At 30.1% G+C, this 57,671-nt stretch carries 57 protein-coding genes and 1 other annotated feature (2 of these 58 running past the window's edge); of the genes, 55 read left to right on the plus strand and 2 right to left on the minus strand.

Features of this window, described 5'->3' with window-relative positions; genetic code table 11:
- The 15 genes from JHL18_RS24395 to JHL18_RS24465 form a co-directional block, all read left to right on the plus strand.
- On the plus strand, positions 1–435 hold the end of the coding sequence (locus JHL18_RS24395) for a type 2 lanthipeptide synthetase LanM family protein (protein WP_200274165.1). Its footprint begins 2,655 nt before the window's first position; 435 of the gene's 3,090 nt are visible here — the last part of the coding sequence; the start codon falls outside the window, past its left edge; the stop codon is at positions 433–435.
- A gap of 126 nt (positions 436–561) precedes the next feature.
- Positions 562–738, plus strand: a complete 177-nt coding sequence (locus tag JHL18_RS24400) for a hypothetical protein (protein WP_200274167.1) — start codon at positions 562–564, stop codon at positions 736–738.
- 162 nt (positions 739–900) lie between these two features.
- Positions 901–1,086, plus strand: coding sequence for a hypothetical protein (locus JHL18_RS24405; protein ID WP_200274169.1), 186 nt, complete (start codon positions 901–903; stop codon positions 1,084–1,086).
- A 47-nt stretch (positions 1,087–1,133) separates the two neighbouring features.
- Positions 1,134–1,319, plus strand: coding sequence for a class II lanthipeptide, LchA2/BrtA2 family (locus tag JHL18_RS24410; protein WP_200274171.1), 186 nt, complete (start codon positions 1,134–1,136; stop codon positions 1,317–1,319).
- Positions 1,320–1,434: 115 nt separating this feature from the next.
- Positions 1,435–4,365 carry a type 2 lanthipeptide synthetase LanM family protein gene (locus tag JHL18_RS24415; RefSeq protein WP_200274173.1) on the plus strand — a complete coding sequence of 977 codons (2,931 nt, stop codon included), beginning with the start codon at positions 1,435–1,437 and terminating at the stop codon, positions 4,363–4,365.
- Between the two features lie 24 nt (positions 4,366–4,389).
- The gene (locus tag JHL18_RS24420) at positions 4,390–6,558 is read left to right on the plus strand and encodes a peptidase domain-containing ABC transporter (RefSeq protein ID WP_200274175.1); all 2,169 of its coding nucleotides are present in this window, start codon (positions 4,390–4,392) and stop codon (positions 6,556–6,558) included.
- 62 nt (positions 6,559–6,620) lie between these two features.
- A complete protein-coding gene (locus JHL18_RS24425; protein WP_200274177.1) occupies positions 6,621–6,860 on the plus strand; it encodes a plantaricin C family lantibiotic in 240 nt (79 codons plus the stop codon).
- A 177-nt stretch (positions 6,861–7,037) separates the two neighbouring features.
- Positions 7,038–7,976, plus strand: coding sequence for an ABC transporter ATP-binding protein (locus JHL18_RS24430; RefSeq protein WP_200274179.1), 939 nt, complete (start codon positions 7,038–7,040; stop codon positions 7,974–7,976).
- Entirely contained in the window at positions 7,942–8,688 is a 747-nt protein-coding gene (locus JHL18_RS24435) for an ABC transporter permease (protein ID WP_200274181.1), read from the plus strand. The genes JHL18_RS24430 and JHL18_RS24435 overlap by 35 nt, the downstream gene beginning before the upstream one ends.
- Positions 8,689–8,740: 52 nt before the next feature.
- Complete coding sequence (locus JHL18_RS24440; protein WP_200274183.1) at positions 8,741–9,463, plus strand: ABC transporter permease; 723 nt, start codon at positions 8,741–8,743, stop codon at positions 9,461–9,463.
- A 76-nt stretch (positions 9,464–9,539) separates the two neighbouring features.
- Positions 9,540–10,247, plus strand: a complete 708-nt coding sequence (locus JHL18_RS24445; RefSeq protein ID WP_200274185.1) for a flavodoxin family protein — start codon at positions 9,540–9,542, stop codon at positions 10,245–10,247.
- A gap of 175 nt (positions 10,248–10,422) precedes the next feature.
- Complete coding sequence (locus JHL18_RS24450) at positions 10,423–10,710, plus strand: putative quinol monooxygenase (RefSeq protein WP_200274187.1); 288 nt, start codon at positions 10,423–10,425, stop codon at positions 10,708–10,710.
- Positions 10,711–10,811: 101 nt separating this feature from the next.
- Positions 10,812–11,144 (plus strand): hypothetical protein, encoded by a 333-nt coding sequence (locus JHL18_RS24455; RefSeq protein WP_200274188.1) that lies wholly within the window; start codon positions 10,812–10,814, stop codon positions 11,142–11,144.
- A 28-nt stretch (positions 11,145–11,172) separates the two neighbouring features.
- The gene (locus JHL18_RS24460) at positions 11,173–11,601 is read left to right on the plus strand and encodes a hypothetical protein (protein ID WP_200274190.1); all 429 of its coding nucleotides are present in this window, start codon (positions 11,173–11,175) and stop codon (positions 11,599–11,601) included.
- Positions 11,602–11,624: 23 nt separating this feature from the next.
- On the plus strand, positions 11,625–12,311 hold the full coding sequence (locus JHL18_RS24465; protein WP_200274192.1) for a hypothetical protein: 687 nt from the start codon (positions 11,625–11,627) through the stop codon (positions 12,309–12,311).
- Between the two features lie 92 nt (positions 12,312–12,403).
- On the opposite strand, the gene JHL18_RS24470 is transcribed toward JHL18_RS24465, so the two are convergent.
- Together JHL18_RS24470 and JHL18_RS24475 are read right to left on the minus strand one after the other, a co-directional pair.
- The gene (locus tag JHL18_RS24470) at positions 12,404–12,583 is read right to left on the minus strand and encodes a hypothetical protein (RefSeq protein ID WP_200274194.1); all 180 of its coding nucleotides are present in this window, start codon (positions 12,581–12,583) and stop codon (positions 12,404–12,406) included.
- 52 nt (positions 12,584–12,635) lie between these two features.
- Entirely contained in the window at positions 12,636–12,821 is a 186-nt protein-coding gene (locus JHL18_RS24475; RefSeq protein ID WP_200274196.1) for a hypothetical protein, read from the minus strand.
- A gap of 391 nt (positions 12,822–13,212) precedes the next feature.
- Here JHL18_RS24475 and JHL18_RS24480 point away from each other — a divergent pair, with 391 nt between their 5' ends.
- From JHL18_RS24480 to JHL18_RS24675, 40 genes are all read left to right on the plus strand, one after another.
- Positions 13,213–14,121 (plus strand): AraC family transcriptional regulator, encoded by a 909-nt coding sequence (locus JHL18_RS24480; protein WP_200274198.1) that lies wholly within the window; start codon positions 13,213–13,215, stop codon positions 14,119–14,121.
- Between the two features lie 382 nt (positions 14,122–14,503).
- Entirely contained in the window at positions 14,504–15,022 is a 519-nt protein-coding gene (locus JHL18_RS24485; RefSeq protein ID WP_200274200.1) for a GNAT family N-acetyltransferase, read from the plus strand.
- 426 nt (positions 15,023–15,448) lie between these two features.
- Positions 15,449–15,961 carry an RNA polymerase sigma factor gene (locus tag JHL18_RS24490; RefSeq protein WP_200274203.1) on the plus strand — a complete coding sequence of 171 codons (513 nt, stop codon included), beginning with the start codon at positions 15,449–15,451 and terminating at the stop codon, positions 15,959–15,961.
- Complete coding sequence (locus JHL18_RS24495) at positions 15,951–17,117, plus strand: anti sigma factor C-terminal domain-containing protein (protein ID WP_200274205.1); 1,167 nt, start codon at positions 15,951–15,953, stop codon at positions 17,115–17,117. The genes JHL18_RS24490 and JHL18_RS24495 overlap by 11 nt, the downstream gene beginning before the upstream one ends.
- Before the next feature lie 198 nt (positions 17,118–17,315).
- Positions 17,316–18,275, plus strand: coding sequence for an acetylxylan esterase (locus tag JHL18_RS24500; RefSeq protein WP_200274207.1), 960 nt, complete (start codon positions 17,316–17,318; stop codon positions 18,273–18,275).
- A 207-nt stretch (positions 18,276–18,482) separates the two neighbouring features.
- A complete protein-coding gene (locus JHL18_RS24505; RefSeq protein WP_200274209.1) occupies positions 18,483–18,800 on the plus strand; it encodes an Imm53 family immunity protein in 318 nt (105 codons plus the stop codon).
- Positions 18,801–18,838: 38 nt separating this feature from the next.
- A complete protein-coding gene (locus JHL18_RS24510) occupies positions 18,839–19,558 on the plus strand; it encodes an SGNH/GDSL hydrolase family protein (protein ID WP_200274211.1) in 720 nt (239 codons plus the stop codon).
- A gap of 414 nt (positions 19,559–19,972) precedes the next feature.
- Entirely contained in the window at positions 19,973–20,257 is a 285-nt protein-coding gene (locus tag JHL18_RS24515) for a DUF3846 domain-containing protein (protein ID WP_200274213.1), read from the plus strand.
- A 409-nt stretch (positions 20,258–20,666) separates the two neighbouring features.
- Complete coding sequence (locus JHL18_RS24520) at positions 20,667–21,272, plus strand: GNAT family N-acetyltransferase (RefSeq protein ID WP_200274215.1); 606 nt, start codon at positions 20,667–20,669, stop codon at positions 21,270–21,272.
- A gap of 154 nt (positions 21,273–21,426) precedes the next feature.
- Positions 21,427–21,924 carry a PRC-barrel domain-containing protein gene (locus JHL18_RS24525; protein ID WP_200274217.1) on the plus strand — a complete coding sequence of 166 codons (498 nt, stop codon included), beginning with the start codon at positions 21,427–21,429 and terminating at the stop codon, positions 21,922–21,924.
- A complete protein-coding gene (locus JHL18_RS24530) occupies positions 21,911–22,936 on the plus strand; it encodes an AI-2E family transporter (protein WP_200274219.1) in 1,026 nt (341 codons plus the stop codon). The genes JHL18_RS24525 and JHL18_RS24530 overlap by 14 nt, the downstream gene beginning before the upstream one ends.
- A 134-nt stretch (positions 22,937–23,070) precedes the next feature.
- Positions 23,071–23,245: a binding site (T-box leader), on the plus strand.
- Between the two features lie 96 nt (positions 23,246–23,341).
- On the plus strand, positions 23,342–25,981 hold the full coding sequence (alaS, locus tag JHL18_RS24535) for an alanine--tRNA ligase (protein ID WP_200274221.1): 2,640 nt from the start codon (positions 23,342–23,344) through the stop codon (positions 25,979–25,981).
- Between the two features lie 152 nt (positions 25,982–26,133).
- On the plus strand, positions 26,134–26,391 hold the full coding sequence (locus JHL18_RS24540) for an IreB family regulatory phosphoprotein (RefSeq protein WP_183276796.1): 258 nt from the start codon (positions 26,134–26,136) through the stop codon (positions 26,389–26,391).
- 319 nt (positions 26,392–26,710) lie between these two features.
- The gene (gene ruvX, locus JHL18_RS24545) at positions 26,711–27,130 is read left to right on the plus strand and encodes a Holliday junction resolvase RuvX (RefSeq protein ID WP_200274223.1); all 420 of its coding nucleotides are present in this window, start codon (positions 26,711–26,713) and stop codon (positions 27,128–27,130) included.
- Between the two features lie 48 nt (positions 27,131–27,178).
- Positions 27,179–27,439, plus strand: a complete 261-nt coding sequence (locus JHL18_RS24550) for a DUF1292 domain-containing protein (RefSeq protein ID WP_200274225.1) — start codon at positions 27,179–27,181, stop codon at positions 27,437–27,439.
- 17 nt (positions 27,440–27,456) lie between these two features.
- Positions 27,457–27,915 (plus strand): Fur family transcriptional regulator, encoded by a 459-nt coding sequence (locus tag JHL18_RS24555; protein ID WP_200274227.1) that lies wholly within the window; start codon positions 27,457–27,459, stop codon positions 27,913–27,915.
- A 42-nt stretch (positions 27,916–27,957) separates the two neighbouring features.
- Positions 27,958–29,625 carry a ribonuclease J gene (locus JHL18_RS24560; RefSeq protein ID WP_200274229.1) on the plus strand — a complete coding sequence of 556 codons (1,668 nt, stop codon included), beginning with the start codon at positions 27,958–27,960 and terminating at the stop codon, positions 29,623–29,625.
- A gap of 16 nt (positions 29,626–29,641) precedes the next feature.
- On the plus strand, positions 29,642–29,992 hold the full coding sequence (locus JHL18_RS24565; RefSeq protein WP_200274231.1) for a YlbF family regulator: 351 nt from the start codon (positions 29,642–29,644) through the stop codon (positions 29,990–29,992).
- Between the two features lie 105 nt (positions 29,993–30,097).
- A complete protein-coding gene (gene typA / locus JHL18_RS24570; RefSeq protein ID WP_200274233.1) occupies positions 30,098–31,915 on the plus strand; it encodes a translational GTPase TypA in 1,818 nt (605 codons plus the stop codon).
- 169 nt (positions 31,916–32,084) lie between these two features.
- Positions 32,085–33,101, plus strand: a complete 1,017-nt coding sequence (mltG, locus tag JHL18_RS24575) for an endolytic transglycosylase MltG (protein ID WP_200274235.1) — start codon at positions 32,085–32,087, stop codon at positions 33,099–33,101.
- Between the two features lie 27 nt (positions 33,102–33,128).
- Complete coding sequence (locus tag JHL18_RS24580; RefSeq protein WP_200274237.1) at positions 33,129–33,773, plus strand: O-methyltransferase; 645 nt, start codon at positions 33,129–33,131, stop codon at positions 33,771–33,773.
- Positions 33,774–33,778: 5 nt separating this feature from the next.
- Complete coding sequence (locus JHL18_RS24585; protein WP_200274239.1) at positions 33,779–35,005, plus strand: peptidase U32 family protein; 1,227 nt, start codon at positions 33,779–33,781, stop codon at positions 35,003–35,005.
- Positions 35,005–35,625, plus strand: coding sequence for a uridine kinase (gene udk / locus JHL18_RS24590; RefSeq protein ID WP_200274241.1), 621 nt, complete (start codon positions 35,005–35,007; stop codon positions 35,623–35,625). Before JHL18_RS24585 ends, udk begins: the two co-directional genes overlap by 1 nt.
- Before the next feature lie 68 nt (positions 35,626–35,693).
- Positions 35,694–37,322 (plus strand): penicillin-binding transpeptidase domain-containing protein, encoded by a 1,629-nt coding sequence (locus tag JHL18_RS24595; protein ID WP_200274243.1) that lies wholly within the window; start codon positions 35,694–35,696, stop codon positions 37,320–37,322.
- A gap of 421 nt (positions 37,323–37,743) precedes the next feature.
- Entirely contained in the window at positions 37,744–39,822 is a 2,079-nt protein-coding gene (locus JHL18_RS24600) for a helix-turn-helix domain-containing protein (RefSeq protein WP_200274245.1), read from the plus strand.
- Positions 39,823–40,010: 188 nt separating this feature from the next.
- A complete protein-coding gene (locus tag JHL18_RS24605; RefSeq protein ID WP_207753108.1) occupies positions 40,011–41,351 on the plus strand; it encodes an MATE family efflux transporter in 1,341 nt (446 codons plus the stop codon).
- Positions 41,352–41,524: 173 nt separating this feature from the next.
- Positions 41,525–42,223 carry an RNA polymerase sporulation sigma factor SigK gene (sigK, locus tag JHL18_RS24610; protein ID WP_183276809.1) on the plus strand — a complete coding sequence of 233 codons (699 nt, stop codon included), beginning with the start codon at positions 41,525–41,527 and terminating at the stop codon, positions 42,221–42,223.
- 226 nt (positions 42,224–42,449) lie between these two features.
- Positions 42,450–43,502 carry a type IV pilus twitching motility protein PilT gene (locus JHL18_RS24615; protein WP_338025506.1) on the plus strand — a complete coding sequence of 351 codons (1,053 nt, stop codon included), beginning with the start codon at positions 42,450–42,452 and terminating at the stop codon, positions 43,500–43,502.
- A 792-nt stretch (positions 43,503–44,294) separates the two neighbouring features.
- Positions 44,295–45,581: a glycosyltransferase family 2 protein gene (locus JHL18_RS24620; protein ID WP_200274247.1), complete on the plus strand. Its 1,287-nt coding sequence runs from the start codon at positions 44,295–44,297 to the stop codon at positions 45,579–45,581.
- A gap of 153 nt (positions 45,582–45,734) precedes the next feature.
- Positions 45,735–46,967 carry a cell division protein FtsA gene (gene ftsA / locus JHL18_RS24625; RefSeq protein WP_200274249.1) on the plus strand — a complete coding sequence of 411 codons (1,233 nt, stop codon included), beginning with the start codon at positions 45,735–45,737 and terminating at the stop codon, positions 46,965–46,967.
- 13 nt (positions 46,968–46,980) lie between these two features.
- Entirely contained in the window at positions 46,981–48,078 is a 1,098-nt protein-coding gene (ftsZ, locus tag JHL18_RS24630) for a cell division protein FtsZ (RefSeq protein WP_200274251.1), read from the plus strand.
- Positions 48,079–48,355: 277 nt separating this feature from the next.
- Entirely contained in the window at positions 48,356–49,162 is an 807-nt protein-coding gene (locus JHL18_RS24635; protein WP_200274253.1) for a sigma-E processing peptidase SpoIIGA, read from the plus strand.
- 15 nt (positions 49,163–49,177) lie between these two features.
- The gene (gene sigE, locus JHL18_RS24640) at positions 49,178–49,885 is read left to right on the plus strand and encodes an RNA polymerase sporulation sigma factor SigE (protein WP_200274255.1); all 708 of its coding nucleotides are present in this window, start codon (positions 49,178–49,180) and stop codon (positions 49,883–49,885) included.
- Positions 49,886–50,059: 174 nt separating this feature from the next.
- The gene (sigG, locus tag JHL18_RS24645) at positions 50,060–50,833 is read left to right on the plus strand and encodes an RNA polymerase sporulation sigma factor SigG (protein ID WP_200274257.1); all 774 of its coding nucleotides are present in this window, start codon (positions 50,060–50,062) and stop codon (positions 50,831–50,833) included.
- A gap of 229 nt (positions 50,834–51,062) precedes the next feature.
- On the plus strand, positions 51,063–51,323 hold the full coding sequence (locus JHL18_RS24650; protein WP_200274259.1) for a YlmC/YmxH family sporulation protein: 261 nt from the start codon (positions 51,063–51,065) through the stop codon (positions 51,321–51,323).
- A gap of 143 nt (positions 51,324–51,466) precedes the next feature.
- Complete coding sequence (nrdR, locus tag JHL18_RS24655) at positions 51,467–51,940, plus strand: transcriptional regulator NrdR (RefSeq protein ID WP_128216053.1); 474 nt, start codon at positions 51,467–51,469, stop codon at positions 51,938–51,940.
- Between the two features lie 425 nt (positions 51,941–52,365).
- Entirely contained in the window at positions 52,366–53,091 is a 726-nt protein-coding gene (gene pgeF, locus JHL18_RS24660) for a peptidoglycan editing factor PgeF (RefSeq protein WP_200274261.1), read from the plus strand.
- Between the two features lie 12 nt (positions 53,092–53,103).
- Complete coding sequence (locus JHL18_RS24665; RefSeq protein WP_200274263.1) at positions 53,104–53,802, plus strand: response regulator transcription factor; 699 nt, start codon at positions 53,104–53,106, stop codon at positions 53,800–53,802.
- Positions 53,803–53,805: 3 nt separating this feature from the next.
- Positions 53,806–55,509 (plus strand): two-component system histidine kinase PnpS, encoded by a 1,704-nt coding sequence (pnpS, locus tag JHL18_RS24670; RefSeq protein ID WP_200274265.1) that lies wholly within the window; start codon positions 53,806–53,808, stop codon positions 55,507–55,509.
- Between the two features lie 436 nt (positions 55,510–55,945).
- Positions 55,946–57,671, plus strand: partial view of a methyl-accepting chemotaxis protein gene (locus JHL18_RS24675; protein ID WP_200274267.1) — the 5' portion only. The gene runs 275 nt beyond the window's last position; the window shows 1,726 of its 2,001 coding nt (coding positions 1–1,726); it begins with the start codon at positions 55,946–55,948; the stop codon falls past the right edge of the window.

Consider the following 57,671-nt stretch of genomic DNA (forward strand, 5'->3'; position numbering starts at 1 on the left):
AATTGGTTTAAGACTAATAAAAAAGAAGAGATTGCCTTCGGGTGGTGTCACGGGGCACCAGGAATACTGCTAAGCAAGTGCCTAACAAAGTTTTCTTCCTTTGACGATAATAATTTGGATCAGGAGATTAAGAGTGCTTTGGTTACAACAAGAAGAAAATCTTTCGGAAACAATCCATCTTTATGTCATGGAGATTTAGGTAACTTAGAAATATTATATATAGCTGCAGAGAAGCTAATGGATAATAAACTAAAGGATGAATGCAAAATGATATTTGATGATATTTACGAACAGGTAATCACTCAAAGATGGAAAGGAAAGTCCTTTAGAGGGGTTGAGTCCTATAGTTTAATGGTCGGTTTGGCTGGATTTGGGTATTCACTACTTAGGTTTTCTGCTCCTGATGCCATACCATCTGTACTATTTTTAGAGTAAAAATACCTTGATACAAATTTAATCTGCTATGGATATGAAATTAAGATACTAAATTAATATTTATAGTAGAAATTTTTATATATTATTAAAGTTTTAATGATGTAAATAAAGAAGGAGGTAAAATTTATGAAAGATTATAAACAATTAACTGGATTTATTGAAGTTGAGGAGTTGGAAAATGTTTCGGATGAGTATGGTGGAACTGGAACTCCATGCGCAGTAATTGCTACAGTAGGATTAACTATAAAAGTTGCAACTGCTGTAGTTTGTGAAACTGGAGCATGTACAGGATATTGCCATTAATAAAATAAAGCCTGTATAAGCTAATAATTGTAAAGCTATATTCAAAGCTTGCCTTAGTTTTGATAGGAGGTTTGCAAAGTACATTTCAATTAGAAAGCTATATTTCTTATAGAGAACAATCAAGAATTCATTATAATAGTGTTAATATTTGGGAGGTAAATTATGAATAGATATGATGATATAACAGGATTTGTTTCAGTAGAAGAACTTGAAGAGGTTTCTACAGAAGGACAGGGAGCAGGAACTCCTGCAATAATTACAATTGTTACTTTAATTACAAAGGCAACTGTAAGTGTTGCAACAGTTGCAGTTTGTGAGACTGGTGCTTGCACAAGTTACTGTAAATAAAATATAAGATAAGCTTAAGAATTATAAATTATAGGGAGGATTCTGCAATGGAAAATAAGTATAAATTATCAACCGGTTATGTATCTGTTGAAGAACTAGAAGAGATATCAAATGAAGCTGATGTTGTAGGTGCATTTACAACTACACTAGCATGTGCAATTACAGGATTGACAGTTATAGTAGTTACTGAAGTAGCCTGTCCAAGCAAAGCGTGCACAGGATATTGCAAGTAATAATACTAGCAATCATTATAACTATAGATTAATTTAGTTTTAACTCCATAGCAGATTAATTTGTATATAAAATTAATACTATTATAATGCTTATATTTTGAAGGGATGTATGAGGATGATAAATGTAGATTACGTAAGCCAAGTGAAGCAAATAATAAATAACCATATGAATATACAAGATTCAAAAAGCTTACAAGTAAATAGACTTGAAAAAACCAATATATTTGATAATTTTTATAAAGAAATATTAATCTTTTTTGAATTAAGCCTTAGAGATATATTATTAGAATTAAATAATAAACAATTTAATATAGATGTTGATAAAGTAGTGCTAAATTGTCTAGTTTCATTTCGTATGGATATGATTGATTTATGCAAAAAAGTTTTAATTTCTGAACTGTATAAAATGAAAGAAAATAATCAATTGATGGGAGAAGACAAGTTCTCTAGATATGAATATTTCGAAGATCTTCTTACTGGTGAAAAAAGGATGAAGATTATCGAGGAAAACCCAGTATTAGCATTTTTAATTTTAAATAAGAGTGAGACTAAAATAAGTCACCTTAGAGAGTGCTTAGAAAAGCTTGTAAATGACTTTGAAGAAATAAAAGAAAAGTTTAGTTTAAATATTAATGTACTAAATAAGATATCTTTAGATGAAGGGGATACTCATAATGGTGGAAAGTCAGTTATTATATTGGAGTTTCGTGGCGATAAAAGAGTAGTGTATAAACCTCACTCTATGGATGCGGATGAATCTTTTGGTAGATTTTTGGAATATATAAATGCTGCTAATTATTTGAGGTACGACTTAAAATTATCAAGGGTAATTAACAAAGATACCTACGGTTGGCAGGAGTTTGTAACATATGTGGAATGCGAAAATGAAGAGCAAATCAAGGCTCATTTCTATAGAATAGGTGCTTTTATAGCAATATTTAATATAATAAAATCTAAAGATTTTCATTACGAAAATCTTATAGCACATGGTCAATACCCTGTACCGATCGATTTAGAAACAGTGTTAAGTAATAGAAAGGTACAGTTAGGGGAAAGTGAAAGTTTTTATAGTCTAGCTGAAGCATATGCTCGAGAGATAGATCAATCTATTTATGGAACATTGATGATTCCACAAAACCTTGAAATGCTAAGGTTTGATGTGGACATGAGTGGATTGAATGGGGGCATTGGATCTACAGAGGATATTGAATTTAGTAGAATATTAAATGTGGGGACTGATGAGATAGGCTATGAGAGAGTTAAAGGAAGTATTGATGAAAAACAAAATAGAGTAAGATTTCAAGGGAAGTTAGTTGAACTGCAGGATTATGTACCTGAAATTGTAATGGGATTGGATGAAGGCTACGAATTTTTTATAAGCAATAAAGAAGAGATAATGAATCTAATCGGAGATAATGAGATATTTAGTGGTAAGTATAGGCAAGTATTAAGAGCAACAGCCAAATATGTTAAGTTTATAGATGCTGCAATTCATCCTGTATATACAGATAAATTTGAAAGTAGAGTTAAAGTGTTTTCTTATTTATTTGGGAAAAATAAACTTAATGAAGAGACAAAATGTAGAATTGAATCAGAAATAAATCAATTGTATAAAAATGATGTTCCATATTTTTGGGCGGATTTTAATAGTAGGGATTTGTATGGAGCTGATGGAACTTGTTTACCAAACTACTTCGAAAAAACAATGCGTGAATTAGTATTAGAAAGAATTGGACTAATAAATAAAAAAGACAAAGAGAAGCAAATACTCTATATTAAAGGATCAATAGCTAGTCTTGTTAATATTCAAGATTCACATAACTTCAAACAAAGGTATGTTAGTAGAGCTTTTGATAATGCTAGTTTAAAAGATATAAGTGATAATAAATTTATTGAGTTAGCTATAAAGATTGCAGAACATATAGAAGATATTTGTATCTGGAATTCTGCAAAAAGTAAATGTTCCTTTATGGCTCTTAACGTTCAGTTAGAGGGGACCATAAAGTATGGCTCATTAAATAGAAACTTATATGAAGGTGCAGGGGTTATTCTCTTTTTTGCAACACTTGCAAAAGAAACAGGAAATGATAATTATAAAAACATAGCATATTCAATTATAGAAGGATATGAAGAAATCTATAATAAACCAGAATTTGAGATGACATCTCCAGGTGCTTTTACTGGCATAGGATCATTATTGTATATCTATTATAACTTATGGCAGTTATTTAACGATAGATTCTTTTATGATAAATATAGACAGTGTGTTCAGAACCTATTAGATTTAAGTTTTTCAAATAAACAAATTGATGTTATAGATGGAACTGCTGGCTTGAGCATAATCCTTTCAAATATTTACTCAAAGGAAAATGATACTATAGTTCTTCAATTAATGCAGAAGTGCGGGGAGAGTCTATACTCTGAATTGTCTAAATCATATGATAATTACTTAACTGGTTTTTCTCATGGATATGCAGGATTTAGTGCAGCACTATTTGCTCTATCTCATCATCTAAAAAACGATGAGTACTACGATTTAGCTAAAGCATTAGTAGTAAAAGAGAACCAACACATAGATTTTGAAAAAGGTAATTGGATGGATCTTAGACATGAGAACAAAGAGTCTGATCCTGTGTACTGGTGCCATGGTGCTTCAGGAATAGCTTTATCAAGATCTATTTCAAAAAGATTTCTAAAAGATGTTGACATAAATATGGTAGACAAGGATATAGAACGTGGAGTGAAAAAAACGCTTGTTGAGGGCTTTAATGATGATATTAACCATAGCCTTTGTCATGGAAGTTTAGGAAATATTGATTGTCTTTTATCAATAGCTAAAACTTCCAATGATCATATGCTGATGAAAGAAGTATATGAGATTACTAATAAGATATGTAACAATATGGTGGCAACTGGTATAGAGTGTGCAAACCCCTTAAAAGTGGAGACTGTTAATTTCATGCTAGGGATCTCAGGAATAGGATATGAATTAATAAGATTGCATAATAGCAGTTTACCATCTGTATTGGCGTTAGAGGTGTTATAAAATAGTTTTGGTGAGGTGATGATGATGAAATCAGAACGAAAAAGAAAAGTTCCATATGTACCTCAACTTATACAAACTGAATGTGGATTTTGTTGCGTAGCTATGTTACTAAAATACTATGGTGACAATAGATCGCTTAGCACTTTGAGAGAATATGTTGATGTTGGAAGAGATGGTTTAAGTCTAAGAAATATTATGGATTTAATGAAGAAACTGAACTTTGAGGTTAAAGCATACAGAAGTAACTCAATGGGCTTGAGAAAGATAACCCTACCTGCAATAATTCATTGGGAAAGTAAGCATTTTGTGGTCCTTGAGAGTATTAATGAGAAAAATGCAGTTATAGTAGATCCTAGTATAGGACGGAGAAAGATAAGTATTGAGGAATTAGATGAAAAATTTTCGTCATATTCCTTGACGGCCACACCTACAGATAATTTTGTACCTTGTAGGAAAAAAGACAATGTATGGTTTCATTATCTATATCTAATGTTCAAGGATAAAAAGCTGCTGTTTGAAATTATGATTTTTTCCATAATGTCATACTTGATTACCCTATATTTTCCTATACTTATTCAAGGTATCATAGATGGCATTTCCTCAGGGGATATAAAATCTATCTTTAATATAAAAAGAAATTCTGTTATTATTGCTGCATTTATATTATATGGAATTGTGTTATTTATATGTGGGAGGAAACAAGTTAGTTTTAAAGTTTTGATATATAACGTACTTTGCAAAGATATTTTTAAACATCTTTTGAAGTTACCTTATAAGTTTTTCGAGAACAGATCAATTGGAGATATTACATTTAGAATAGAGAGTTTAGGTATAATCCGTAATCTATATTCCGAAAAGTTGATTAGTTTTTTTATAGATTGTGGGAGTATGTTAATAATTTTAGGATATATGTTTAGCAAATCACTATTGCTTACTGGCGTAGTAATGATTTTATTTGTTGGTACAGGTGTCATAATGTATTTTTCTAATAAAAAAATACTTGAGAACAATCATTATGAGATCATAGAATCCTCCAAGTTGCAAACCTTACAAATAGAAATGTTGAGTTCAATTCAAATTATTAAGTCTTCTGGAATAGAAGATGAAATATACAACAGATGGATTAGACAATTTGATTCAACAATTGAAAAATCAAAAATGAGAGAGCTATATCAAAATGGCTATAATACAATTACTATGCTAATCAAAAATTTAGCCCCTTTTTCCATTATTTTTATAGGGGTAAGTATATATGTGAATGGTAATATCACATTAGGAACATTAATATCTTTTTATACAATGGCAAATATGTTCTTTTCTCTTGCAGTAACTTGTTTTATGTCAGTCAATAATTTTTCATTAGTTACTCAATACCTAGAGAGAATAAAGGATATCAATGATCAGAATATTGAAAAAGGTCTAGAAAATAACGGAGATAACGAAATAAAAGGGGCTATAGAGTTAAAGAATGTGACTTTTTCCTTTACAAAGCATTCTAAAGACGTTTTGAAAAATATAAATATGAGAATTGAAAAGGGTCAGAATGTTGCTATTGTGGGTAAGTCAGGATCAGGTAAAAGTACATTAGGAAAGATGTTGATTGGACTTTATATGCCTAAGAGTGGAGATATAATTTTTGATGGAGTGTCTATCAAAGATATAAATTTAAAAAAGCTCAGAAGAAAGATTGGGGTTATACCTCAAGAAATTATTATATTTAATAAGGATATTTATGAAAATATAAAAATGAACAGAGATTTTGTAGACTACGAAATGGTAAAGTATGCTGCTGAAATAACTCAAATTAGTAAAGAAATTGAGGACATGCCTATGGGATACAACACCTTGATATCAAATATGGGAAGTAATTTATCTGGTGGACAGAGGCAAAGAATAGCACTTGCAAGAGCGGTTGTAAATAAACCGCAGATAATAATCATGGATGAAGCTACTAGCTCGCTTGATTCAGTCAATGAGTATAAGATTTCAGAATATTTTAAGAAGACTAAATGTACAAGAATAACTATAGCACATAGATTATCTACAATAATTAATTCAGATAAAATTTTTGTAATGGAAAATGGAGAGATAGTTGAGGAAGGAACACATGATGAACTTATAAGCATGAGAGGTAAGTATTGTGAATTATATGATTACCAAAATAAGGAGTATGTGGAGAATTTGGTTATCTAAAAAGAGCTTACAATGGACAATAAGCCTATTAAATAATATGTGTATATTAGGAGGAAAATATAATGAGAAATATTGAAATGTTAAAAAACCCAGTTTTAAGTAATAAATATTCTGTAAGTGAAAATAACCCTGCAGGAGATCTTTTAGTGGAAATAAGAGAACAAGACTTTACAGACAGTGTAACAGGTGGATATGATAGTGAAGGTTTAGGTAACCAAGGTAAGAAATGTAGCTTGACTAGAGAATGTCAAAGATTATGTAACTGGATAAGCTATGGTTCTGGTGGAGTTTTTGGGTGCTAATTAATTAAGATATATAAATAATTTTTAAATTATTAAAGAGTATAGGCTTATTGTTTTGTAATATAAAATATGACACTTAATCCTTAAGGTTAAGTGTCATATTAAAATTTTAATATCGCTGAAAAATCGCAATGTTAAAGTGAAAGATTCTATAATTGTAAGAGGAGTATATTACTAATGGAGTATATTGTCGAAACAAAAGGATTAAGTAAGAAGTTTAATGACATAGAAGCTGTTAAAAACATTAATCTGAAAGTCCCTAAGGGTTGTATATATGGATTTCTAGGTCCTAATGGAGCAGGAAAATCTACTACTATTCGAATGTTGCTTGGACTAATTAAAATGACTCAAGGTGATGTTGAAATTCTAGGAAAATCTATATCAAAAGAAAGAGTTGAAATATTAAAAGAAGTAGGTGCCTTAGTTGAAACACCATCATACTATGGTAATTTATCTGCATATGATAATCTTGATATTGTAAGAAGAATATTAGGATTAGAAAAAAAAAGTATAGATACTGCACTAGATATAGTAGGGCTATCTGATAATAAGAATAAATATGTAAAAAACTTTTCTTTAGGAATGAAGCAAAGATTAGGAATTGCTAAAGCTATTATTGGCAATCCAAGATTATTGATTTTAGACGAACCAACTAATGGATTAGACCCACTTGGGATAATTGAAATAAGAGAAATGATAAGAAGTTTGCCTGATAAAATTGGAGTTACTGTACTTGTATCAAGTCATATATTGAGTGAAATAGAACAAATAGCCACACACGTAGGTATTGTTAATAAAGGGGTATTATGCTTTCAAGGAACAATTGATGAGCTAATGGCTTTAGGAAAAAATGACGTTAAAGTAGTTGCAGATCCAATTGAAAGTGCCTGCAGCAAAATAAAAAAATTAGGTTACGAAGTTGAAGTTGAAAATAAGAAGATTTTTATAAAAGGTATAGCGGATATACCTAAAATTAATAGAGAACTTGTAGGAAGCGGAATAGATGTATATCATTTAAGCGAAGATAAGGAAACACTAGAGGAGATATTTCTTAACATCATAAGATCGGAGGGAAATACTGATGCTTATAAAATTAGTGAGAATAGATTTCATTAAACTTAAAGGAAATTTTTTGTGGAAGTTGATACTTTTAGTACCAATAATCTCAGTAATTTTAGTTCAGCTACTAATTTATCTCCAATTTAATTCTATAAATCATTTTACAGATCAGAAAGGCGTTAGTGGATGGTTATTGATAATATCCCAAAATAGTGGGCCTGCGCTATGGCCAAGTATAATAGATATAATTATTATGATAATATCTATTGTGGTCTATCAGATTGAGTTTAAGGATAATTCATTGAATACACAAATGTGTTTTCCAATTAAAAAGAGCAAAGTTTTTTTAGGTAAGTTTACTGTAATATATATTTTATCAATGTTTGTAATAGTAATAAATCTCTTTGGGCTCATAATATTAGGAAAGTTAAATAATGTATCAGATACTTTCCCTTTAGTTACCTATAGTAAATACTTTTTATATCAATGCATCAGTATTGCAGGGATAGTTTCTATAAGTAATTGGGTTAGCTCATTATTTAAAAACCCTTTGATACCGTATGTTGTTGGGGTAATTGGATTCATTATTGGACTGGTTTTGCCAAGAGAGCTACCTTACATTTCTTATGTATTTCCATATTCTTATCCAATCTATTCAAGTGGCTTAGGTGGATTTGATACTAAAGTAGCTGTATTAGGTGGCATTATTTCAGGTGCTCTGATATTAGTTATATCTATATTTGAATTTGTTAATAGAGATATAAAATAGCGAATTTTACTCTATAAGAAAATCTAACATTAGGTGTAGAAGGGAGTTAATAATGATAAACGTCTTGAAAGTTGAATTCATTAAACTAAAGACAAGTAGCTTAATTGCTATCATAGTAATGATTACACTAGCTCCTTTATTTAATGGAGTTTCTGTTTCTGACAAGTTAAGTAACATAGGAAGTAATCCCAATACTTTGGAAGCTATATATGATTTTAGTATAAATGGATATACATTAGTAATACTGCCTACAATAATTATTGTAACTTTTGCTATAATCATGAGATTTGAGAGAGTAAGTGGAGGAATGAAAGAAATACTTACCTTACCTGTAACCAAAAAGCAATTATTCTTAAGCAAGTTATTTACAGGAGTTTTACTTATTATGCTAAGTATTTTTTTGTTTTTTACAGTTATTATAATTGTAGCTTTCTTAAAAAACGGGATAACAGAGAAAAGCATCTTATTAATCTTATCTAGAGGGGTGAGTATTTTTTTAGTTTCATTAGGGTTTATGGCAGTGCAATTCTTTCTAAGTTTAAGCTATGAAAATATAAGTGTTCCACTTGGTCTAGGTTTTTGTTTTCTTATCCCCTCTTTTTTATTAAGTGATTCTCGGTATAAAATATTTTACCCATGGTCTTATATGACTGCTGTTAATAGTTCAAATGGATTTGATCGTAATTCTATTATAATGATAACTATAAGCATACTGATTTTTCTTATCGTAAATATACTTGGATACTTTACGTTTAATAGAAAGGATATATGCTAATAACTGTTCATTGAAGTTTTTGATTGTAAACAGCAACAAACGAAGATTGAAGTAATAATGAAAGGTTCTGATAGTGATGAAAAAAGTATTTGTTTATGTGGGAAGTCGTATGGGGAAAAAATCTAGAACTTTAAGATTTATAAATGATGTATTAGAAATAGTGCAAAATCTAAATGATACACAGATAGAAGTTAATATGTATACGGCAGATCAGTTGAATATTAATAATTGCAAGGGTTGTATAAATTGTTTCTTAAAAGGTAAATGTGTTTTAGATAATATGGATGATATGAAAAGAATAAAAGAAGAAATACTAAGTTCAGATATTGTAGTATTTGCAAGTCCAGTTTATGCACATCATGTAAGTGGTGATATGAAAGTGTTTATTGATAGAATAAGCTACTGGGCACATTTGGTAAGGTTGTCAGGAAAGGTTGGAATAGCAGTTGCCACTTCTGGAGGAAATGGTTTAGATTTAACAACTAATTATTTATATAAGATAATGTCATATATGGGAATTAAAGTTGTAGGTAAATTTGGAGTAGAAGCTTATGAAATTAACGATGGTTATAACGGCACTGTAGAAGATTGTGCAAAGCTAATTTTAGAGTATTTACATGATAAGCCTATTGAGTCTGATGAGGTATTAGAATCAGTATTTAGAGTAACAAAAAATATGATTGAATTAGCAAGAGAGTATAAGACGGCGGAATATGAATATTGGGATGAGATGGGGTTGCTCAAGTGCAATAGCTTTGAAGAAGTTTTAAAAATGGTTAAGTGAAATATACGGACTTTAGTTCGTATATTTTTTTATTGTATTAATGGATACAACATGTTATACATGTGGTTCTAACTATTATATTAGAATAATCTGTTATAATTATATAAGTAAGTAAAAATTATATATCTAAAATATTATAAATAAAATTTATATTTAAAGAGAGAAGGCAATAAAAATGATAAAAGTTGTAGCAAAGCATTACGTAGTTTCAGACAAGATTGAAGAGTTGTTAGAGTTATCTAAGGAATTAGTAGCTGCCACAGTAAAAGAAGAAGGCTGTATAAGCTATGGTATGTATCAAGATATAAAAGATAATACAATACTTACTATGATAGAAGAATGGGAAAGCTCAGAAGCATTAAAAAAGCATATGGAATCTGAACATTTTAAAGCCATAGTACCTAAAATGGCTGGATTTATGGAGAAGCCTGCTGAGCTTAATATTTATAGCAAGGTGATTTAATTAAATATAATTTTATGAAAAGCAGACCAGTTAAATGTTGCTCTAATAACTAACTGGTTTGTTTTTTTATAATAATTTATGAAATTCTTGGAGTAAGAGATTTGCATTTTCATATACATTTATTATCCTATGTCTTCATCTTAGGAATATTTTTATCAATATATGCTTTATCAATTATCGTAACCCTTATATCAACTGGTAGACTTAATATAATAAATTTATTAAAAGCTCCACAGGTTATTGATAGGAATGTAATAAATAGTCCTTATATAGGAATGTTAGGTCTTATAATAATCATGATATCATTAAGCATACTCTTAATTAAGTTTGATGGCAGAGGGAATATTTTGCTTGCATGCACAATAGCACTTATTTTAGGGATATATATATTTATATATCAATTTGGTAACTTTATTGCCTATATATTTAAGTAGGAATAGAGCTAACTATCATAAACATATTTTGCTTTTAAGCAATCTAAAATATAAATATGGACAAACTAAAAAAATAATATTCATAATAACTCTAATAGTAATAGTTATTATATTTATTAATGGATTCTATTTAAATCTTATAATGACTGCCAGTAAATCAGCGAAGGAAAATAATCCTTTCCGCGTTGCGTTTATAAGAGAGAACGGAAAAAATAGTATATCGGAAAAAGAAATACAAAAATTGATTAGTAATAGTAAGGATGTTGTAACTGAACACAAAAAACTAGAATTTATAGAAACTAAGACTGATAAAGCAATTATTATATCTGCTGAAGAACTTAGAAAAGTTTCAGATAGTAACTTGACCATAGGGGAAGGGAAATATATAAGACTTTTTCAAATAAATAACTTAAGTGAAAAGGAAAAAAACAAAGAATTAATGACGAAAATAATATAAGTAATAATAGAGTAATTAGAGATTTGGCTAAAGGTTTTAAACTTCAAGATGTTATATTTAGAACATATTTTAATGCACCTGGGTATGTATTAAGCAATTGTATTATATTAAACAATAATGACTATCTAGAGGTGAAAAATTCAATAGGTGTAAATATCGGTGTGGTAGAACTTTATAACTTCGAAGATTGGAAAAAAACTCAACCACTTGTTAAAACTCTACAAAATGCATTTAAAGAAAAAAATAACAATTATGAACCTAATTATGAAGAAAAATATTATCTACAAGTTGCCTCGAGAGTAGGAGCTTATAACGAAAATAATCAAGGTGCAAAGATACTCTTCTGTCTATTTAGCTTTTTAGGAATATTTTTTCTTATAAGTATTTCTGTAATACTGTCACTTAAGTTTTTTTCCGATTTTGATAATGATAAAGAACAATATAAAAAACTATTTAGGATAGGAATGATGGAAAATGAATTTCTTAAACTAAAATGTGGCGAATTGAAGGTTATATTTACTACAGCTCCAGTTATTACTATTCCTATAGCTATAACCTATTCACTTGCTTTTGAGGGGGCAAACTATTTGAGAAATCTTCAAATGCTTCTAAGTGATATAGCAGTAAGTTTTATTTTTATATTACTAGAAGTACTTTACTATAATATCTGTAAAAGAAGTTATAGAAAAAGAGTGTCTACATGGATTTAAGAATTACAAATTAACGAGGTAAGTCGTAGTGGCTTATTTCTTTTTTATTACAAAACTGCAGAGGTCACTTATAATATATTGTTTAAAGTGAACTATCCTTGCTCACTAAGTGATTGTAACTCTTTTAGCGTTTTATTTATAAAACGTTCACCAGTAGAAAATGTTTTAAGTGCAGCTTTAAGATTTCCTAATTCGCAGTAATAAAAAGTAAGGTTGTTATAGTATAGTCCTTTAATTGTTGAAGAGGCGTCTTTCACATTTAGGTTTAGCATGTAATCAATAGCTTTTTGATATTGTCCCTTAAACTATATCCTAGAAGTAGGTTTAGGGCCAATATAGCTTAAGTGATTTGTTTTTTGTCTTATTAATTATAACTTGAGTCTCGTCAATATACCTTTCTAAATCAAAATCTTCATTTACAAATACAAAACCTATGCCTATTATGAGGCCAAGTCCTAATCCAATTAGTATAGAGATTATAATTTTTTTGAAAAATGATTTCATATTCATGAGCTTCCACCTAAAGTGTGCAGTTATACTTTACCACCTTAATTATAAAACATAGATTTATAAGCTTCAATTATAATATATAGTTAAGTATTACTTAGTGTATTATTTATAAGGGCTTTCTATAACTTAACATAGTTAGTTCTCAATGTCTCAAAAATATTTGTATAAGAAGTTATGAGGAATTACTTATTGTGATATAATTTCCATTAGTTGGTTTGGAAGCTATGCTTGCATAAAGTGATTAGTTAATAATAGAAAAGAAAAATAAGACGGTTACTTTTAAGGAGTTATCAGAGAAACAAAAAGGTTAGGAATAGGTGTGAAAGATTGACAATACAAGTCAAGTAAGAAGTGAGTACTCCATGATATCCTTATTTCAGGAGGTGAGGGCATGGAAAGTTTGGAAAAGAAAAATGCTGTTGCTCGTATGGCAAATTATATTGAAGACCATATTAATGAACCAATTACATTAAATATGTTGGCAAAAGAAGCTCAATATTCAGTTTGGTATTCTGCTCGAATATTTAAAGAAATCACTGGTAGGACACCTTTTGATTATATCAGGATAGCTAGATTGTCAAAGGCTGCATTAAGGCTAAGACACAAAGAAAATAGAATTACTGATGTAGCATTTGATTTTGTATTTGATTCACACGAAGGTTTTACAAGAGCTTTTTCAAAACAGTTTGGAATTACTCCAAGTAATTACTGTAATAAGCAACCGTTAATAAAGTTCTTTATACCACAAAATATCCGTGGAAATTACCTTACATTTGAAAAGGGAGTGAATATAATGTCTGAAAATCAAAGTGCAAATACTGTTTTTGTTCAAGTAGTTGATCGTCCAGAGAGGAAGGTAATACTAAAGAGAGGTATCAAAGCTACTCACTATTTTGAGTATTGTGAAGAAGTAGACTGTGAAGTGTGGGATGTACTTTGTGGAATAAAAGAAGCTTTGTACGAACCTATTGGAATGTGGTTACCTAAGAGTTTGCAGGAGGCTGGTACTTCAGAATATTGTCAAGGCGTTGAGGTGCCGATTACGTATTCAGGTGAAGTACCAGAAGGATTCGATTTAATAGAACTACCACCATGTAAGATGATGGTTTTTCAAGGAAGTCCTTATGATGATGAAAATTTTGGCGAAGAAATAGGTAGACTGTGGGATACAATGAAAAAATATGATCCTAAGGTTTATGGTTTTGAATGGGCTGACGAAGAGGCTCCAAGATTTCAGCTTGCACCAATGGGCTATAGAGGTTATATAGAAGCCCGTCCAGTTAGACAATTAAATATATAATGATTTTGAAGCTCTATATTTTTTTGATATAGGGCTTTTTGTTTTGGTGAGATAAATATCAAATATATATATTTTTGAAGTAAAATTCAGTTATGAGATAATGTGCCATTAATAATTAAAGAGATTGTTTATGTGTTTTTGTAACATAGGTGGGATATTTATACATATAAGAAGTAATTTACTCTTAGGATTGAATTACATAAAAATCTGCATAATCATGATATAATTACAATAAAGTGATAAGTAAAGAGTTCCTATGTCGAAAGTTAATTTGTGCTTGTTCGAAAATCACACACCTATGAATTTTAGCATGTATAAATTAATTGTTGAGCTAGGAACTCTATAGTTGATTTAAATAAGAATTATAAAACGGGGGATTTGTATGAAAGAAACCTTTTTAGTAGTACCAAGTAAAGATTATGAAAAGAGCTTCCAAGAATATGCGATATGTTATAAAGAAACAGAGGAAAAGTTCTATTATGAAAAATATAAGAAAGCAATAGAAAACTTTGATGAGTATTTAGAAGAGTTAGAAAATCATTCTAATGGGATAAATGTACCTCTGGATTGGGTTAGAACCACAAATTATTGGTTAGTAAATAATAATAATGTTGTTGGAGTAGTTAGATTGAGACATGAAGAAATAAAAGGAGCAGGGCATATAGGTTATGATATATCACCTTGTCATAGAAAAAAAGGCTATGGTACAGAAATACTAAGACAGGCTATAAACAAAGCTAAAGAAATTGGAATAGAGGAACCTATTGTTACCTGTAACATATATAATTTAGCTTCTAAAAGGATTATAGAGAAGAACCATGGGCTATTGCTTGGTGAAATCTTTGATGAAGAAGAAAATGAAGAGTTATATGAATATAAGATTTTATCAATTAATAAATAGTAATCTTCGGACTACCAGTATGGCAAGTTGTGTTAAGGAAATAAGCAGATAATAAGTTCTCTATTAGCCTGAGTAATATAAATAGCATATGAGTAGAATGTTTTAACACCGTATTATTCTTGTAAGGGTAATAGGGTGTCTTTTATTTATACAACATTTATATGGAAGAGCTTTTGCCATAGTGAAAATCTAAAAATAATAGTTATGTTTAAGGCTACTGTTGAAATTAAGTGGTTATACAGAAGTCGCCTTAACAGCACCAAAATAGAAACTAGCCTGTCTAATCAAATTAAAAAAATGTTATAATTTTTTTGCCAGTAACTGCTAACATTTTGAACTATACAGCGTTATTTATATGGAGAATCAAAAAACTAATATGCATGCAGTTTAGTATGAAGTATTTTCAAATTTAGCTAGGAGAAAGTGATGTACAATGAAGAACTCAACAAAGTCTTAAAAGAAAAGTTTCTTATATTATATAAATATTTAATAAAGAATGGATGTAACCATCATGATGCAGAAGATATTGTGCAAAATTGCTTTATAAAGCTAATAAATAATTTAGCTGGGATTGATATTAAAAAAGTAGATGCATGGTTATTTAGAGTGGCACTAAATGAATTTTATGATTTATGTAGGAAGAGTGCAAGATATCCTTCAGTAAATGTAGATGATAGCACCTTTCTTAATAATCTAACTAGTGAAGAAGATTGCGAAGCTATAATTATTAATAGTTTAATTAGTGGGCAGATATCAACAGTAATGGATAACCTAAAACCAATGTTCAAAAATTTACTTTTGCTTAAATATGATATGGATTTAAGTTATAAGGAAATAGGAGCTTTACTAGATATAAATGAAAATCTTGTGAAAAATTATTTGTTTAGGGCTAGGAAGCAATTTATAAAAGTTTGGGAGGAATTAAAGTATGAAAGATGATTTTGAAAATAAAATTGATGATTTGTTTGATGTTAATAATAAGAAAACTAGAAAGATTATATTGAAAGCAAAATTAAAATCAATAGGAATATTTGCTATCATCATTGCAGTTATTTCATCAATATTATATATAGTAGCCACTAGGGTAGTAATAAAAAATATAGATTCAAAAGTTCAATCTACAATCAGTGAAATCGATCTAAAACTATTAGATAAAAAGAGTAGTGTAGCAGAGGCTGTAGAAAAGGAATATGAGATAATGCATCCTAATAGATACTTAGGTCAGTTAGATTATAGCAAAGGATTTCTTTCTGCAGATATAAAATATGATACTTATAAAGTTATAGGACAAAATGTAGTGGCAACTGAACCTATAGAAAGAGAATTTAATTTAAAAGAAAATCTTATAACAGAGAAAGAACAAGAAGCACATGTTAATGTTTTAGGAAAAGGAGTAAGTACAATAACTCCAGAAAGTCTTCATGATCAGCTTAAGGATGTGGATTTCTTTAACTCTTTAGGTCAAAGAAAGATGTTGTTTTTCTATCCTTTTAGTGATTACAAAGATTTATATAGAAATGATCTGCAAAAGCTTAACGAAGTAGATAATAAAAAAATAGCTGAGGTAGCTGTATCCTTTGATAAGTATTATTCAATAGAAGAAGTAAGTACGATGATTCCTAAAGGTGTAGATATAACCTGGTATTGGGTGGATACACTTTCCGATGAGCTAAAGAGTAATGTATTAAAAAGTGATGAAAATGATACAAGAGATATAAGAGAAGGTTATGATGGTACTAGAAAAGATGGATTGTTTAGGCGTGTGGTTTCTGAAGATAGTGCTATTGGCATAAAAGCTATAGATTTAAATGGTTATAAGATTGATAAGCCTGTAGATAAGTTTGTAGAAAGTTTATACAGGAATAATTATAGTAAAGGTGATTTGAATTCTATTAATAGTGACCAAGTGAATTATTTAAAAAAATCACTAAATATAGTACAAGAAGATGCTTCAAAAGGAACCCTAAAGTATGATTCAAATATTATAAAAACTGGGGGAATAGTGGTTACTGGATCGGTGGAACTAATTAAAGCATTGAAAGATAATCCTCATATAAAAGCAAGTACCTTTGGGGTAATAGCAGATAAATACTAAATTAATAAATGTTATTTATATAAATATGTTGATTTAGTCAGAAGTTTCTTTAAAAACTCTGCTTTAGGATGAGCAGAGTCTTTAAAATTTATACATGTGCGAAAATTCTCAGATGACAGGATTTTCGAACAATTGTAAATTAAATTTTGGAAGAGAAACTATATATAAGGAATACTAAATTTAAGAGGAGGATGATTTATGGGAAGTTATATAGATAGAGTTTCGAAGGAATTGTTTGAATATTTACCACCTTTAACTAAGAAAGAGGATTTTGATGGGTTTTGGCAAGATACAATCAGTATTGCAAAGTCAGTACCTATGAACATAGAAATGGAGTTATATGATTATCCAAGCCCATATGTAGAGGTATACTCAATATCTTATAATGGATTTGATGATACTAGAATTCATGGATGGTATATGATTCCAAGAATAGAGAAGGATAAGGATAAAAAATATCCATGCCTTATACACTATCATGGATTTACATGGAATAGAGGCAAGCCTGCAGATTTCATGCAGTGGATACTAATGGGTGTAGCTGTTATATCTATTGATTGTAGAGATCAAAGTGGTTTAACAGGAAATTCTGCAAAATACTCAAATGGATATACTATAAATTTGAATTGCAAAGGTATACTGGATAAAGAAGAGTATTACTATAGAGCCGTTTATATGGATTGTCTGAAAGCTATTGATTTTGCGTGTGAACAAAAGGAAGTTGATGATACTAAGATAATTATAGAGGGTGGAAGCCAAGGTGGGGCACTAGGAATGGCTGTGTGTGCTTTAGATAAGCGACCATATCTTGCAATGGTTGATGTGCCAAGCAATAGCAATATAGAAATAAGAGTTGAAAATGCTTTTGGTTCTTTTGCTAGTGTAAATGAGTACTTAAAGCTATATCCTAATAAGATAGACGAGGCACTAGATACCTTAAGTTATTTTGATACTATGAATATGGCTGATAAAATAAAGTGTAAGGTTTTGGCCTCTGTAGGGCTTAAGGACACTACATGTCCAGCTAAGCTGTATTTTGCTACTTATAATAGAATAACTAGTGAGAAACAGATAGAGATATACCCGTTTAACGGGCATGAGGGCGGTAGAGAGTTTCATAATGAAATAAAACTTAGATTTTTAAGAGATAATTTATAAAATAATACAAAGTATTAAATTTAAGCATGTTGATTAGTGATAATTGACATGCTTTTTGTTAGTTATATAATCCTTACATTTTGATAATTAATAAAATGATATACTTGTATAATTTTAAGTAGTTTTAAAAACTACATGTTGACTAATTTGAATTACGTGATACAATGTATATATGAAATAAAATTTGTTAAATAAAGGAGAACCTTTATGGTAAATATAGATATTCTTCAGGATTTACATAAAAAGAATAAGAAGTGTGGACTGGGCACTGGAATTCAAATAGTTACGGCCGATGATGGAAATTGGAATGTATTTATAGATTTGTTTAATACAGAATATGAAGGTAAAAGTTTTGATCCAGTAGATGTACATAAAAGTTCGAATAACTGGGTACGATGTTTTAAAGAAAATCAAATATTTAAAGGGTTTGGTGGGGCCGAGAACTTAAAAGATATATTAGAAATATTTAATAAATGGCTTAGTAATAGAGAAACTCAAATATCAAAACATGCAGAACAGTATTAGTAGGATAATGAAAATTTTAGTTTTAAGAGGTGGGTTTTATGGAATATAAGGATAACTATAGTGTAGTTGTATATGGAGATTCTATAACTAGAGGAGTAGTATACGATTGTGATAAGTCAAAATATACAAATATAAAGGATTGTTTTGTAAACTTAGTTAGCAGCAGTATAAATGGCACTGTCTATAATGCTGGAAGGTTTGGAAATACAATAAGAAGAGGAATAAGTAAGATATATAGTGATGTGATAAAAAGATCACCAGATATAGTTCTTATAGAGTTTGGTGGAAATGATTGTGACTTTAATTGGAAGGATGTAGCTGAAAATCCTAATGCAGAGCATGAACCTAACACAGATATACCAACATTTAAAAATATATTACTGGATATGATTGAAACAGTAAAGAATTCAGGGGCAACACCAATCTTAATGACGTTACCACCACTAGACTCTGATAAATATTTTAAGTGGATCACTAGAACAGATAAAAATTTTGAAGGTAACATATTAAAGTGGCTTGGAGATGAAGGCATAATCTATAAATGGCATAGTCTTTATAATGATACAATAAAAGAAGTAGCAGAGAAAACTAAAACTACTATAATAGATGTAAGATCTGAGTTCCTTAAATACATGGATTATAGCAGATTTTTATGTATTGATGGTATACATCCAAATGAAGAAGGGCATAGTATAATAGCTCAAGCTATTCTGAAGTTTGTAAGAGAAAAGTATGGTTATATACTACAAGGTAATTAAATAGATTTATTTTAAATACAAAGAGAGCTTACATTACTTAATGGTAATTTAAGCTGTTTTTTTGTTGTAAAGAAATCAGTCATGAAATGAAAGTGTTCACAAAGTTTAATAAAAAATAGCTTGCTTTTTTAGTGGGTAATATAAAAGTTTTATGGATATTAACTTAGATATTTCAATGGGTTCAGAAGTTTTTTATGATTATACTGTAAAAAATGGAATTTATTCGCCTTTAAGTTTTCTCATATACATTTGGAAAGGCAGAGGGATAAAAAACATGGAATATATTAACTTTTTAATTTTACATGACTTTTGATAATATTACATATGTTGGTTTTCAAGAAAGAATAAACCAACACTGTTGATGGACTACTAGCCCTGTACGTTAATAAATATTTATACCTAAGGGGGAGAGTAATGAAAGTTATTGTATGTGAAGTTAATAAAGAACCATATATTTATGAAATGGAGCAAATTGAAGTGCTGAATACTTTAATGGATGGATATATGAAAATGTTCTTCAATGAAGATTCTTTTGCAGCTATATGCAAAAGAGAGAGTATTTCTAATTTGGAACCTAATAATAGGCTCAATATAAATAATGATTTTATTTTGGTTGGTCTTCAATACGGCAAAATTGTATCATTGTATGATGAACAAATTGAATATATCATCAATACAATTTTAAAAGATACTATTTAAGGAAATTGGTTTACTTGAATGAAGTTCTATAAGAAGTTTTTAAGAGGCTATAGGGAGAAAGTATTAGTATAAAAGCTGCTGAAATATCATTATTATAATAATATGATATATCTGTGTGCGTAATATTTTCAAAATTCAAAAAACGGGGTTTAGTAGTCCATTAACTTTTAATTTGTTAAATAAGTTTTATGATATAGATAGTGGTGAAACAGCTATAGACAAGATGCATAGTAGAAGTATAATTGCTCAAAATCTATACAGAAATATAGATGAGGTTGAGCTTGTTTTCTGAGTAGTATACAATCTAAATGAAATATAAGAAAGTATTGTAAGTAACGGTTTCTCACTTATAATACTTTTTTCTTCTAAGTAAAGTATAAAACACTATAAATGGATAGGATGATGGGATATGATTAGCAATGGTCTTAATGTTAAAGAATTATTAGAACTTAATGGAGAAAAAGTGTTTCTAAAAAAGCTTGGAAAAGAATATGGAGATGATTACTGGAAAGCCATTAGTGAAGGTGATATAGAATCAACTATTTTTACTGGAACACAGCAAGTGTTTAATAAAGAAAACATAGAGAATTACTTACAAAATATATCTTTAGATAGTAGTAGAGTAGATTTTATTATATTCTCAAAGATCACAAAAAAGGTGGTTGGTGAGGTGGTTTTAAATGATATTTATAGAAATAATAGAAGCAGTAATATAAGAATTGTAATATTTAACAAACAAGATTTTAACAAAGGATATGGAACAGAAGCACTAGTATTAGCATTGCAGTATGGGTTCGGAATGCTCAATCTCCATAGAATTGAGTTAGAGGCTTTGAGTTTTAATGAGAGAGCAATAAAAGTATATGAAAAAGTAGGGTTTGATAAAGAAGGAGTAAAAAGAGAAGGTTGGTATTTTAATCATAGATATCATGATTTAGTAATAATGAGCATATTAGAAGATGGATATAGATCTAAGTATATTGGAAATAAGTACGATTTGAAGGCTTTTTTATAAAGAGTAAGTGCTTCACAATTTGATAGAAAACCAGTTTTTAAAACTCCTATGGATTAGAGAATCAGGTATATTAATAAAATGTTAATTTCATAATTATGGTATTGTTTTGATTATTTTGGTAAATACTACTCTTAAATGTTTAAGGGTGATGAGTATGCAAAGAATTAAGGACTTCGAATATATGAATGTATATAATATACAAGGTAAAAAGCTAGGATCAATAAAAGAACTTTATATTGATTTTTACAATGGAAAGCTTAAAGGATTTGAAGTAAATAGAAGAGGGCTAAAAAAAGAGAACTTTATAGAGATAAACAGTATAATCACTGTAAACAAAAGTTTGATATTTGATAATTTTAGTAAATCGCAAGGCCTTCCTTTTTGCAAGATAAAAGGTATGGATGTGGTAGACAAATGTGGAGAGATAGTGGGGGTTGTTGAAGACATGGTTATTGACACTTCGGATTATACCGTTAAGGGGTTGATAATCTCGTCTGGGTTTATAAACAAGTTAATAAGAGGGAAAAATATAATACTGTTCAATCAGATGATACTAGGAGAAAAGTTTATTTTGTATTATGGAAGCTATAATGTGCTGTTAAAGTCAATGCCGCATAATTTTGCAAAAGGAGATTGCTATGAAGAAACCTAGTAAAAAAATTATAATTAATGTGATTTTAGCAGCAATCATCCTAATAATTGTGGTTCTATATATTAAATTGAAGATTATAAGAGAAGTTATTTTTATTATTATTTTTTCCTTTATAGTTTCATATACCTTAAAACCACTTTTAATATTCAGCATGGAGAAGACAAGGATAAATAAGAAGCTTGGAGCAGGTTTAATAATTTTGGCAGTATTCAGCTTTGTTATGATTTTAGTAGTAGGTGTAATTCCTTCACTTTTTAAAGAAGGAGCGAATATCGAAACTATAATGAATTCTGTGGAGAGGTTAATAAGCTGGATTAATTCAAAAGTACATATGAGTCAATATGGAATTTTTGATACTCTAAGTGTACAAATTAACGAAAGGCTAAATGTAGTTATAAGTAATTTTTCGGAGAAAGTTTTCGATAGCTTAGTAGATTTTAGTGAAAATTTACTTTCTCTTGCAGTGGTGCCTGTTGTAAGTTATTATTTTTTGGCTGAAGGCAATATCATAGAAAATAAACTTTTACTTCTAGTTCCTATGAAAAAAAGATCAATTATTAAACGGATAATAAGTGATATAGATAAAGCGTTAGGAAGATATATATTTAGTCAGTTTGTATTGTGTGTAATAATTGGAGTACTTACTTTTTTTGTACTAATATGTTTGAAGATACAGTTTCCTATTTTGCTATCAATCTTTAATGCAGTTGTAAATATAATACCCTATTTCGGTCCACTAATTGGTGCAATACCTGCAATTTTAGTAGCATTAATTCAGTCGCCAACCAAAGCTATCTATGCTACTATATTGCTTTTTATAATACAACAGGTAGAAGGAAATTTGCTTTCACCTCAGATAACAGCTTCAAGTATAAAAATGCATCCATTGTTAATAATAATACTTTTGCTTATAGGGGAAAAAATGGGTGGCTTTTTTGGTATGATTTTAGCCATACCTATAGGAGTAATAATTAAAGTCATTTATGAAGATATTGATTATCATATGTACTAAGTATAACAAAGTGAATTTATTCAATATATTAAGCAAATTCACTATATAACTATATAAACTATAAAGTGAGCAGATTTTTAAGTAAATATTGACAGAGATAAAACATTATCATATAATTTGCCTATAAAGTTAATAGTGGTGTGATGATGAGAATAAGTAAATAAACTATGGCTATAAAGAGAAGAAGTGGTTGGTGAAAACTTCTTAGCATAGTTATTGAAAGCTATCTTAGAGCACTTTTCTTAAGAGATGTATTTATTAAGTACATAATTAGGGTGGTACCGCGGAAGTATAGCTTTCGTCCCTTGCTGGGATGAGGGCTTTTTTTTGTTCTTTAGAAGATCGCTTTAGCGATTTTTTATTTATACTTTAAAATATTTGTTTTAAAAGAATGGAGGAAATAATATGAAATACATGGGAGCAAACGAATTAAGAGATGCATATCTAAAGTTTTTTGAAAGTAAAGATCACTTAGTAATGCCATCATTCTCATTAGTACCAAAGAATGATAAGAGCTTACTTTTAATAAATGCAGGAATGGCACCTTTAAAACCATATTTTACTGGAGTTGAAGAACCACCAAGAAAGAGATTGGCTACTTGTCAAAAATGTATAAGAACTGGTGATATAGAAAATGTAGGGAAAACTTCAAGACATGGTACTTTCTTCGAAATGCTAGGAAACTTTTCATTTGGAGATTATTTTAAAAATGAAATAATTCCATGGGCATGGGAATTTATAACTGAAACTCTTTCTATACCTAAAGACAAATTATATGTGACTATATACTTAGAAGATGATGAAGCTTTCGATATATGGACTTCTAAAACAGATGTAGATCCAAGTAGAATATTTAGATTAGGTAAAGAAGATAACTTCTGGGAAATAGGAGTTGGACCATGTGGACCTTGCACAGAAATTCACTTTGACAGAGGCGATGGAAAGATTACTTCTGTAGAAGAATTTGTAAAAGCAGCTGATGAAGATAGAGTAGTAGAATTCTGGAATTTAGTTTTCACTCAATTTGATAAAGATGAAGCTGGAAATTATAACAGATTAGCTAATCCTAATATAGATACAGGTATGGGACTTGAGAGAATTACTACAATTATGCAAGGTGTAGACAATATTTTTGAAATTGATACAGTTAAAAATATATTAGGAACTGTAAGTAAAATAGCAAATGTAGAATATAAATCAGATGACAATAAGGACATTTCATTAAGAATAATAACTGATCATGTAAAAGGTGTAACTATGCTTATATGTGATGGAGTTCAACCTTCAAATGAAGGAAGAGGTTATGTGCTAAGAAGACTTTTAAGAAGAGCCGCAAGACACGGAAGATTACTCGGAATAAAAGAACTTTTCTTAACTAAAATAGTTGATTCTGTTGTTGAAAACTACTCAAGTGGTTACCCTGAACTTTTAGAAAAGGCACAGTACATAAAGAAAGTAGTTTTACTAGAAGAAGAAAGATTCAATGAAACTATAGATAGCGGTATGGATATACTTAAAGGATATATAAGCGAACTTGAAGCTGCTAAAGTAGAAGTTCTTTCAGGAGAAAAAGTATTTAAATTATATGATACTTACGGGTTCCCGTTAGAGTTAACTGAGGAAATACTTGAAGAAAAAGGCATGAAGGTAGATCTTGAAGGTTTTAACAAGGAAATGAAGGAACAAAGAGAAAGAGCTAGAGCTGCTAGAGGCACTACAAGCTACATGGGTAGTGATGAGATTCCTGTAAATAAGATAGAAGCCACTATAAGCACAAGTTTTGATGGTTATGGAACAATAAAACACCAAGGAACAATACTTTTACTTTCAGATACTGTAGAATTTAAAGAAGAGTTATCAGAAGGTGAAGAAGGTTTCCTAGTTGTTGATAACACACCATTCTATGCTGAGATGGGTGGTCAGGTAGGAGATACTGGAATAATAACAGGAGAGGGATTTAAAGCGGAAGTTTTAGATTGCAAGAAGAATCCTGGTGGAAAGATATATCATGTAATAAAGGTTACTTATGGTACTGTTAAGGTTAATGATACTGTAAGTCTTGAGGTTGATAATATCAGAAGAAACAGTATATGCAAGAACCATACGGCTACTCATATGCTTCATGAAGCATTAAGAGAAGTGCTTGGTGAACATGTAAACCAATCTGGATCATATGTAGATAGCGAAAGACTAAGATTTGACTTTACTCATTTTTCAGCATTATCAGCAGAAGAATTAGATAAAGTTGAGACTATGGTAAATGAAAAAGTAATGGAAGCATACTCGGTTTGCACTGATGTGATGACTATAGATCAAGCAAAAAACAGTGGTGCTATGGCTTTATTTGATGACAAATATAGTGATGAAGTTAGAGTGGTATCCATAGGCGATTTCTCAAAAGAACTTTGTGGAGGTACTCATGTAAGTAATTCAGGACAAATTGGAGTGTTTAAAATAGTTTCTGAAACTGGTGTTGCAGCAGGAATAAGAAGAATAGAAGGGTTAACTGGCTTTAATGCTATAAGACACTTTGAAAGTAAAAGTGAAATCATAAGAGAAGTTTCTTCAGCATTAAAATGTAACGAAAAAGATATTTTAAGAAAAGTACATTCACAAACTGTTGATTTAAAAGAAAAAGAAAAAGAAATACAAGAGCTTAAACTTAAAATGGTTCAAGGCTCTGAAAATGATATTCTAGATAGTGCAAGAGAAATTAAAGGTGTGAAAGTTGTAGTTTCAACTGTTGAAGGTCTTGATGGAAATGCGCTAAGGGATTTGGCTGATAAGATTAGAAACAAAGTTGGTAATGGAGTGGTAGTTCTAGGAAGCGCAGCTGAAGGGAAAGTTAATCTAGTAGCTATGGCAACTAGAGATGCTATTGAAAAAGGAATACATTGCGGTAAGATTATAAAAGAAGTAGCAACAATCGCTGGTGGTGGCGGTGGTGGAAGACCAGATATGGCTCAAGCTGGAGGTAAGAATCCAGAAAAGCTAGAAGAGGCTTTAGCAAAAGTTAATGAGTTAGTAGAATTATTGGTAAAATAGTGTACATTTCCATAAATATCATTTATAATTAAATTAAACATAAAACAGAATAAACAATTGTTAGTAGGTTAATACTAATTTATATGATATTTAAATAATTTTTTCATGTGAACCAGTAAGGGGGTGAAGCTGCCACTTTAAGCAGCGAACTTATGGCAAATAATTTAGATCATACAATGCAATTTGACTTTACAAAGAATAAAAAAGACTTGACGAAGGCTATCTTGAATGAGGTTTATAATTCTTTAAAGGAAAAAGGTTACAACCCTGTAAATCAACTTGTAGGTTATTTAATTTCAGGAGACCCTACTTACATCACAAATTACAATGGTGCGAGGGCTTTGGTAAGAAAACTTGAAAGAGATGAAATTCTTGAAGAGGTAATAAAATCTTATCTAGAGATAAAATAGAGGGTGCCCATTTGGGTACCCTTTAATGTTATAAAATATAATAAAATTTATTTTTAAGTTTTTACTTTGAATATAACTGAATTTTTTTTCATTAAGAAGGTTATTATTTAACTTATAGGGGAAATTAATATTTAATTAAAGATGCTTTTTATAATTATATTAAAATACCTGTAACTTAATAAGACCATAAGCAATTAACGTATCTTCTTTAATAAAATAAATTTTATTTACACAATATATATATGACTAGTTATTTAATTCATATATTGAAGTAAAACGTATGAATAAGTATTGTTAATAAACCCTATAGGAGAAAACGATGCGTATAATAGGATTAGATTTTGGACAAAAAACTATTGGGGTGGCAGTATCAGATCCCTTAGGACTTACGGCTCAAGGAATCACAACAATTAGAAGAAAAAACTTCAGATATGATCTCGAAGAAGTGAAGAAAATCTTTGATGAGTACAATGCAGAGCTCATTGTTATAGGACTTCCTAAGAACATGAATGGAACAATTGGTCCTTCAGGCGAAATGGCTCAAGATTTTGGAAAACGACTTGTTGAATTATTCAACCCAAAAATTGAATTTTGGGATGAGAGACTTACTACTGTTGCGGCTCATCGTGCAATGCTAGAAGCGGATTTGTCAAGAAATAAAAGAAAAAAGATAGTTGATAAGATTGCAGCCATATTTATACTTCAAGGTTATCTTGATAGATTGGCAAGTAATAATTAACTTTCATTATCAATAAAATTAAAATACAATAAAAGGGAGTGTTTTTTAATGGAAAATAATATTGATACAATAGTATTGCTAGATGAAGATGGAATTGAAACTGAATTTGAGGTTATTACAAAACTTGATATTGAAGAGAATGAATACGTAATCGTAGTTCCAGTGGATGGATCAGAAGATGACGCAATCGCTTTAAAAATCGTTACAGATGAAGAGGGAAATGATGCTTTGGTAACAGTAGAAGATGAGGAAGAATTCGCAATGGTTGCAGAAGCATATGAAACTCTTTTTGCTGATGACTTAAATTAATAAAGAGAGGTTTTAGCATGTCACAGGTATCATCAAAAGACTATAATCAATTAAAAGAAGATTTGAAAAAGAAAGGCTACAAATTGACTCCGCAAAGAAGAGCAATTGTAGATACTATTCTATTAAATAAAGGCAAGCATCTTACAGCCGAAGAAATTTATGATGAAGTGAAAGTAGGTTGTCCTGAGATAGGGTTAGCTACTGTGTATAGAACTATACTGCTTCTAGAAGAGATGGGAATAATATATAGGCTTGATTTAAATGATGGAAGCGCAAGATATGAAATGGCTCATGATGATGAACATCATAGACACCATCATTTAGTTTGCAATAACTGTGGTAAGGTAATCGAAGTTGAAGCGGATTTACTTGATGATTTAGAAGAGCTAATTGAAAAAAAATGCGACTTTAAGATAATGGATCACAGCGTAAAATTTTATGGCTTATGCAGCGAATGTGTTGATAAAGACATATAAAGCTTTATAATAAAAAATAAATAAATCTAAAGGAGGGGACATATGAAGCGTGAAAAACTAAAGGCGAAAATCATTCCTTTAGGTGGCACAAATGAAATTGGGAAAAACATGACTGCCATTGAGTTTAAAGATGATATAATCGTCATAGACAGCGGATTAAAATTTCCAGAAGAAGACATGTTTGGAATAGATATAGTAATTCCAGACATAACGTATTTACTGAAGAATAAAGACAAAGTTAAAGGCATATTCCTAACACACGGACATGAAGATCACATCGGTGCGTTGCCTTATGTGCTTAAGCAACTTAACATACCTATATACGGAACAAAGTTAACATTAGGTATAGTTGAAAGCAAATTAAAGGAACACGGTCTTCTAAGTACTACAGAACGTATTGTAGTTAAGCCAAAAGACGTTATCAAACTCGATTCGGTTTCAGTTGAATTTATTAAGACAAACCACAGTATAGCTGATTCGGTAGCTATAGCAATCCATACTCCAATGGGAGTTATATTGCATACTGGTGACTTTAAGATTGACTATACACCAATCGATGGAGAAGTAATTGACTTAGCTAGATTCGCGGAACTTGGTAAGAAAGGTGTACTTGCGCTTATGGCTGATAGTACCAATGTTGAGAGACCTGGATATACTATGTCTGAGAGCATTGTAGGAGATAACTTCTTAAAAATGTTCGCAAAGGCAAAAGGAAGAATATTAGTTGCGACTTTTGCTTCCAATATCCATAGAATTCAACAAATAATAACGGCTGCTCAAGCGAATGAGAGAAAAGTAGCGGTTTCAGGAAGAAGCATGGAGAACATTGTTCAAGTTGCGATTGAGCTTGGATATTTGCAAATTGATAAAGAGGTTTTAATAACTCTAGACAATATTAATAAATATCCAAATGATAAACTTGTAATAATAACTACAGGAAGTCAAGGAGAGCCAATGTCAGCTCTAGCTAGAATGGCTTCATCTGAGCATAAAAAGATAAATATAGTAGAAGGAGATTTGGTTGTAATATCAGCTACTCCTATACCTGGAAATGAAAAATTTGTATCAAGAATAGTAAACCAACTATTCAAAAAAGGTGCAGAGGTTATATATGAATCTATTGCAGGGGTTCACGTTTCAGGGCATGCATGTCAAGAAGAACTAAAACTTATGCATACATTAACAAAGCCTAGGTATTTTATACCGGTTCATGGAGAGTACAGACATCTAAAGCAGCACGGTGAACTTGCTGTTAAGTTAGGATTACCACCTAAAAATTTCTTAATACCTGAAAATGGGGATGTCATTGAAATTACTAGAGATAATCTAAGGAAAAATGGAACAGTAATTTCAGGAAATGTGTTTGTCGATGGATTAGGTGTAGGTGATGTAGGTAATATAGTACTTAGAGATAGAAAACACTTATCTCAAGATGGTATACTTACTGTAGTGGTTACTATCGAAAGAGAAAGCGGTAATGTAATTGCAGGACCGGATATAATATCAAGAGGCTTCGTTTATGTAAGAGAATCAGAAGATTTAATGGATCAGGCTAAGGAAATTGTTAAATCAGTACTTAGACAATGTGAAGAAAATAAAGTTTCTGATTGGGCGACTATGAAGTCTAATATGAAAAATGAATTAAGAGTTTTCCTATATGAGAAGACTAAGAGAAAACCTATGATATTACCAATAATAATGGAAATATAGTACTGGGGGAAATAGTATGACAAATATATATGACAAAGCTCATGATTTTGCAAATGTACTTAAGGATTTACCTGAAGTAGTTGCATATAGAGAAGCTTCAAAAAAAATATCAGAAAGTCCGGAACTAAAGAAAATAGTTGAGGATTTTAGGAGAATTCAAATAGAGGCTTATAATGAGCAGTTTCAAACTGGAACTATAAGCGATGCAACAAAGGAGAAAATGCAGAAAGTCGGAAGTGTTGCGATGATTAATCCTGCTGTCGCTGCATATCTTCAAAGTGAAGCTCAGTTTGCAGTTATTTGGGAAGATTTGTTAAAAATATTCAATGATGCAATAGGTGTGGATATAATTACACCAAATTCCTAGTATTTTAGTTGACTTTTATAGAAAGTAATATTAGAATTAAAATGTTGAAATTGGATACAACGGTATCCAATTTTATTTTGTGGTTAAACCCAATGGAGGATGAATATGGAATTAATAACAAGAAATGATATAAGAAACATAGCAATAATTGCTCACGTTGACCATGGTAAAACTACTTTAGTTGATGCGCTATTAAGACAAAGCAATATATTCAGAGCAAATGAAAAAATAGAAGAAAGAGTAATGGACTCCAATGACCTAGAAAAGGAAAGAGGAATAACTATACTTTCAAAGAATACAGCAGTTACATATAACGACATTAAAATAAATATAATAGATACTCCAGGACATGCTGACTTCGGCGGAGAAGTAGAAAGAGTTCTAAAGATGGTTGACAGTGTTCTTCTAGTTGTAGACTCTTATGAAGGACCTATGCCACAGACTAAATTCGTTTTAAAGAAGGCTTTAGAGCTTGGACTAGATCCAATAGTTGTAATCAATAAGATAGACAGACAAGATGCTAGACCTACTGATGTTATCGACGAAGTTTTTGAATTATTCTTAGAGCTTGGAGCAACTGATAAGCAGTTAGACTTCCCAATAGTTTATGCTTCAGCTAGAGAAGGTTTTGCAAAGATGGAAATTGAAGATGAAAGTACAAACATGGAACCTTTATTCAACACTATAATAGAACATGTTGAACCACCAAAGGGTTACTTGGATGCTCCACTTCAAATGCTTGTTACTACAATTGATTCAAGCGAATACGTTGGTAAAATCGTAATAGGTAAGGTTGTTCGTGGTAGAGTAGCAAAGAACCAAAATATTGCCGTTGTAAGAAAAGATGGATCAACATCAAATTACAAGGTATCAAGTCTTTATACATATAATGGACTAAAGAGAGAAGAAACAAATGAAGCTTCACTTGGAGATGTAATAGCAATAAGTGGTATAGTAGATGTAAATATTGGAGAAACTATAGCAGACGCTCAAAATCCAGAAGCACTACCATTCATGGACATAGACGAGCCTACATTAAACATGAACTTCATGGTAAATGACTCACCATTTGCAGGACGTGAAGGTGATTTCGTTACTTCAAGACATTTAAGAGATAGACTTATGAAGGAACTTGAAACAAATGTAAGTTTAAGAGTAAAAGAACTTTCTCCAGATCGTTTTGAAGTTAGTGGAAGAGGAGAGTTACATCTTTCAATTCTTATAGAAACAATGAGAAGAGAAGGATATGAATTCCAAGTATCAAAGCCAAATGTTATATTTAAAGAAGAACATGGAAAGAAAGTAGAACCTATTGAGTACTTAACTATAGATGTTCCTGAAGAATTCATGGGACCAGTTATGGAAAAACTAGGACCTAGAAAAGCTGAGATGGTTAATATGACTTCAGCTGTAAATGGGTATACAAGATTAGAATTCTTAATACCAGCTAGAGGTCTTATAGGATTCAGAAGTGAGTTCATGACAGATACTAAGGGTAATGGTATAATGAACCATGTATTTGAAGGGTATGATAAATATAGAGGTGATATTCCTGGAAGAAGCAGAGGATCACTTGTTGCTTTTGAAGCTGGTGATGCAATAGCTTATGGATTATTCAATGCTCAAGAAAGAGGTACTCTATTCATACAACCTGGTACTGAAGTTTATTCAGGAATGGTATGTGGTGAGTGTTCAAGAGCTGAAGATATAGAAGTTAATGTTTGTAAGAGAAAACATCAGTCTAATACAAGAGCTTCTGGTTCAGATGATTCATTAAGATTAACTCCAGCAAAGAACCTTTCTCTAGAAGAATGTCTAGAATTTATAAATTCTGACGAACTTGTAGAAGTTACCCCTAAGAACATTAGAATGAGAAAGAGATTATTAGATTCTAATGAAAGAAAGAGAGCTGCAAGAAAGTAATTTGCTTGTTGGCATAAAAATAGTATAATTAAGTAAATAGCCTAATAGGCTATTTACTTTTGTATATAAAGGGTTTTAATTATACTATATAAAGATATAATTATTGTACATATTAATTTTTAGTATAACTTTTGTAATAAGTTATACGGTTTAAAAGTAGGGGGATATTATGAGAAACTTTAAAAAGCCTTTAATTTTTATTTCTTCCTTTATATTAGTAGTTCTTATAGCTATAACATTTTTCTACATAAAATATTTAAGAGCTATAAATAACCCTCTCCAAGGAAAGGGAAGTACAGTAAATGTAGTTGTAAAAGAAGGAGAAAGTCTTTATGACGTTCTTGAGCATCTAAATAGTGATAAATCACTAAAGAGTTTATATGCAGCAAAATACTATATAAAGAAAAATAATTTAGGTGGAGATATTCAACCAGGGACATATGATATTTTAATTGGAACTTCTCTTGACAAAATTATTAGTTTGCTAAAAGAAGGTGGACACAACATTAAAATAACAATTCCTGAAGGATTGAATGTGGATGAAATTGCTGCAAGGGTTGAGAAAAGTGGTCTCGTTACTAAAGACGAATTTCTAACTGCAGTAAAAAAATATCCACTGCCTAAGTATGTAAAAGAAAGTAAAGATAAGAGATATGAGCTTGAAGGATACTTATTTCCTGATACATATTTTTTCAAGAAGAGTGATAAATCTGATGACATAATAATAGCAATGCTTGCTAGATTTCAACAAGTGATGAGTGAAGTACAAAAAGAAACTAATAAACCAATTTCGGATTCCGATTATGAAGGCATAATAAACAAGGCTTCGATGATTGAAAAAGAAGCTAGAGTGGATTCTGATAGACCTTTAATTTCTTCGGTTATTGATAATAGATTAAAAAAGAATATGCCGCTTCAATTAGATGCAACGATATTATATGCCATTGGACAACATAAAGATGTAGTAACATTGAAGGATTTAGAAGTTAAGTCTCCTTATAATACGTATAAAAGTAAAGGATTACCAGTAGGGCCTATCTGCAATCCAGGGAAACAGTCGATTTTAGCTGCAGTTAAACCGGAAGATACGAACTTCTTATATTACCTACTGAAGAAAAATAATGAGCATTATTTTACTGCTGATTATAATGATTTTTTAAAGATGAAGAAAGAATTGGGATATTAATTATAACCAAATTTGTTGGAGGAAATTATGAGTGGAATTACACATGACTACATGGAGGAATATCTTAGAGGTCTAATTGGAGACAGCGAGGATGAACTATATGAGTTAGAAAAGTATGCAGAAGAAAATTTAGTTCCCATAGTACAAAAAGAAGCAGGTAAGTTTTTGGAATTTATGGTTTCCATGAAGAAACCTAAAAAAATATTAGAACTAGGAACTGCTATTGGGTACTCTGCCATCCTTATGAGTAAGGCTGCTAATGGAAATGCAAGTATAACATCAATAGAACGTGATGAAAATATGGTATCTATTGCAGAGAGTAATATTTCAAAGTATAATCTTAGTGATAAAATTAAAGTTGTTAAAGGTGATTGTCTAGAAATATTAGAAAGTTTAGATGATAAGTTTGATCTGATTTTTATGGATGCTGGTAAAGGGCATTATAATCACTTTTTACCTCATTGTCTAAGAATTTTAGCTGAAGATGGAATTATAATATCAGACAATGTCCTTTTTAGAGGAATGGTTGCTTCTAATGACTTGGTTATAAGAAGAAAAATAACGATAGTTAAGAGAATGAGAAAGTATCTTGAAGAGATATCTAAAGATAAGAATTTAATCACAACTATCATTCCTATGGGAGATGGAATAGCTGTGACAAAGAGGAGGTAAAAATAATGAGAAAACCGGAAATACTAGCTCCAGCAGGGAGTCTTGAAAAATTAAAAACTGCTATTGATTTTGGAGCAGATGCTGTATATATAGGTGGAAGCAAGCTGAATCTAAGAGCTTTTGCTGATAATTTTACAAATGAACAAATAAGTGAAGGTGTAAAATATGCACATGAAAGAGGGAAGAAGGTTTATGTAACAATGAACGTTTTCCCTCATAATGGGGATTTAGTAGGACTAGAAGAATATTTAAGAAATCTAAGAGACTTGGAAATAGATGCTATAATAGTTGCTGATCTTGCAATATTTGCTACGGCAAGAGAAGTAGTTCCTGATATGGAAATCCATATAAGTACCCAAGCTAACAATGTAAACTGGAGATCAGCTAAGTTCTGGTATGATCAAGGTGCAAAGAGAGTAGTGCTTGCAAGAGAGCTTTCTATGAAAGAAATAGAAGACATAACTTCCAAAATACCAGAAGATTGTGATATAGAGGCTTTTGTTCATGGATCTATGTGTATGTCTTATTCAGGAAGATGTTTAATTTCTAATTATATGACAGGAAGAGATTCTAATAGAGGTGCTTGTGCGCAACCGTGTAGATATAAATACTATCTGGTTGAAGAAAAAAGACCAGGAGAATACTTCCCTGTATTTGAAGATGAAAAAGGTACATATATATTAAATTCAAAGGATTTATGCATGATAGAGCATATACCTGAGCTTGTAAAGAGTGGAATTTATTCCTTTAAGATAGAAGGAAGAATGAAGAGTGCCTATTATGTTGCAGCAGTGGTCAAAGCTTATAGGCAAGCCCTTGACGCATATTGGGCAGATCCTGAAAATTATGAATTTAAAAAAGAATGGCTTGACACAGTTGTTAAGGTTAGTCATAGAAGTTACCACACAGGATTCTATTTTGGTGAAAAAAATAAGCAAGTATACGAAACTTCTTCATATGTAAGAGATTATGATATTGTTGGTGTAGTTAAGACTTACGATAAAGAAACTAAGCTTGCAACTATAGAACAAAAAAACAGAGTATTTGAAGGCGATGTAGTTGAAGTTTTAAGACCTGAAGGAGATACATTTGAAGTAAGTCTATCAGACATGAAAGACCATTTAGGAAATAAGATTGAGGTTGCTCCAAGAGCACAAATGATATTTACTATAAGTTCAGAAACAGAGCTTAGAGAAAATGATATGCTTATAAAGAGTAAGGGGGACAACTAATGTCAAAACCAATTTTGATAGGAATTACCGGAGGAACTGGTTCGGGAAAAAGTACTATTGCTAAAGAGATATACAATAAGTTTGATCAAACTTGCATTGCAATGATAGAACAAGACTCATATTATAAGGATCAGAGTTATCTATCTATGGAAGATAGACAGAAAACTAACTATGATCATCCAGATGCTTTTGATAATGCTTTATTAGTTGAGCATTTAAAGGACTTAATAGATGGGAAAAGCATAGAAAAACCTAAATATGATTTCTCAATTCACAATAGAATAACTGAAACGGTTAGTGTTGACTCAAAGGATATTATAATTGTTGAAGGTATATTAGTTTTAGAAGATAGTAGAATAAGAGATCTTTTAGATATTAAAATATATGTAGATACTGATTCGGATGTTAGGATAATACGTAGATTGCAAAGAGATATAACTGAAAGAAAGCGAACTGTTGAATCAGTTATAAACCAATATTTAAGCGTAGTGAGACCTATGCATTTACAATTTACAGAACCTACGAAAAGATATGCTGACCTCATAATCCCAGAAGGTGGACATAATAAGGTAGCAATAGATATATTGGTGGCAAAAATTAAACAAATTCTACTTAAATAGAATTTTCAAACAATAATTTGAATAAAACACTCCTCTAACGGCTAGAATTCAGCAAGAGGGGTGTTTTTATGTTAACTAAGAAAAGATTTATTATTATAGCGGATTTTGTAATAGCTTCATTTATTGTATTGATATTTAGATTGTTTTATGTAGGGAATGAATATAATCCTAGTGCCATAGAAAAAGAATATAGTCATAATGTACAAGTAGATACTACAGCTGATAACAAATATGCCTTGATTGACGATAACAATAAAGATTTGCTTTCGTATAACAAAAAGTATGTTGTAGTTATAGACGCCATGGTTTTTAAATTAAATAGTACTGAAAATAATCTCAGAAACCTACTGGCGTTAAGTTATATAATGAAAAATGAAGTGAAAGATTTTTCATATAAAGAGATTTTAAAGACTACTGGAAAGATATACTATACTGTAAGTGAAGATAGTTATAACAAGATAAAAGGGATTAAAACCATGAAGGGCCTTTACTTTTATGTAACATCAAATGTGAATAGAACTGAAGCCTGGAAGATTGAGAATATACTTTCAGATGTCAACAAAACTGATGGTAAAAAACTAAAAGACGATGGGACACTAGAACATTTAATATATGATTATACAAAAAATAACAAGACTCCATCGGTATATAATCAATTAAATAGTGATGGAACTTATTCAATAAAGGATTATTCTGCACCTACATCCAATGTAAATGTGATGCTTACATTAGATAAAGAATGGCAAGACAGTATAAGAACTGTTTTGAATAATGATAAGTACAAGGATGTTCCTAATATCGGTATTGCTCTTATAGAAGCTAAAACTGGTAAAGTAAAGGCTTTAGCTCAAAAGGATGAGTCACAACCCAACATAACAATTGGAATACAAAACCAAAGCTTTGAGCCGGGATCAACCTTTAAGATTATAACTGAGGAAGCAGCTTATAATTATGGAGATTTAAGCAAAGACAATACATTTTTATGTGATGGAAGGTATTGTTTTAAGGAAGGGAAGAATTATGCACACGGAACCCTTAGCGCACATGATGCTTTTCTAGAATCCTGCAATACTGTTTTTAGAAAAATTGGATTTAAAGTAGGGTTCATACCTTTAGTAGATATGGCTAAAAAGCAAGGATTATTTTCTAAGGTTCTTAATCTTCAATACGAAGGAAAAGGCGTTGAACCAAAAGAAGAAAATGGTATAGGTAATGTTTCAATGGGGCAAACATTCAATGTAACCCCACTTCAAATGGCTGCTGTTGTTGCTACTGCAGCAAATAATGGAGTTTATAATAAACCTTATATCATAGACAAATTTGTTCAAAATGATGGAACAGTTGTGAAGAAATTTACAGCAGATAGCCAGAAAGTAATTAAGCCTGAGGTAGCCAAAACTGTTTTAGATGATATGAGAGGAGTAGTAACTGAAAGCAAAGGTACTGGATATAATGCAAGAATAGATGGCATTGAAACTGGTGGTAAAACCGGTACTGCTGAAGGTGAAAATGCTAAAAATCATGGATGGTTTGCAGGTTATTTTAAGCTAAATGGAGAATACTATTCATTAGTGGTTATGGTTCCATATATCAATCAAAATAGTAGTATAGGAAAAAATGGTAATGCGACTGCCGCTCCAGTATTTAAGGATATAGTTTTGAGTATAGCTCAAAAAGATAAACAGAAGAGTAACTAAGAGGTAAAAAAGTCATTTTTAATTTTAAAAAGTTATAAAAGTTTAAGATATAAAATCATACGCTGTGAAGCATAACCTGATTCACAACGTATGATTTTTTTATTTAAATTATAAGAGTTTCAACCTAGCTAAGAATTCAATGCTAACTGATTTATTAACAGTTAGGATATAATAAAAGTAAGATTTATTTGTTTTTTGAATATTTCTAAGGAACATCCTAATAGTATATAGGTAAAAGATTTGGCTGAAAAGAGTTCCTTAAATTAGTTGTTTATTTACAATTTTATACATTGATGACTCAAGCGATTACGGTGTAAAATTTAAGTGAATGGATTACTTATTAAACTTTCAGTATTCCAAAGTTAAGTAAAGTGTTCCATAGTTTGATATTTAGAGTTAGATTTTTAAGGAGTAGATTTTTATGAGAAAAGAGTATATTGATTTCTCTACAGGAATACCTGTTAGTGTAGATTTTGTAACCGTAGAGGAATATCCGCTTCATTGGCATAATTATATCGAAATATTATATGTAGTTAAGGGAAGTGTATTTGTAAACATAAATGCAGGAACTTATGAGCTTATAGAAAATGAAATAGAAATAATTAATGTGGATGAAGCACACCGTATTTTTTCAAAGGATAAAGATAATAAAGTACTTATATTTCACATAGATCCATATTTTTTTGAGAAATACTATAATGACATAAAAAATATGTTCTTCTACACGAATTCTAGTGAAGAAGGTGCGCAGGAAAATGAAGATTACGATGAACTTAGAACTTTCTTAAGTATTGTACTTTGTGAGTTGGTTCAAAAAAGTGACAACTATGATGAAGAAATAGAAAACACTTTGGTGGATCTATTATATCACCTTATAAATAACTTTCATTATCTTATGCATGAACAGGAAGAGCTTAGAGAAAATGATGAACAGTTAGATAGATATCATAGAATATCTAAATATATATACAATAATTATAATAACAATATAACCTTACAGGATATTGCAGATAAAGAGTTTTTAAGTACTCATTATCTTTCTCATGAGATAAAATATTCAACTGGATATAGTTTTACCGAACTCATTAATCTCACAAGAGTAGAGGAGTCTGTTAAACTTTTGCTGGATACTGACAAGCCTATCTCTGAGATATCTGAAGAAGTGGGATTTTCACATACGAGATATTATAATAAAAACTTTAAGTTTTATTATAAAACAACACCTTTAAATTATAGAAAGAAATATAAGGTGGATGAAGCAACCTTAGAAAAAAGTAAAAAGATAAAATATTATGATTTGAAAGATGCTATAGACTTTGTTATGTATTACCTTGAAGATTATGATAGATTTAATTTTGAAGATAAGATAAATAAGATTAATATAGATGTTAGCGAGGAAATTGGTCCTTTCGAGAAAAACTTCAAAAATATAATAAATGTAGGAAATGCCTTTGAATTATTGTTAGAAGATAATAAAGATATTTTGGAAGAAATTCAATATGAAATTGGATTTGAATATGCAAGATTATTAAATGTTTTTTCTTCAGATATGGGAATATTTCCAAAGGTTAAGTTTTATAACTGGAGCAGAACAGAAACTGTACTAGAATATCTAGATACAATAGGTGTTAAACCTTTAGTAGTTTTGGATGATAAGGATGTAACTCAGGAAGAATTCTCAGATGTATTAAAATCGTTTCTAGATTTCTTTTCAAAGCTTGAAGGAATTAATGTTAATGATATTGTTTTTCAATTCACTCAAAACACATTGGAAGATAATATTAAGCTGGTTAGAATAATCATAGAAGAATTTGAACTTCAAATAATTGAAGATAGATTCAATGATGAGTTAAGCGTAGATCCAATATATGATACTTCATATATGCTCCCTTTTATAATTCAAAATCAATTAAACAAGGAAAGCAAGCAAAATGCTCTAAGAGCTTTTGATGTCTTAGATAATCAACCATATCTAACAAATGAAGTTTTCTTTGGGTATCCTGGTATGGTAAATGATAAGGGAATAAGAAAAGCATCTTTTTATGCTTACTATCTTTTGAACAAGCTGGGTGATACTGTAGTAGCAAAAGATAACGGATATATAGTAACTAAAAAGGAAGGCGAATATCAAATACTTCTATATAGTTATAACGAAGAAATCATAAATCTTATTCAATTGAAGAGATATTCAAAGCTTAGAGGGTTAAAGAATTCTACTGAAAAGAAATTTTCATTAAATATTGTGAAGATACCAACTTCCGCAAGAGTTACATCTTATCTTATAGACGAAGAAGTAGGGTCTTCATATAATTATTGGCTTGATATGGGGAAGCCTGTGCGATTAAATAAAGAGGAAAAAGAAATACTTTTAAAGGCGGCTTTTCCGAAAGTGGAGTTTAAATTTGCTAAAAAGAGCGCAGTTTTAAACCTACAAGCTAAGTTAGAAGGTTATGGGGCAGTGTTAATTATAATAAAAGAAGTACAAAAACACCTTAAGTAAGGTGTTTTTCTGCTTTTTATAGAAATATAGGATTTTTTTATAAAACCATAAAAGTACCTTTTAGTAAGCAGTTAAGTGAGTTAAAGATTTTCTTTAATTAGATTATAATTCTAATATAGAGAAAAAGAGGTGAATCCATTGGGATAAATGATAAAATCTATAATGATGGGAAAGTAAGCAAGGTACTTTTGAAATTTGCGGTACCAGCAATTATATCACTTTTAGTATTAGAATTATATAATATGGTCGATACTGTTTTTGTAGGTAGATACGTAGGTGCTGACGCAATAGGAGGGCTTACAATAGCTTTTCCAATACAAAGGCTTATGATAGCTATAGGTATGTTAATATCTATTGGTGCTTCAACTTCTGTATCAAGATATATTGGTGAGAGAAATATAGAGCATTTAAAGCGAACTATTGTTAATGCTATTATGTTAACGATTGTATCACTTACAGTAGTAATTCTTATAATATGTTTATTTAAGAAAAGCATAATAACAGCACTAGGAGCTAGCGCAAATACCTTTAGCTTTGCAGATCAATATATAACAATAATATTAATTGGTGGAATTTTTCAGTGTCTTTCAATTGTAATTTGCTACATTATGAATGCTCTTGGAAACACAAGAGTAAATCTATACTCCAATATTATAGGATCTATATTCAATATTGCAATAAACTATATTTTAGTAGTATTAATGAATTACGGAGTAAGAGGTGCAGCTATTGCAACAGTTGTTTCGCAAATACTTGCTTTTATTTTTGCAATAAGTAGATTTAAAGATATAAAAAAGAATTTTGATATAAGTTTTTCGTTTAAATATATTAGAACAGTAGTAGAAAAAGAATTTATAGTTAATATAATTACAATAGGATTTTCTACTTTTATAATCGAGATATCTGATGCAGTTGTTTCAGTTATCCTTAACAATCTTCTAGTGTCGCACGGTGGAGATAGTGCGATTATAATCGTTGGAGTAATAACTAAAGTTTCAATGTTTATGTTTATAACTATAATAGGGATAAGTTCATCGATGCAACCGATAGTAGCTTATAACTATGGTCGCGGAAACTATACAAAGATGAAGGAAGCTTTAAAGACAGCTATAATAGCAGTGTCAGTAGCTTCAACGACTTTTTGGATTATATTAATGACTTTCTCGAGCTCAATTATTGGTTTCTTCTTAAAGGATTCTGAAATATTAAAAGATGCAGTGCTAGCTTTTAGGATATGTATATCAATAATTCCTGTAATAGGTATTTATTATATATGTATATATTATTATCAAGCTATAGATGAAGCAAAAACATCATTTTTACTTTCAATTTATAGACAACTAGTTATTTTTATACCTGTATCAATAATATTTGTTCAATTGTTTGGAATAGTAGGAGCATGGATTGCATATCCTGTATCTGATATTATTTCTGCCATTACATCTATACATTTTATTAAGCAAGCAACAGAAGAAAGTGATAAGCATCTATTTGTGCCTAATAACGTTATCATAAATTTAAAAAAGTAAGATTAAGAATTATATAAAAATTATAAAGAAACAAGTTGATTTTGAAGCTTGTTTCTTTTTTTTATTTAGAACTAATTAATAAATTATTCATAAAACAAAATATTATCTCTAACAGGAAACAAGTACATACTTCCTTCATACTATATTAATAAGCACTAGTAGGAGGAGCATCTGTGTTTATTTTTAGTTATTTCATTGATGTGATTGGCAACATAGTTCTATTGTCTGGTTATATTACCGGTAATAGTACATTTCCACAACCACTAGATGAAAAAGAAGAGGAAATGTATATCGCGAAGCTAAAGAGCGGAGATTCTAATGCAAAAAACATATTAGTCGAAAGAAATTTAAGACTTGTTGCACACATTGTAAAAAAATATTCTTTTCAAAATAAAGATTTAGATGATCTAATTTCTATTGGAACAGTAGGACTCATAAAGGCAATTGATTCTTACGATTCTTCTAAGGGAACTAGACTTGCTACCTATGCAGCGAGATGTATTGAAAATGAGATCTTAATGCTTTTTAGGAATAATAAAAAAGTAAAAGGAGAAGTATTCCTGCAAGACCCAATTGGAGTTGACAAGGAAGGTAATGAGATATGCCTAATAGATGTCTTAAGTAGTGAAAATGATTCAGTTTTAGAAACTGTAGAAAGCAATTTGCAAATTAGATCACTTTATAATAAGATGAATTCTATTCTTTCAATAAGAGAAAAGGAAATAATCGAGATGAGGTATGGTCTCATTGATGGGCATTCAAAAACACAAAGAGAAATTGCAGCATTGTTAGGAATATCGAGGTCTTATGTTTCAAGAATTGAAAAGAAAGCTCTTAAAAAACTATTTAAAGAACTTAATAGTAAAAGGTAAGTATTTGGCTAAATTCTTCTTAAAGTGGAGGGGTTTAGCCAATTTTATCTGTTAAAATTATAAGTTTAAGAATGAAATGAATAACAAACTAAATTTACTACTTTTCATTAATAGAAGTAAAATTAAAATAATTTGAAGTTTTTTGTTTATATATTTTGCTTTATTTTAATTAAATTTGTATAATTGTAGATAGATATACTTTGAAATGACATGAGGAGGGTAACCAGTGATAACATTAAAGGAATTACTTTCAAGAACAATCGAGGAAGGCGCCTCTGATCTTCATCTTACAGTAGGAATTCCACCGACTATAAGAGTTAATGGTAACTTAGTAAAGATAGGACAAAATAAACTAATGCCATCGGATACAGAAGCTTTTGCAAAGGAAATACTAGAAGATAGCTTCCAAAAATATAATGAGGCAGGAGAGTTTGATACTTCATATTCAATAGCAGGACTTGGTCGTTTTAGAGTAAATGTATTTAAACAAAGAAATAGTGATGCTCTTGCGATAAGAGTTATAGCATTAAAGATTCCAACTTTGAATGAATTAGGCCATCCGGCTATACTTAAAGAATTGTGTCAAAGAAAAAGAGGCTTGGTTTTAGTTACAGGGCCAACTGGTAGTGGTAAAAGTACAACACTAGCAGCTATGATAAATGAGATAAATCAAACTAGAGAAGCACATGTGATAACTTTGGAAGATCCAATTGAGTTCTTACATAAGCACAATAAATGTATAATAAATCAAAGAGAAATAGGTAAAGATAGCAAATCCTATGACAATGCTTTAAGAGCAATACTTAGAGAAGATCCAGATGTTATACTAGTAGGTGAAATGAGAGACCTTGAGACAATTGCAATTGCTATTACTGCAGCTGAAACAGGACATCTAGTTCTTTCAACATTACATACAATAGGTGCTGCTAAAACAATTGATAGAATAGTGGATGTTTTTCCGCCTCATCAACAGCAGCAAATAAGAATACAGCTATCTGCCGTACTACAAGGAATCGTTTCTCAACAGCTTGTTCCTACTAATCAAGGTGGAAGAACCTCAGCTTTAGAGACAATGGTTACTACTCCGGCAATACAAAACCTTATAAGAGAAGGAAAAACTCATCAAATTGAGTCTTCTGTGCAAACTGGCGGCAAGTATGGAATGAAAACAATGGATATGAATCTTGCTGAGTTGTATAGAAAAGGCGTTATCACTGAAGAGACAGCATTAAGTTTTTCTGTTGATAGAGAGATGATAAGCAGATTAATGATGATGTAATAAAGGCAACTCCTTGGAGTTGCCTTAAGTTTTTTGTAAATTTATCTACAGATTACATTAAAAGAAAATAAAAAAAGTTTTTTCGGAAATGATAGATTTAGGGCGTTATATATGTTGATGACTAGTAAGACATATAGTCAAGAAATTTTATGCAATAATTATCCGTGTTTGTTGCATAATTATGCGATACGGACTTTATAAGCTTGATAATTAAATCTCTTTTCATGGTGATTCCTCCTTTAAAATTGTATTAAATTTTTACTAATACAACTTAGCCAAAGGATTCATCATATCTGTGAAATAGAGAGTTTTTAAATCCCTTTTCACAAGCTCATAACATATTAAAACCTCCTTGCTTAATTTTCTAATAATATTATATCATAAAATTGTATAAATATAAAATCGTGTGAACGCTGATAAAGTAGATTTATAAGCAATTAATCCCAATATATAGTAAATAACGTATAAATTCATAGATTAATATTCAATATAATGATAGTTGCTTCATTGTGCTTAATATTAATGAAGTTTATTTATAATGTCATCAAGTTATTCTAATTAAGAGTTTGAAAAAATACAAATTTAAAATACATTTATAGTTTAAATGTTTTGATAACTAAATATGTAAAAAGCTTAATATAAGCCATTAGTCTCAAAGTAGATAATTTGGAAGGTTCACTAAAAAATCTGGTAAAGCTTATGTTAATCTTAAAAAGAAATAAATTTGAAAAGTTCATATAGTATTTAAAGTTATTTTATGCTAAAATAACTATGAACTAGGGGGGAATATTAATGAATGTAATAAAAAGTTCGTTTGAGGTATTTTTAGGAATTTTTTCAAATGTAGTATTTATATTAACAATGTATTATATGGTGCTATCTTTATTTGGTATAATAAAATTTAAAAAGAAAGATAATATAAAACCCCAAAAAACTTTTGCATTAATTGTTGCAGCACATAACGAAGAAACTGTAATCGGAGATATAATACAAAGTCTTAATGGAATTAATTATCCTAGAGAAATGTATGATGTTTTTGTAATAGCGGATAACTGCACTGATAAGACTGCTGAAAAAGCAAAGAAACTTGGGGCAAAGGTCTACGAAAGATTTGATAAAGAAAAAAGAGGAAAAGGTTACGCACTTGAATGGATGTTTGATCATATATTCAAAATGAATAAAAGATATGATGCAGTAGCGGTATTTGATGCAGATAACCTAATATCTAAAAATTTCTTAACTGAGATGAATAAGATGTTATTAAAGGGATTTAAAGTTGTTCAGGGTTTTTTAGATAGTAAAAACCCTAAAGATACTTGGATAACAGGATGTTATTCTATATCCTTTTGGACTTCAAATAGAATGTTTCAGCTTTCAAGAAGCAACTTAGGTCTTTCTAATCAATTGGGTGGAACTGGTTTTTGTATAGAGACAGATACTTTAAAAACTTTAGGCTGGGGAGCCACTTGTTTAACTGAAGACTTAGAATTTACTTGTAAACTAGTTCTAAATGGGCACAAGGTTGGTTGGGCACATGAAGCTGTAGTTTATGATGAGAAACCTTTAACTTTAGCTCAATCATGGGCGCAGAGAAAGAGATGGATGCAGGGGTTTGCAGATGTTTCTTCTAGATACTTTTGGAAGTTAATGAAAAGAGCAATAAAGGAACGTAGCTTTGTAGCTTTTGATTGTGCATTATATAGCATACAGCCTATTGTAATTATATTATTAGCAGTTGCAACTATAATGAATATAGTGCCAAATGTATTAAATTTTTCTGGTAAAGCTATACAATTATTTAACGATTTTAACTCTGTAAATACAAGCTTGCAATCTGTTTTGATAACAGTAGGTGCATTGCTAATTATTTTAATTCAGTTTATATATACACCATTCTTATTAATACTTGATGGAAAGCTCTCTCCAAAAATATTCTTATACTATTTCATTTATCCTATATTTAGTATAACTTGGCTTCCTATTTGCATCCAAGGAATACTTAATAAAAACAACAAAGAGTGGTCACATACAGTTCATACAAGAAGTATAAATATAACTGATTTAGAAAAAGCTAATTAAACTCTGCGAAAGCAGGGTTTTTTTACTATATTAGCTAATTATTTAACTTTGGTATAAATTACTATTATTTTTTTTGTGAGATAAAAAGGAAAATATATATTTGTGTTGAATAAATAAATATAACCTATACTAAGGAGGGAAGACGGAAGATAAATGCAAAAGACAATCGTAGGTATTGATATTGGTAATGATAATATAAGTGCAAGCGTCGCTAAAGTCAGTGAAAATGATTTTGAAGTTATATGTAGTGTTTATACTCCATCAAAAGGATTATCAAAAGGTAAAATTATAGATCTAGATGATTTAACCGTAAGTCTGAAACAATGCGTTGATGAAATAAAGAAGCAGTCAAATATTAATTTTGCTTCGGCATTTATAGGAATAAGCTCCTCCGATATTAGGCTTGTAAAAACTAAAGGGGTAGCTTTAAGCACTAGCCTAAATTTGATTACTCCTTCAGAGATTAAAGAAGCAATTTCAGATGCTGAAAACATAGAACTTGCATCCGATGAAGTTATAATTGATGCGTTTACAGAATCCTTTTGTATAGATGATAGTATTATGGTACAAGATCCTTTAGCTATGAAAGCCTCAAAGCTCCAAGCTAACTGTTCAGTTATAGTTGGAAAGAGAGAGCTAATGAATAGTTATAAAAATGCATTAAGACTATCAGGTATAAATATTGAAGGCATATATATTAATAACTTAGAATTAAGAAAAATAATTTTAAATGAAAGAACAGTTAAAGAAAATGTTCTCATAGTCGATGCTGGTGCAGAGATAATAGAAATTGCATTATATAAAAATAATGAATTAGAGTATTTATCTAGTTTGCCAGTTGGTGGACAAACTATCACAAAAGATATTTCTATCTGCTTAGAGATACCAGAAGAGCAGGCTGAACAAGTGAAGCAGAATTATAGTGAAAATTATAAAACTTTATATAGAGAACATAGCATTGGTACACTTAAAGCTGAGTCCTTAGAAATTGATATAAAGTTGTTTAAAGATGTTGTTGAATCTAGAATTGAAGAAATTGTTACATTAATTCAAAAAGATATAAAGGAATCAGGGTATTCGAACGAAATTAGTAATATATACATTTTTGGAAATGGCTTAGCTATGTTTCAAGATGTAAAATACTTTTTTGAAGATAAAATGCGTAAAAAAGCAATTATTGTGACAAAAAATCAACTTGAATTACAAAATTCTTGTATAATTAATTCAATTGGTATTGTTAAAGATGCCTATGATAGGTTAAAATTAATCTATGAAGATTCATATGACAATGGAAGTAATATAAACCATAATAGTGAAGTTAATAATAAAAAAAAGAAAAGTGGACTTATTCGTAATTTTAAAAGATTAATCGACGATTTTTTCTAAAGGAGGAATTATTTTGTTAGACTTTGATGTTGATATGCAGGAATTTGCAAATATAAAGGTAGTTGGTTGTGGCGGTGGCGGAAGCAACGCTGTTAATAGAATGATTGTTGAAGGCTTGAAGAATGTTGAGTTTATAACAATAAATACTGATAAACAAGCACTTATGTTATCTCATGCTAATCAAAAGATACAAATTGGTGAAAAATTAACGAAGGGATTAGGTGCAGGTGCTAATCCTGATATAGGTAAAAAAGCTGCTGAAGAAAGCAAAGATGAAATATCAGAAGCTATAAAAGGAGCAGATATGGTATTCATCACTGCAGGTATGGGTGGTGGAACTGGTACAGGAGCTGCGCCAGTAGTAGCTGAAATTGCTAAATCAATGGGGATACTTACAGTTGGTGTAGTAACTAAGCCTTTTCCATTTGAAGGAAGAAGAAGAATGAAACATGCTGAAATGGGGATTGAAAACCTTAAGCAAAGAGTTGATACTCTTGTTACAATTCCTAATGAAAGATTACTTACAATGGTAGATAAGAAAACTACATTGCTAGATTCTTTTAAATTAGCTGATGATGTTTTAAGACAAGGTGTACAAGGTATATCTGACTTAATTACAATTCCAGGTCTAGTTAATCTTGACTTTGCAGACGTTAGAGCTGTAATGGTGGACAAAGGTCTTGCACATATGGGTGTTGGTAATGGAAGTGGAGACAATAGAGCTCAAGAAGCTGCTAAGCAAGCTATATCTTCACCACTACTAGAAACATCAATTGTAGGTGCAACAGGTGTGTTATTGAACGTAACAGGCGGAGCGGATTTAGGTCTTTTAGAAATAAATGAAGCTGCGGAGATAGTTCAAGAAGCGGCAGATCCAGATGCAAATATTATATTTGGAGCTGTAATTGACGAGAACTTAAAGGATGAAATAAGAATTACTGTAATAGCTACAGGATTTGAAAAAATATCTAGAGATGTAGAGCCTCCGAAGGAAGAGACTTTAGTAGAACCAACAGTAGCAAAAGAAGAAGTTGCAGCTACTACTGCAAGCGCTCAAAGTTTCGGAGATGAATTGGATATACCAGCTTTTTTAAGAAGAACAAAAAGATAATAATGTAAGTATCTAAATTATATGTGAATGATTAATGCCGATACTTAAAAATAAGACATGTTAAAGCATGTCTTATTTTTTTTGTTTTAGTAAGTTATATTCTAAAATTCTATCTATAAGCATATCAATATTTAGAAGAATTTATGATAAAGAGTAGAAGTTAAAAGAAGTATGGAAATAAATGTAAAATATAACCATATAAAAAAGTTTGATAGTCATTACATTATGACAAAATTTTAGAATACTTAGTTTTATAATGTTTTTGAGGAGTGAGTTTATGAAGGTATATGTAGATGTAATTCTTTTAGAAAATTTTATAATCAATCTCTTTCTAATAACAATAACTTTACAAACTATAAGAATAAAGTTTTCATTTGTAAGAGCTTCTTTAGGAAGTATCTTAGGTGCCTTCTACACACTGTTATATTTTTTTCCGAGTATAAATGTATTGGTATCTCTTCCAGTTAAGCTGATAATTCCTTTAATTATGATTTATATAACTTTAGGTAAGTTTAACTTTTTAGTTTTACTAAAGAGCTCAGGGATCTTTTTGTTATGGTCCATCTTGCTTTGTGGTTTTATTTTTGCATTTTCATTGATGAACAATCCATATGATTTGTTTTCGGCATTTACTCTTAATAATATCTATTTAAAGTATATGCTGTTAGCATTAATGATTATTTATGTTTTTGCTTATAGAACCATAATTTTTATAAGAGATAGAAAATCTTTAACAGATTTCTTTTATGAAATTGAATTCTCAGATAATTCTAAGAACTTCAGAGTTAAGGCATTTTTAGATTCAGGAAATGAGTTAACTGAACCAGCTACAACTTTGCCAGTGATATTAATAAACAGAAATTACTTGGAAGGATTTAGCGGGGAAGGTAAAGGGTCTTTGATCGTGCCATACAAAGTGATAAATGGTGGTAAAGGTAGTTTGGAGGGATTTAGAATGAATCAAATAAAATTGTATAAAGATGATAAATTAATATCCACTAAAGATGCAGTCATATGTTTATGCAAAGATCAGTTCAGCCCATATGATGATTATGGTGCACTATTATCTAGAGGAGTATTATAGAGGGGTGTTATTTACATGATAAGTATTAGCGTTTTAATCAACAGGATATTAACAAAAATGAAGTTGTTTGCAAAAAATATATATTACGTTGGAGGTAATGATGCACTTCCACCACCTTTAACAAAAGAAGAAGAAGAAAACCTAGTTCTTAAGCTTATTGGTGGTGACGATACAATAAGGAGTATACTCATTGAGAGAAATCTTAGATTGGTAGTATATATAGCAAGGAAGTTTGAGAATACTGGAGTAGGTGTAGAAGACTTAATTTCTGTGGGGACAATAGGTTTAATTAAGGCTGTTAATACCTTTAATCCAGAAAAAAAGATAAAGCTAGCTACATATGCATCTAGATGCATTGAAAATGAAATACTTATGTATTTGAGACGAAACAGTAAAGTAAAAGCAGAAATATCCTTCTATGAACCTTTAAATATTGATTGGGATGGAAATGAACTTCTGCTGTCAGATATTTTAGGGACTGATAATGACATAGTTTATAATCTAATTGAAGATGAGGTAGATAAGCAGCTGTTGTTCATGGCAATGAAGAATTTAAGTGAAAGAGAGAAGGAAATAGTAAAATTGAGATTTGGCTTGTATGGTGCAAGAGAAAAAACTCAAAAAGAAGTAGCTGATATGCTTGGAATATCACAGTCATATATTTCGAGGCTAGAAAAGAAAATAATTAAAAGACTAAAAAAAGAAATTAACAAGATGGTTTAAATATATAGTTTTATTAAAAAATCTTCATACATTATTAGGGGTTTTAAGTATAAAAATGAAATTGTCAAGTGCTTTATAAATAATTATAAATTTTTAAAATCGTATAAAAATGGCTCCCATAGGAAATAATTTTTAATGCAGTAGTATCTATTACTTATAAGGGGTTGATTACACATGATAATCAATAAAGTAGAAATATGCGGAGTCAATACCTCTAAACTTCCTGTTTTGAGGGAAAAAGAAATGAAGTCATTACTTCTTCAAATGAAGGATGGCAAACAGGGAGCTAGAGAGATATTTATTAATGGAAATTTAAGATTAGTATTAAGTGTTATTCAAAGATTTAATAATAGAGGCGAGAATGTAGATGATCTATTTCAAGTAGGTTGTATAGGTTTAATGAAGGCTATAGATAACTTTGATTTATCTCAAAATGTTAAATTTTCTACTTATGCAGTGCCGATGATAATAGGAGAAATAAGACGTTATCTAAGAGATAACAATGCTATAAGAGTAAGCAGATCATTAAGAGATATTGCATATAGAGCTTTGCTTGTTCGAGATAAATTAGTAAATGATAATAATAAAGAGCCTACTATTTCACAAATAGCTAAAGAATTAAAAATACCTAGAGAAGAAGTTGTATTTGCATTAGATGCAATACAAGATCCGGTATCGTTATTTGAACCTATCTATCATGATGGGGGAGATGCAATCTATGTAATGGATCAAATATCAGATAGCAAAAATCAAGACGATAATTGGCTCGAAAACATTTCTATAAAAGAAGCTATGAAAAAATTGAATGATAGAGAAAAACTTATACTTACTCTTAGATTCTTTAATGGAAGAACCCAGATGGAGGTAGCTGACGAAATTGGTATATCACAAGCTCAGGTATCAAGGCTGGAAAAGACTGCATTAAAGCATATGAGAAAGTATGTTTAGAGCTCATTTGAGCTCTATTTTTTACTGTAAAGGAAAGTAAGAAAGTTCTGAGTTAGCTAAACCTATAAATTTCAATGGTTATAGAAGTTTTTTATGATTATACAGTAAAAAAGTAAAACTTATATAGATTTTAGGAAAATGTGATTTTGATATTTAATTATTTTTAGGAGAAGGATGATATCATTTTATACAAATTTCTATCATATATTTTTATATGGAGGGATGTTAGATGGAATTGAATATGCATTCATTAAATAATCTAAGAGTCATGGAGGTAGTTGATATAAATCTAGGAGCAAAACTTGGTTATATTAGAGATTTAAAGATTGATTGTGATGAAAGTAAAATAGTAGCTATATTGATACCTGTCCAGAAAAGTAACTGGTTTGGAAAAATGGACATGCTTGAAATACCTTGGGAAGATGTGGTCAAAATTGGTGTAGATGTTATATTGGTTAATAGTAAGGAAAAAACTGTATCAGATATGTAGCAAAAATAGTAATAAGTGTGTATAATAAATATATTATAGATAATCACTTATATGCTAATGAAGGAATTTAAAGTTAGTGTTAGGTTAGCTTATTCAATAAAATCAAGTCAAGGAAGTTGCATTAATGAAAGGGCGTGAATAGCTTGAGATGTCCATACTGCTCATACGAAGAAAGTAAGGTTGTTGATTCCAGATCAACTGAGGATTATACAGCCATAAGACGAAGAAGAGAGTGCTTAAAATGTGGTAAGAGATATACTACTTATGAGAAGGTTGAAGACATACCAACTTTGGTTATAAAGAAAGATTCTACTAGAGAGAATTTTAATAAAGAAAAATTAATCAATGGATTAATAAAAGCATGTCAAAAGAGGCCGGTATCTAGAAGGCAAATAGAGGATATTGCTGATGACATTGAAAAGACAATAAGTAATAAGATGCTTACAGAGGTTAGCACTGATTACATAGGCGAGATGGTAATGGATAGATTAAAAAATATTGATGAAGTTTCTTACGTAAGATTTGCATCAGTGTATAGGCAATTTAAAGACATAAATACTTTTATGGAAGAAATAAAAAATTTGATGGGATTATCAGAAGAACTACATAAAAAGTAGTTCTTTTATTTTAAGGTACATTAAAGCAATATATTGAAATCAAATGGTTATTCATCCGATGCTTTAATGAGCTTACGCAAAGAATTAATATGATTTTTTCATATTCCATGGCTAAAACTGTAAACTCACTACGTTCGAACAGTACAGTTTATTAACGCCATTACATATAAAAAAATCATTTAATTCTAATAGCTCGCTCATAGAGCATCTACTGCATAACCATTTGATTTCAAAAATAATCTTAAATATGATATTACTTTAACATAGAAAATTGCCTAGGAAATAAGATTACTTGTTAAATCTTAGTTAAAGTTAGTTAAAATAACTTTGCTTTTATTTGATTTATGTAATGATAATGTTAAAATTATAAGTGTAAAGAGTTAAAAAGTTTATTAATTTACCTAAAATGTAAAGGAAGTTAATTTATGAAAGAGAAAGTGTTAAATGATTTTCAGATTTTAACCTATGAAGATTCGCTAGTTGAATTGGGGGTAACAACTGCTTTTAATAATGCAAATTTTAAGTTTGATACTGAAGAAGGAAAAAATAATTTAACAAAACTTAAAAATGCTTTGGAAGTTAAAAAAATTTGTTATTTAAAGCAAATCCACAGTGATAAAATCATTATAGTGAATGATGATGAAATTTTAAATGATCAAGTTGAAGGGGATTCACTTATTACATCTAGTGTAAATACTATTATTGGTATATTTACAGCAGATTGTGTTCCAGTTTTAATATGGGACAGTAATAAAAAAGTAATTGCAGCAGTTCACAGTGGGTGGAAGGGTACTTTTGATAGTATTGTAAAAAAGACAATAGAAGTTATGATTAAAGATTTTAATTGTGAAAGCAGTTCTATTAAGATTTTTATAGGTCCGCATATAAGGCAGTGCTGTTATGAAGTAAGTGAAGAACTTATAGATAAGTTTAAGAAAAACTATTTATATGAAGAGGAAGATATTAATAATGGACGATTTTTAAGTCTTGAAAAATGTATTGAGGTACAGCTAAAGTATTTAGGTATAAATAAAGATAATATAATAAAGAGCACTTCTTGTACCTTATGTGAAAAAAATACAAAACTACATTCTTACAGAAAAGATGGGGAGCATTCAGGAAGAATGTTTACCTACATCTATTTTAAATAACGGAGGAACATTATGGCTGATGAAAAAATTCTTATAGTAGATGATGAAGAACATATAGTTGAACTTATGAAATTTAATTTAGAAAATGCAGGATTCAAAATAATAACAGCTTACAATGGAATTGATGCTATAAAGCTTACTAAATCGGAGCATCCTCGTTTAGTGTTGTTAGATCTTATGTTGCCAGGATTAGATGGATTTGATGTTTGCAAGGAAATAAGAAAGGATTCTATGACTGCTAATATCCCGATTATCATGACTACAGCAAAAGGTGAAGAACTTGATAAGATATTGGGGCTTGAGTTAGGAGCAGATGATTATATAACAAAGCCTTTCTCCATAAGAGAACTTGTGGCGAGAGTAAAGGCTGTACTTAGAAGAACTGTAAGTACTCCATCCTTTGAAAAGTCATTAAATATTGGGAATCTTACAATTGATTTCTTAAAACATGATGTACTTAGGAATGGTGAAAAAGTAGAGCTAACATTAAAGGAATTTGAACTTTTAGAAACCTTGGTTCAAAATAGAGGTAAGGTTTTAACTAGAGATATGCTTTTAGACAAGATTTGGGGTTATGAGTATATTGGAGAAACAAGGACTGTAGATGTTCATATAAGACATTTAAGAAAAAAAATTGAGGATGATGATAAAAATCCTAGATTTATAGAAACAATAAGAGGAATTGGATATAGATTTTCAAGCGGAGAATAGTTTATGAAGAAAAAAATAATGTTTTCGGTAATCATTACAATAATATTTTCATTAGTTGTAGTAACATCTTCTTTTATAGCAATATCTAATTATCAGTATTTAGAGAATTCTAAGGCAAATTTAAAGCATTATAATGATTTGCTTTCAACTTTAATACTTGCAAATGACCCTGATAAGATAGCTAAACTAAATCAAGTGAAAGCGCTTGACAGGGAAATAAGATTTACGTATATAAGCAAGTCAGGAATTGTAGAATTTGATACAGATAAGCGTCTTGAAGATCTTGATAACCATATTACAAGGGTGGAGATAGCGCAGGCTATAAAAAGTGGTGAAGGATCAAGTGTAAGATTTAGTAAAAGCTTAAATAAAAATCTAGTTTACTATGCAACTAAGCTCCAAGACGGTAGTATTGTGAGAACTTCAATACCGCTAGATAACGTAAAAATATTTCAAGACACTAACATAAAATACTATCTAATAACTTTGGTTTTCGTATTAGTTTTATCAGTAGTTCTTTCTCTAAAGCTAACTAGATTTATAGTTGATCCTGTAAAAGAATTAGAGATTATTACGGCAAGAATAGCAAGAGGAGAATTAGATGGTAGAGTTAGGGTGAGCTCTGTTGATGAACTTGGAAGTCTAGGAATGACTTTTAACGAAATGGCAGATAAGCTTGAAGTTACTATGGATGAATTAATTGATAAACAAAATAGACTTGAAGCCATATTAAAAAGTATGGATAGTGGGGTTATTGCAGTTGATAGAAGTCATAAGGTAATAATGATTAACCCGTATGCTGAAAAAATATTCGGAATAGACAAAGATATAATCGGAGAAACTCTTATGGATCATATAAGAGATTTTGAATTAGATAATGTTTTTGAGACGTCTAATGCATATAAAGAGATAAAGATAATCTGGCCACAAGAAAGAGAATTAAGAGTAAGAACTGCAGAGATAATTAATGATGGAGAACACATAGGTACTGTAGCAGTTGTTCAGGATATAACTGATATAAAGAAACTTGAAAATATGAGGTCGCAATTTGTTGCTAATGTGTCTCATGAACTTAAAACTCCCCTAACATCTATAAAAGGGTTCGCTGAAACTTTAAAATATGTAGATGATGAAGAAAATAGGCAAAAGTTTTTAAACATTATAAATGAAGAAGCAGAAAGATTGACAAGACTTATAAATGACATATTATCCTTATCTAATATAGAACAAAATATAGAATGTACAAGAATAAACTTTAGTGGAGATAGAATAATAGAAGATGTCTATACCTTAATGAAAATCGAAGCTGAAAAGAAGAATATAAAGCTGTCTGCAGATCTAAAAAATACACTTTCATTAGTAGGGGATCCAGATAAGTTTAAACAGATGATGATAAACCTTATTGATAATGCAGTGAAGTATTCAGAAGAAGGGGATTCGGTTTTAATAACTTCAAGCAATAAAAAAGGTATTATAACTTATACTGTAGAAGACACTGGAATTGGTATACCTAAGAAGGATGTAGCAAGAGTATTTGAAAGATTCTATAGAGTTGATAAAGCTAGGTCCAGGGCTAAAGGTGGAACGGGCTTAGGACTTGCTATCGTCAAGCATATAGTTAAGACCTTCAATGGAAATATCGATGTTGAGAGCCAACTTGGGGTAGGTACTAAATTCATCATAAAGATAAAGGGTGCAAAAGAATAACGCAAAAAAAGATAAAGGTTAAAGGATTTTGAGATAATCATAATTCTTTAGCCTTTATCTTTTTTTACTGTATAGGAAAACGTAAAATTTTTGCTTTAATTAAGCTAAATATTTCAATGGTTATAGGAAACTCTTATTTTAACAATTCATTTAAATAGATTTAATAATGTATTAATAAAACCTAGGAATTTACCTATAGTTAACAGTGCTTCACGCAGGCTTAATATTGGTTAATCTTAGCTTAATAGTTTTTATGTAAAATATACATAGACATACTACTTCATATTGAAATTTTTTTAAATAATGCTTAGAGGTTCTTCAAAAGCATTGTTTTAAGTTTAATGACTGAAGTAGTATGTCTATACATTAGAAACGAAATTTTCAACAATAAGAGAAAATAGCGCATTGTAAAAATGCCTGAGGGGGAGTTATTTGTATGAAAAAAAGGAAGATATCAATAAAAATTGTAACAATAATTAGTCTTTTCCTTATAGTGTTCACGGTCATTACAAATTATTCTATTTATGCTGTAGCAAATAATAAGATAATGAACTCAAATTATAACAATATGAAGATTATCACCAGTGAAATAGGAAATAGTTTTAAGTCCTCCATAGCATATCAAATAGAAAATTTGAAAAGTATAGGTAAGGAGAATGTTTTAACAGAATACTACGGAAGTAATCTAAGCGAAGAAAAACAAATGAACTTAAATGAGAGATTAAAGAAGGTTTCTACAAGCTATGATGAAGCGATTTTTGTAACTGATAAAAAAGGTGTAATTAAAGCTAGTTCAAATGACCAATATATGAGTTTAGATATTTCATCAAAAGAATGCTTTAAAGCTACACAGGCGGGAAAAGAAGCAATTGGATCTGTGGAAAGTTCAATTATAACTGGAAAGTTTATAGTATACTTCATAGTTCCAGTAGAAGATCAATATGGAACCATAGTTGGGGCGGTAGGAAAAGTTCTTGATAGCAGTTATTTCTCTGAAAGATTTAATTCTTTTAAATTTCTTAATACAGGATTTGTCTTTATGGTAGATAGTTCTAATAAAATTGTATATCACCCAGATATGCACAAGATTAATAAACCTATATCTATAAAAGAGATTGCAAGCCTAATTAAAAATCCAAAGTATTTGACTAAAGATAATAGCAATATAGAATTATATGAAGATAGTGGAAAGTCAATGGTGGCTGAAACTCTTACAATACCTGAGCTGAAGATGATGGTTGTACTTGCTGCAAATAAAGCAGAGATTCTTGAGGCTTCTACATACATAGGAAAAGTTTTGATAATGCTTGGAATTATTGAGCAAATAATCTTAATTCCATTAATAATTATTATGATAAATTCGGTACTCAAACCTCTTAAAAATCTGACTAATAGTACAAGGAAAATATCTGAAGGTGATCTTACTGTTTTAAGTAGTGTTAATAGTAAAGATGAATTGGGAGATTTATCAAACAACTTTGACCAGATGATCGGAAACATAAGGGTTCTAATAAATGAGATAAAAGGTTCAGCAAATGATTTGCTTAATATAAATGAGTGTTTTTCAGCAGTTCAAGAAGATAATCATGAAGGTATGACCTTTATAAAGGCGTCATCTAAAGTTATGGTTGATGAAACTAGAAATATAGATGATGCGATAAAATGGTGTATCGAAGGTTTTGAAAGATATGAAGAAAAGCTAAACGAAATTAATATGAAATCAGAAAAAATGTACAAGCATGCAAGTTCTATTAGAACAGTGAACAGTGAAGGAATGAATTCTATATATGAACTAAGAGATATAGGTAATAATGCAGGTATTAACTTTAGTGCTATAAATCAAAGTATAAAAAAACTCATAACAAATTTGGATAGTATAAATGCAATAGCTCAAGGTGTAACTAATATATCAACTCAGACAAATATATTATCACTTAATGCTTCAATAGAGGCTGCAAGAGCAGGTGAGTTTGGGAAGAGTTTTTCTGTTGTAGCAGAAGAAATAGGAAAGCTCTCAAAGTCTATTGAAAGAGAGATGAAATCAATTAATAGTTTAATCAAAGTAATAAATAGCAACATAAGCGAGACGTCAGAAAGTATGGATGAGCTTAATAGCTTCTTTAATATGCAGGTAGATGTATTAAATATAAGTGTAGATAAAT

This window comes from Clostridium yunnanense (assembly GCF_016595795.1).
Taxonomy (GTDB): Bacteria; Bacillota; Clostridia; order Clostridiales; family Clostridiaceae; genus Clostridium_AR; species Clostridium_AR yunnanense.

Coding starts and splice junctions, on each gene's coding strand:
- JHL18_RS24400 (WP_200274167.1), top strand. CDS start 562: ATGAAAGATTATAAACAATTAACTGGATTTATTGAAGTTGAGGAGTTG.
- JHL18_RS24405 (WP_200274169.1), top strand. CDS start 901: ATGAATAGATATGATGATATAACAGGATTTGTTTCAGTAGAAGAACTT.
- JHL18_RS24410 (WP_200274171.1), top strand. CDS start 1,134: ATGGAAAATAAGTATAAATTATCAACCGGTTATGTATCTGTTGAAGAA.
- JHL18_RS24415 (WP_200274173.1), top strand. CDS start 1,435: ATGATAAATGTAGATTACGTAAGCCAAGTGAAGCAAATAATAAATAAC.
- JHL18_RS24420 (WP_200274175.1), top strand. CDS start 4,390: ATGAAATCAGAACGAAAAAGAAAAGTTCCATATGTACCTCAACTTATA.
- JHL18_RS24425 (WP_200274177.1), top strand. CDS start 6,621: ATGAGAAATATTGAAATGTTAAAAAACCCAGTTTTAAGTAATAAATAT.
- JHL18_RS24430 (WP_200274179.1), top strand. CDS start 7,038: ATGGAGTATATTGTCGAAACAAAAGGATTAAGTAAGAAGTTTAATGAC.
- JHL18_RS24435 (WP_200274181.1), top strand. CDS start 7,942: ATGCTTATAAAATTAGTGAGAATAGATTTCATTAAACTTAAAGGAAAT.
- JHL18_RS24440 (WP_200274183.1), top strand. CDS start 8,741: ATGATAAACGTCTTGAAAGTTGAATTCATTAAACTAAAGACAAGTAGC.
- JHL18_RS24445 (WP_200274185.1), top strand. CDS start 9,540: ATGAAAAAAGTATTTGTTTATGTGGGAAGTCGTATGGGGAAAAAATCT.
- JHL18_RS24450 (WP_200274187.1), top strand. CDS start 10,423: ATGATAAAAGTTGTAGCAAAGCATTACGTAGTTTCAGACAAGATTGAA.
- JHL18_RS24470 (WP_200274194.1), bottom strand. CDS start 12,583: ATGCTAAACCTAAATGTGAAAGACGCCTCTTCAACAATTAAAGGACTA.
- JHL18_RS24475 (WP_200274196.1), bottom strand. CDS start 12,821: ATGAATATGAAATCATTTTTCAAAAAAATTATAATCTCTATACTAATT.
- JHL18_RS24480 (WP_200274198.1), top strand. CDS start 13,213: ATGGAAAGTTTGGAAAAGAAAAATGCTGTTGCTCGTATGGCAAATTAT.
- JHL18_RS24485 (WP_200274200.1), top strand. CDS start 14,504: ATGAAAGAAACCTTTTTAGTAGTACCAAGTAAAGATTATGAAAAGAGC.
- JHL18_RS24490 (WP_200274203.1), top strand. CDS start 15,449: ATGTACAATGAAGAACTCAACAAAGTCTTAAAAGAAAAGTTTCTTATA.
- JHL18_RS24495 (WP_200274205.1), top strand. CDS start 15,951: ATGAAAGATGATTTTGAAAATAAAATTGATGATTTGTTTGATGTTAAT.
- JHL18_RS24500 (WP_200274207.1), top strand. CDS start 17,316: ATGGGAAGTTATATAGATAGAGTTTCGAAGGAATTGTTTGAATATTTA.
- JHL18_RS24505 (WP_200274209.1), top strand. CDS start 18,483: ATGGTAAATATAGATATTCTTCAGGATTTACATAAAAAGAATAAGAAG.
- JHL18_RS24510 (WP_200274211.1), top strand. CDS start 18,839: ATGGAATATAAGGATAACTATAGTGTAGTTGTATATGGAGATTCTATA.
- JHL18_RS24515 (WP_200274213.1), top strand. CDS start 19,973: ATGAAAGTTATTGTATGTGAAGTTAATAAAGAACCATATATTTATGAA.
- JHL18_RS24520 (WP_200274215.1), top strand. CDS start 20,667: ATGATTAGCAATGGTCTTAATGTTAAAGAATTATTAGAACTTAATGGA.
- JHL18_RS24525 (WP_200274217.1), top strand. CDS start 21,427: ATGCAAAGAATTAAGGACTTCGAATATATGAATGTATATAATATACAA.
- JHL18_RS24530 (WP_200274219.1), top strand. CDS start 21,911: ATGAAGAAACCTAGTAAAAAAATTATAATTAATGTGATTTTAGCAGCA.
- alaS (WP_200274221.1), top strand. CDS start 23,342: ATGAAATACATGGGAGCAAACGAATTAAGAGATGCATATCTAAAGTTT.
- JHL18_RS24540 (WP_183276796.1), top strand. CDS start 26,134: ATGGCAAATAATTTAGATCATACAATGCAATTTGACTTTACAAAGAAT.
- ruvX (WP_200274223.1), top strand. CDS start 26,711: ATGCGTATAATAGGATTAGATTTTGGACAAAAAACTATTGGGGTGGCA.
- JHL18_RS24550 (WP_200274225.1), top strand. CDS start 27,179: ATGGAAAATAATATTGATACAATAGTATTGCTAGATGAAGATGGAATT.
- JHL18_RS24555 (WP_200274227.1), top strand. CDS start 27,457: ATGTCACAGGTATCATCAAAAGACTATAATCAATTAAAAGAAGATTTG.
- JHL18_RS24560 (WP_200274229.1), top strand. CDS start 27,958: ATGAAGCGTGAAAAACTAAAGGCGAAAATCATTCCTTTAGGTGGCACA.
- JHL18_RS24565 (WP_200274231.1), top strand. CDS start 29,642: ATGACAAATATATATGACAAAGCTCATGATTTTGCAAATGTACTTAAG.
- typA (WP_200274233.1), top strand. CDS start 30,098: ATGGAATTAATAACAAGAAATGATATAAGAAACATAGCAATAATTGCT.
- mltG (WP_200274235.1), top strand. CDS start 32,085: ATGAGAAACTTTAAAAAGCCTTTAATTTTTATTTCTTCCTTTATATTA.
- JHL18_RS24580 (WP_200274237.1), top strand. CDS start 33,129: ATGAGTGGAATTACACATGACTACATGGAGGAATATCTTAGAGGTCTA.
- JHL18_RS24585 (WP_200274239.1), top strand. CDS start 33,779: ATGAGAAAACCGGAAATACTAGCTCCAGCAGGGAGTCTTGAAAAATTA.
- udk (WP_200274241.1), top strand. CDS start 35,005: ATGTCAAAACCAATTTTGATAGGAATTACCGGAGGAACTGGTTCGGGA.
- JHL18_RS24595 (WP_200274243.1), top strand. CDS start 35,694: ATGTTAACTAAGAAAAGATTTATTATTATAGCGGATTTTGTAATAGCT.
- JHL18_RS24600 (WP_200274245.1), top strand. CDS start 37,744: ATGAGAAAAGAGTATATTGATTTCTCTACAGGAATACCTGTTAGTGTA.
- JHL18_RS24620 (WP_200274247.1), top strand. CDS start 44,295: ATGAATGTAATAAAAAGTTCGTTTGAGGTATTTTTAGGAATTTTTTCA.
- ftsA (WP_200274249.1), top strand. CDS start 45,735: ATGCAAAAGACAATCGTAGGTATTGATATTGGTAATGATAATATAAGT.
- JHL18_RS24635 (WP_200274253.1), top strand. CDS start 48,356: ATGAAGGTATATGTAGATGTAATTCTTTTAGAAAATTTTATAATCAAT.
- sigE (WP_200274255.1), top strand. CDS start 49,178: ATGATAAGTATTAGCGTTTTAATCAACAGGATATTAACAAAAATGAAG.
- sigG (WP_200274257.1), top strand. CDS start 50,060: ATGATAATCAATAAAGTAGAAATATGCGGAGTCAATACCTCTAAACTT.
- JHL18_RS24650 (WP_200274259.1), top strand. CDS start 51,063: ATGGAATTGAATATGCATTCATTAAATAATCTAAGAGTCATGGAGGTA.
- pgeF (WP_200274261.1), top strand. CDS start 52,366: ATGAAAGAGAAAGTGTTAAATGATTTTCAGATTTTAACCTATGAAGAT.
- JHL18_RS24665 (WP_200274263.1), top strand. CDS start 53,104: ATGGCTGATGAAAAAATTCTTATAGTAGATGATGAAGAACATATAGTT.
- pnpS (WP_200274265.1), top strand. CDS start 53,806: ATGAAGAAAAAAATAATGTTTTCGGTAATCATTACAATAATATTTTCA.